Raw genomic sequence first — 57,671 nt, 5'->3', positions numbered from 1 at the left:
AGAAGTTTTTTAGCTAAACCTCATCCTGAGTTAGGTAGGAATGGGAATGTTTGTCCATATATGCCTAAAGCACTAAACTCAAACTGTATTAGGTTGAAAGTTATTCGTTCTCAAAATCTAGGTCGGCAGGAAATATCAGATATAGTTTTAAGTTATCGGAATGCTTTTCTAGATTTAGAACCAAAAAACAAAGAAGAATCAATTTATAAAGCGATAATACTCATCTTTCCTGAGATAAAAAATGAAGAAGCGACGATATTAATTGACAGTATTCAAAAGCAACTCAAGCCATTCTTTGTAGAATCAGGATTAATGTTAGGAGAATTTCATAAGCGTAATGAAACGGGTGGATTACACAACCCCAATTTTCGTCCTCTTCGCAGTCCTATTCCAATGTTAGCAATTCGTTTTATGGTTGAGTCTGATCTGCCTTTTCTTCTAAGTGCCGATGATCTATATTCTCAAGTTAGATATTTAGAAGCTTATTTAAAACAATTCCGGAAAAAATTCAAAGATGAAAACAAATTTAAAACTGCTTGTCAAGCACTAGATTTAGCAAAAAAACAGATAGCAAAAGAAAATAATCTAATATTCTATGAAATAAATCAATAAATATCGAACTTTTTATTAAACTTAGATGAACAATAAGGTCAATACTTTGAGTAATACTGAGACTTTCACCTCTTTACAGGAGTGTTACACGACGGAAGTAATTAATACTTCGTCTATGTGTATTCACGAGCTATTTGAGCAACAGGTAGAAAGTTCTCCTGATGAAATAGCCGTGGTATTTTTAGACGTGCATAGCGAAGGCACTCAAGTAGGAGCATTCTCCGACTTGAGTGGACTGGTATTAGCTTCTCATTCGCGTAGCATCTCCGATAAGAGAAAAGTAAATCAGCAACTTACTTATAGGGAGTTAAATCAGCAGGCGAACCAGTTAGCCCATTACCTGCGCTCTTTGGGAGTTGGCCCAGAAGTATTAGTGGGCATTTGTTTAGAACGATCGCTGCAAATGGCGATCGCCATATTAGCAGTTCTCAAAGCTGGAGGTGCTTATGTGCCTTTAGATCCATCCTATCCTTTAGAGCGTTTAGCCTTCATCTTGGAAGATACCCAAGCGCCTATACTACTAACCCAAGAAAAATTCCTCCAGAGCCTACCAAATCTCAGCGGCAAAGTAATTTGTCTTGATTCAGATTGGCAGGTAATTGCTCAAAACAGTCAAGAAAACCCAATCAATAAAACTAGTCCTGATAACCTCATATATGTCATCTACACATCTGGTTCCACAGGGCAACCAAAGGGTGTAATGATTCCCCACAAAGGCATTTATAATCAGCTTTACTGGCGACAAACGAGCTTTAAATTAACAGCCGCAGACAAAGTTTTGCAGACAATTTCTTTTAGCTTTGATCCCTCCGTCTGGCAAATATTTTGGCCGTTATGCTTTGGCGCACAGTTAGTCATGGCTCATCCAGAAGGACATCGAGACAGTGCTTATTTAGTTAAAGTAATTTGCGAACAGCAGATTACTGTCATGGCACTGGTACCTTCTATGCTCCAAGTTTTGTTAGAAGAGAAGGGAATTGAAAATTGCCAATGTCTCAGACATATTACCTGTGGCGGCGAAGCTTTACCCGTTGAACTCATAGAGCGTTTCTTTGAGCGCCTGTGCCTGGATAATGTGCTATTTAATTGCTATGGGCCAACAGAAGCTTCCATTGATGCTAGTTTCTGGAAGTGCCAAAGAGGAACTAATTATCTTGTGGCTCCGATTGGTTGCCCTATTACCAATACAGAAATTTATATTTTAAATGAGGATTTGCAGCCTGTTGCGATCGGTGAACCGGGTGAACTGTACATTGGTGGAGTTGGTCTAGCGCGGGGCTATCTCAAGCGTCCGCAACTAACAGCAGAGAAGTTCATTCCCCACCTTTTTAGCCAAGAACCAGGTGCGCGTTTGTACAAGACTGGAGATTTAGTTAGTTATTTACCAGACAGTAACATTGAATTCCTTGGTCGCATCGACCAACAACTGAAGATTCGCGGCTTTCGCATTGAACTAGGAGAAATCGAAGCCACACTCAACCAGCATCCAGCGCTAAAACAAACCTTGGTGATGGCGAGAGAGGATGTTCCTGGTAACAAGAGACTTGTGGCCTATGTTGTTGCCCATCCAGAACAAGTCCCTAGTCAAAGTCAATTGCATCGCTTTTTGCAAGATAAATTGCCTGAGTATATGATACCTGCGACCTTTGTATTTTTGGATGCACTGCCATTAAATCCAAATGGCAAGGTAGACCGTCGCAGCCTACCTGCACCTGAGTCATTCATCCAAAAGCTCACAGAATTTATCGCTCCTAGTAACTCATTAGAACTGCAATTAGCCCAGATTTGGCAACAAGTTTTAGGAATTCAATCTCTTGGGGTGAAAGATAATTTTTTTGAGTTGGGAGGAAACTCACTGTTAGCAATGCGGTTATTAATTGAGATTAACCGCAAGTTGGGTAAAAGCTTGCCCTTATCTACTTTTTTGATGGCGCAAACAATAGAACAATTAGCTAATGTGTTAACTGACCAAGAAAAATCCGTACCGTTTTCATCTTTAGTGCCAATTCAAACCTCTGGTACTAAACCGCCTCTGTTCTTGGTTCATGCAATGGGAGGTAATGTCCTCTTTTATCGAGACTTGGTCAAGTATTTAGAACCAGATCAACCAGTTTATGGGTTACAAGCACAGGGACTGGATGGGCAACAAACACCTTGTACTTCTATTGTCGAAATGGCATCTCGCTATCTTCAAGAAATCCGCCAGATTCAGAGTCATGGCCCTTATTTTTTAGGAGGCTTTTCATTTGGAGGTATGGTAGCTTTTGAGATGGCTCAACAACTTTATGCTCAAGGAGAAGAAGTTGCTTTTTTGGCTTTGTTAGACACTCCATCTTCACTTTCTGGAAATACTCCAGCCCACCAATTGGAAAAATCTCAGTTTTTTCATTTATTTAAACTTTTAAGTTTGAAACCAAAAGACCAATTAGCTTATCTATGGAACAGGATAAATTGGCATTTTACAGTAGGAAAGGTTAGCATTTTTTATCAGCTTTATCTGCGTTATATCAAACGCTCACCGCTTGACTTGCAAATGTTGGCTGTCACTTGGGCTAACCATCAAGCGGGAACGCTGTATTTACCCTTAATTTATCCTGGTAAATTGACTGTGTTTCGCGCCAGTAAATCAGAAATAGGTTTAGAGATAAAGCCTGATTTGGGATGGAGTTATTTAGCGGCTGGCGGTTTAGAAAGCTATGAAATGCCTGGTTCTCATGCAACCATGATTCATGAACCAAACGTCAAATTTCTAGCTGAAAAATTAACTATTTGTTTACAAGGCGTTGCTGAATGAAGGGATGAATAGATTCATGTAGGTACAATTTGATACTTTAAGTAATGAAGTAATAATTTAATTGAGTACCTCAGCATTTGTTCTGACTTAGAATAGCATAAAGTTTTTCGATGAAGACGTGCGAGATAATGACGTAACCGAGTATTTTCATTTTCCACGCGCGTCATATATGTTTTACTCACAATTTGGTCTCCATCGGGTATAAAACTTGGGTAAACTTTCCAGCCATCCGTCACATAAAAATAGCTTTTCCACTGTTCAACAATTTCCCATAATGGCTCAAAGATTTCAGCACTATGGTCTCCTAAAACCCAGGCTAAAATGCCTTGAGTAAAGTGATTTACTGCTGTCCATAACCAGATTTTGTTTTTTTTGAACCTATAAATGTCTCTAATTCATCTAGTTCTCCAACTTCTGGGACAGCATCGTCTTTTGGTACGTCTGGTAGCTTTTCTCCTAGTTGTTTGACCCAATAAATGATAGTAGTATGATGAACACCTTTAACCCGCTCAATACCGCGGAAACCCATACCATTAAGGTACATTTTTAGACATTCTTGTTTTAGCTCCTCTGAGTATCCTTTTGGTGGCTCGTACACGTCAATAAATTGGCGCTCGCAGTTAGTGCAAATGTGATTTTGTTTACCTCTTCGCTTTCCGTTTTTACGAATTTTCTGAGATCCGCAGTATGGACATTGCACAGTACATAACCTCAATTCATCCCTCTATTATGCAACGCCGTTTACAACAAGCACGAGCCAGATTACTTAACTTTTCTTAATTGTATGAACTTGATGTCCTCTGATTTCTACTCCATGAGAAATAAGGCATTTTTGCCAACCTTCACGGGTACCAATATCACTTTTTTGCTGGAGTAAACCTAATTCCTGTTCTTGTTGGGTAAGTTTAGCAAATTCTTCATATTGGGGATAGTTAGACATGACAAAGGTTTCTTTACGATGCAGAACAGGTGGGTTTGCCCGATTTGCATAGTCTCGGTGAGTGACGTATAAAGTTTTTAAGTCAATTGTGATGCTGGCGTTTAAGGCTGGATGGGGATCTGTATCGAAGTCTGGATAAAATAAGTAGGATATTTGCGGTTGGTCAAGGTTATATTTGATCAGCGTCGCCCCATCAACCCGCCCAATGGTACGACTGGCGCAACCTTCGTAAATGCGGAGTAAGGGGTCGAGGGCGGCGAGGGCGGAAACATGAACGTAAAGTGCGCCGCGTGTGTGCTTGCCAATTTTACTTTTTTCGCAAGCTGTTTGGACTACTTTTGGTCTACCTAAACTAAATAGTTTTTGGTCAGCAACTTCGCAAGCTTCTTCGTAACTACCGAAGAAAGCTTTAATGTCGTGGCGCATTTCTGACGCTAGTTGTGAGAATTTGGGGCGTTTATCAAAGTGGGTGAGGGCAAGGTAAACTTGAATATCTAAAGAACGATGATAGGCGATCGCATCCCATTCTGCTTCATCGGTGGCTTGGAGGACAACCGCAAAGGCGCGGCGGAAGTTACCAAATTCGCTTAGTAGTTCTTGTTCGTTGGCTAATTCACCCTTGACAGGTAATCTCCCGCGTTTGGTAAAAAATGCCATCAGCGGTGCAAGTTGTTCTTGATAGTCTTCAAAACGCTTGCTAGGAATGCGGACTCGCGGTGTATAAGTGCGCGAAAAGAAGCGAATGGCTTTGAAACTTTCTTTTTCGGCTTCGTCGCGGAAAACAAAGTAAACACCCAATGCTACCGGGACTGCATCAACATTGAGAATTTCATCAATATATTTTTTAAGTTCTGCTTGCTCGTAATATTTTTGAAAGGTATTACGGCTAGTGACAATGCCATCATTGTAAGCGAGTTGGGCTTTGCTGGGAGCATTAATTAATACTTGAGCTGCCACAATTAAAACTTTGCGAGTGAGTTCCCAGGCTTTGATGAGGCTTTGGTTACGTTCTTCTAAATCTTCGATGACATTGACAACGTAACCCAAATTAACTACATCAGCAGGCGTAATTTGCTGATTGGGATAGTAGTAAGGATCCCAACCAGTACTGCTATAGCCGAGGTTCCCGACTCGCTGTACATCGCCACCGTAACCGCAGCCGTAGTCAAAAAAAGTTGTGTCCTGATTGATGATTGACCATTCTATGGCTAATCTTACAGGACGAGAGATTTCTGTGCGGGCGATCGCAGCGCGATGACGATCAATTTCTAAGTAGCTCTCCGGCATAAAGTTATCAAGAAGAACTACATTAATCCTTATATCTTCTCTAGGGCGATCGCAATCAAATCTTCAATTTTCTTGATATTTTGATCGCCTGCTAAATAACCAATCCCACGATGCAAATGTAGCCGGAATTGAGTTGCTAAGGTTTCTTTATCTGTGGCATAGCCATCATTATGACAGCGTTGTTTGAGGGCAAGGAGAAGAATATCAGACATTTCGCCACCAAAAACACGCCATGTCATTTCTACATTACTATCTAAAACAATGGGAACGGGTGAGGGTGGAGTTGGTTCAGCAAGGGAACGACACAACGCCCAACGACAAAGGATATTCCATTGGTCGATTTTGGTGTTGCGTTTAAGTTTTTGCAGTTGGTCTTTAGCTGTTTGAGAAAGTTTAATTCTTTCAATTGGAGATTCCATATCTTTTACCAAAAATATTTATTTTCCATCACTGTAGTTTGACGAGTGGATGAGTCGTATTTGAGGAGGTATTCGCGGGCGATCGCTTCATTTTTCCTCAGCGTTTCGACTTCTTTTTTACCAATTTCTGTATCAGTAGAAAGGAGAATTACTTGATGGCTGGCGGCGGGGAAGTATTTTTCTATTAGGTTTTGGCGGTGGGAAGAGTCAAGTCTGCCAAGTGGTGTGTCAATGGCTACTGGTAAGCGCAAGCCAGAGACTTTGGCGAGTCCCCAAAGGAAGGCGATCGCAAGTAATTGCTTTTCCCCAGCCGACAATCGATGTTTAGGAACCTGTTTACCCTCAAAATCAAACAGAGATAAGGCAAAGGTTTTAGTATCAATAGCAATGCGAAATACTAAATCTGATTTGTGCAGTAAATAGAGGAAACAGTTCTTCACTTCCTCCTCTAATTTATTTAGCTTCCTCAGCGTTAATTTTTCTCGAAAAAGTTTCAGCGTTTCTTGAACGTTAGTAGCTGAGGTAATAATATGTTCTCTATTTTTATGTTTTATATTTTTGTCAGTATAATCGTTTAATTCTTTTTTGGTTATTTCAATCGCCTCTGTTAACGCTGCTAATTTTATCCGAGTAGTTTCGTAATTTGCTTTAGCTTGTACAACTTCTTTTTGCGCGGCTTCCACAGCTTCACGTAGCTTTTGATAAGCTTCTGGTTCGGCGGCGGTTTGCACTTGTCTTTCTAAAGTAATAATTTCTTCTTGCAGATTTTTCAGTTTAACCAAATGTTGTTTGGCTAGATTACAAGCATTCTGTAAATGATATCTCACATTATCTAACTGACTCAAACTTTCTTCGTCAGCTAATAACCAAGGTGCTTTAGTTTGGAGTGAACTTGCATATAAATTATCAACATCCTCCGCTAAAAAAGATTGAATTTTATCGATTTGTGCTGAGGCGATCGCTAACTGATTTAGCCAATCAAGTAACCGTTTATCTCGCTCAAGCAAAACATCTCTAGCAAGTTGCACTTGTTGAGTCCGAAATTCATTTGTTCCCTGTGCTTGTACCTGACTCAATAAATTAGGAATTAAAGCTAAAGGTAAAATTTCAGCAGCTAACTCACATAAAGATTGGCGAATTGTTTCTACAGCAGTAGTTTTTTCTCTTTGTTTCTCTTCTAATTGGCTGCGTTCGGCAGCGATTTTACCACCATCAGATACAAATTTATCTAAGGCTTCCCGTTGGATAATTTCTAATGCTTCAACTTGATTTTTAATACTAGCTAATTTTTCTTCCTCCTTGTGATAATCTTCTTGTTGCTGTCCTAACCTTTGTTCAATTTCTTCTAGATTAGCTAAATCTTTTGTATCAGCCATTTCTCTGCGCTTGCGGTTGACTAAAACATCTAAATCAACTGCTAACTTATCTGCCAATTCTAGCCCTAATAGTCCACGAATAGCTTCAATAACAACTTGTGGCGGTGTTTCTTGTTCTGCTAGTTCTTTAACTTGTTCACCATCAAATAAAAATAAATTAGAAATTCCTAAAGGTAACAAATTTTCTATATAGTCGTCCCAGATATTCACCAAATAATCAACTGGCCAAGTGTCATCATCGCCTAAAATTCCTAAAGTATCTTTACCATCTTTAGGATTTTTTTCCCAAGTTCTCACAATCCGATATTTGACTGGCTGATCATCTTCGATATGTTCAAAAAGTAACTCAATACGTGTCTTTTCAGCAGGAGTAGCTTTACTATTAACACATTGATTTAAAAAATCACTATAGCTCAAATTACCGCGCGTCGAACATTGAGCGCGTTGTCCATATAATGCCAGACGAATTGCATCCATCAGCGTAGTTTTTCCGCCGCCATTCATACCGCCTAATAAAAGAATCGGGCGGGGATTTTCTTCAATTCTTGGGTCAAGATTAATTACTTGTCTGCCAGAATAAGGGCCAAAATTTTGTAATACCAGTTCCAAAAATATCATTTGTCTTTATAGATAAAAGGCTAGATGGGTTTTGAGATCCCCGACTTCTTTAAGAAGTCGGGGATCTGACCACTCCCACGTCTTAAAATGAATGTGATGAACCACTAATTAGTTTGTCTGAATATGCCTTGTTAAAATACTCATAACTTCGCCAGGGCTAGAACTAGGTAATAAAGGACTCCACTCGTTAACTTCCGCAAAACCAAGTTTATATAAAGTCAAAATTGTGTTGTTAACACCTCTTTTAGAACCATAAATTACTACTTTGACAGACTCTCTATCGGGTGTTGTTTCTGTAAATTTGTGAGTAGAAACAAGCGACGGGGTGGTTTGAATAGTCTCGGCTACAAAGCTTTTAGTCATGGAAATTTACCTGCTTGCTGGTAAAAGTTACTGTTACATAAACGTAACAAGATAATCTTACACCGTTTGTTACATATACAGAACATTTACTAGGTTATGAGCCTTTGACACAATCAAAGGCATGGGAAAAGCAGGAAAAGCGTTGAAACAGGTGTTAGAAACATACAGCATCAGCCAAAACAAGTTAGCAGTAACAATGGGAACAGGACGGCCAAACGTTCACCGATGGGTTAATGAGATGACTGACCCTGTTGCTGATACGCTGTTAGAAATTCGTGATGCACTCAAGAAAATTAACCCAGCCGCCGCCGAAGAGTTTATTAGGTTGTACTTGGGAGATGCTAATGATGACCAGCAAGTTTAAGCCTTTGTCTGTTTCTTTTTAAATTTCATATTTGACCAAGTTTTTGCATTGTCAGCAGGATCAATTTGTGTGTCAGCTTTACTTGCTTGTTCCTCTGGTGCGACAAAATCGGCTAAAGTTAGTTGCTTGACTTTTTCAATATCACCTTGTTCAACTGCTGTTTTCAAATCTCGTTTTAAATGAGCATTTTTCACTGCTTCATCTTTAGAACGAGAACTGGTAGCAAAACATTTTTCTAAGCTTTCGTAAATTCCTACACGACGGGACATTTTGCGAAATTGACGTTCTGTGTCTAAAAGTTTCGCCATCAATTCTAAGTGCATCTCGTTACCAGCACAGATTTCTTCTAACACAGTCCATTCATCGCTACCTAATAAGCTAAGGTCTGCGCCTGGCCGTGGGTCTTTAAATTCTTCACCAGTTATTTCTTGATAAATGCGGGGTAAACTGTCGTCAAACTCGTGTTTTTCCTCTAACCAAATACGCCGAATTTCACTCAATTCTTCAATAGAGATAAGGCTGATATCGCGCATATTTTCTGGTGCTGTTTGACGGATTTTTGTTTGCGCTTCTAAGAGTCGTGTTAATAGATGTTCACGCCAAGATTTAACGTAAGGGCCGGGTATTGGTTCAATAGAAATCTCTCCATCTAAGTTACGTTCAAATAGTTGAACTTCTCCCCATATACGGCGGAAGTCTCGTTTATCACGGTCATGATCAATGTTTAATTCTTCTAAGCGAATATCAATTAAAGGTTGTAGCCATTCTTTTTCCTCATCATTTTGAATCATCGCTTGCATAGACCTATCACTATTAACCAGTGTGCAAACCCAGCATCCAAAACGAGAGCTACCACAACTAGGGGTAGAAGTATCAACAACTAAGGGGCATTCATTATCGGCTGTTGCACCTCGATACATAGCAAATAAGTCTTTGTTACTGTATCCCCAAGAATTATCCCATTGCATTAAATACAGCCAAACTTCATCAGTGCGCCAATCTTCTATAGGAGTGTAAAGCAATGAGTTAACGAGGCTGGGATGAGGGCTAAGGCGTTCTCGTACTCGGCCAATTTCACGTTTGGCCATGATAGAAGCACGATTGGTACTTTCAGTTTTGCGTGTTCCTAGTACAACAATTGTTTCACCACTAGCTCTGATAACATTACGGATAAAAAGGTTAGACGGATCAATTTTCAATCGTCCAGTACACCAACGAAATTTATGACGTGGTGCTGGGTAGCCTTTGCCAATTAAACCTACCCAGTATGTTTGTTTAACTTCTGGCTGTAATAAATGCGGTTGTACTGGCATTTGTTGTTCTTGAGCTGCTATTTTCATTTGCTCTAGTGAGTTGCGTACCCAAGCAGCTACATAAGGATTTTCTACACCTGTATCAGTTGTAATAACATGGATTGGCTTAGTTCGCTTCTCCTGTGGGAGTTCCAGTATCGCATTCCAGACTAGCTGTAAAGTCGCTGTGCTGTCCTTACCCCCCGAATAACCAACAACCCAAGGTATGGCATCCAAACAATACAATTCTTGAATTTCAGTTGTCAGAACTTGGATATACTCTACCAACTCTGCTACAGTACGTGTCTGCTGACCTTTATTTTCTGGTTGTTGTGCTTCAGTCATTGCTTCCTACCTCTGGACATTTGGGCGTTACCGCTTTTTACTCCAGCGTATGGAATGCGCGGCTTCCCAAAAAGTTTTTAAAAACTGATTTATTAGTATCTAACTTTTTGGACAATATAGCTAGGTTACAAGACTAAGTTTTTAAAAATTAATATGAGAGACATTGCATCTGACCCAACTGCTGATATCGCTAAAGAGTACCTGGAGAGAGAAAACAAGGAAAAAGAGGTACTAGCTTTACTTTTAGATAAGTTTTTAGAGAAAAAAGACCAAATTCTCGTTCAAAAAACTGAGATGGGCGGAAGTGAAGCTTATGTTGGTTCCGTCAGCTTAGAATGGTTTGCCAGCAGAGTTCATTTCGCTTCTGGTTTACCTCTGCTACAAAAAAAGTACAATCAAGAGACAGATAACATTGAAATTGACGCAGATAGTATCGATGAAATTCAACAGCGTCCCGTTGACTGGTCGCGTCAAGCACCGTTAGTTCAGTATTTAGCTGCAAGAAAAAATCATAAGTTTCCACCAGTGTTAGTGGTAATTAATCAGCCTTGGGTGGATGATGCTAAAGCATCTGAGTGGGATAGTGAAGAACGGGCTACAAAATCTACTACCGATTTTACACCTCTAGATAAAGATGGGAAGGTAGGCTTACTGAATGTTTCTGAAGAGAATGTCACCATTTATGCACTAGATGGTCAACATAGGCTAATGGGAGTTCAGGGTTTAATTGAGTTAATTAAAACTGGTAAACTCCAGCGATATAAGAAAGATAAAACTGCTGATGATAGTTTTATTACAGTGTCAGATTTAATCGAGCAATATCAAGTAGACCCTGCTTATTTACAAAGCTTACCTAAAGAAAAAATTGGTATTGAGTTCATTTGTACAGTAAATTCTGGGGAAACTCGTAACGAAGCCAGAAGAAGGGTAAGGTCTATTTTTGTTCATGTTAATTTGATGGCTGCACCTTTAACTAAAGGTCAGTTAGCACAGTTAAATGAAGATGACGGTTTTTCGATTGTGGCGCGAAAAATTGCAGTAACTCATCCACTTTTAGAACAACGTCCAAATCGGAACCCGCGTGTTAATTGGAATAGTGCAACTGTAGCCACAAATTCTACAGTTTTGACAACATTACAAGCTCTACAAGATATGTCTGAGCGATATTTAGGTCAAAAATTTCCTCACTGGAAACCATTGGAAAAAGGTTTAATTCCGATGCGTCCAGAAGATGAAGAAATTGAGCAGGGAATTGCGGAATTTAAAAAGCTGTTTGATAACTTGGCTAATTTACCTAGTTACAAAGTTTTGGAACATGAAGATACACCAGTTTTACGAAGATTTAGTTTTGAAAAAGATGGCGGTGAAGCTAATATACTTTTCCGTCCTGTAGCGCAAGTTGCTATAGCCCAAGCATTGGGATTTTTGGTGTTTAAAAAAGGGTTTTCTCTAGCCAGCATTTTCAAGAAATTGAAAAAGTTTGACCAACAAGGCGGCTTTACTGGAATGGAATATCCTCAATCTCTTTGGTATGGGATTTTATATGACCCGAATAAAAAGCGAGTGCAAGTTTCTGGAAAAGATTTAGCTGCTAAGTTACTAATTTACATTTTGGGTGGAATTGAAGATTCAATGGAACGTGCTGAACTTCGTAAGGCTTTAGCTAATGCTAGAAGTGTGGAAAATAAAACAATTGGTTTTGATGGTGAATTTGTGGAACTCAAAGAAGTAGGACTTCCACCTGTGTTGTAATTAGCCTTGAAATATATTTTGGCGATGCCATTGTAAGGCTTCTAGTTATGGAAAGTATTGCTCTTTATTTGGTAACAGCAGCCTTTCACCATGAAAATCTTTCATAGGTTTAGTATGAGGAGAGATTTCTTCTAATCCCCCACTCACAATAATTTTATATTGTTGATCAGCAGTAAACCAACCACGGTCAAAAGCCCAATGGTGATTTTTACAAAGAGCAATACCATTATGGATTCTGCTGTCATAAAATTGGGCAAATGGTTTGATATGTGCGCCATCTACAATGTTTTGATTTGCCGCTTTAGTAACTCGAATTCCACAAAAAGCACATTTAGAATCATATATATGAACAATAGTTTTTCGGAAAAAAGCATTTCTAATGAAAGCTTTTCTAACACCCCATTTTGGATTATGATCAAAGTTCGTTAATGTGGGTAAGTCTTCTTCTTGAAAAGATTGGTTAATTTGCAAAATATCTTCAAATTCTTCTTGCTGCTCTTGAAAGAAAGTTGTTACCACTGCATCAATTAACTCTTGCCTTGAATATTCATCTTGTAAAAAATCAAATAGTTCATCATCTAACGAAGCATATTCTACAGACTCTCTTAGCTTGTTAGTTGTTTTTGGCTGAAGTCCATTATAATCAGGCTTAAATTCTAAATGCCAAAACCCTTCACTTTGTAGATGAATAAATGGATAGTGTAAACCACCTTGATAAGACTTAGAACCTAAAATACTCCAATATCGCTTAAATGTTTGAACTAATTCTTCTGATACTGAAATTTTATTTTCATTAAGAATTCCTCGTGTAACTAAATCAATTATAGTTAAAATTAATATTGGTTTATATTTAGCAACACCACGTTTTTTACTAGTACTTACATTTAATTGAGAAAAAGATTCATAATAGTAATTTAAGGTCTTCATAATTTTATTAAGTTCATTCAAAAATTAACTTAAAAATCTAGTAAGGTCAAATTCTTCATGTATAGGTTCCTTATTATCTTTTTCGGCAATTAAGAATAAAAGAATACGCTCTGAATAATCTACTGCTCCACGTAATTCAGTTTGTAAAATTTCTAGTCCTCCATTGGCATATTCTTCAAAAATTTGGGTGCGTTTATCTTCATATTCTTCTTCTCGTGAAGAAATAATTTCTATATCTTGTGTTTCATTAATTCCTAATAATTTAATTATTAATTCATGCCCCAAAGAGACAAAGTTCTCTTGGGGAATGGGGGAAGGTTCTCTTTTGGTAGTCTCGCCTAAAGGTATACACTTTTTATATCTAACACCTAAAGCAGCAGCAAATACCATCACTTCTACATAAGTTTGAAAAGGCCCTGTTGTGTCTTTTGAGGCGACTAATGATTTAACTAACTCGGCTTTATCTTTGGCAACCTTGATTCTATTTGCAGCCATTGATTTAAATATTTACGTTGTAGTTATGATACCCGAAAGCTAAGAGCGATCGCCCCCAATACCCAATCAACGCAAACAAAAACGCCCCCCTTTTCAGGAGAGCGTTCTTATTAGTTAGAGTCTTTGTAAAACAACGACTCTAGAAAATTAACCGTTGATAGCAGGAGCGCTGATTGCAACAGGAGCAACTTCACCAGCAGCCAAGTCTAAGGGGAAGTTGTGAGCGTTACGCTCGTGCATTACTTCCATACCTAAGTTAGCGCGGTTGATGATGTCAGCCCAGGTGTTGATGACGCGACCTTGGGAGTCAATCACTGATTGGTTGAAGTTGAAACCGTTCAAGTTGAACGCCATTGTGCTGATACCTAGTGCTGTGAACCAGATACCGACTACAGGCCATGCAGCTAAGAAGAAGTGCAAGGAACGGCTGTTGTTGAATGAAGCGTATTGGAAGATTAAGCGACCGAAGTAGCCGTGTGCAGCTACGATGTTGTAGGTTTCTTCTTCTTGACCGAATTTGTAACCGTAGTTTTGGGATTCAGTTTCGGTTGTTTCACGAACCAAGGAAGAAGTTACCAAAGAACCGTGCATTGCGGAGAACAAGGAACCGCCGAATACACCAGCCACACCTAACATGTGGAAGGGGTGCATCAAGATGTTGTGTTCTGCTTGGAACACGATCATGAAGTTGAAGGTTCCAGAGATACCCAAAGGCATACCATCAGAGAAGGAACCTTGACCGATTGGGTAGATCAAGAATACTGCGGTAGCAGATGCCAAAGGCGCGGAGTAAGCTACGCAGATCCAAGGACGCATACCTAAGCGGTAGGATAGTTCCCACTGACGACCCATGTAGCAAGCACATCCGATGAGGAAGTGGAATATTACTAGTTGGTATGGGCCACCGTTGTACAACCACTCATCTAAGGAAGCTGCTTCCCAGATTGGGTAGAAGTGCAAACCGATCGCGTTAGAAGAAGGAACAACTGCACCAGAGATGATGTTGTTTCCGTAGATCAAAGAACCAGCAACAGGTTCACGGATACCATCGATGTCTACTGGAGGAGCAGCGATGAAAGCGATTACAAAGCAGGCGGTTGCGGCCAGCAATGTAGGGATCATCAATACACCGAACCAACCGACATAAATGCGGTTTTCGGTGCTGGTGATCCAGTTGCAGAACCGTTCCCATACGTTGGCGCTAGAGCGCTGTTGTAAGGTTGTAGTCATTTTCTTATGATTGCTATGTTTCGTTAAATATTGGACAGACAATTTTTTCTTGCCCGCTGAAATAAGTCTACATGAATTTACTTTAATCGGATGTTTCGCTTAATATTCTGTAATATATTCTTGAATTTTACTCACTTGAATGTAAAGCTTTGACTCGGATTTATAGTAACGATTAACAGCAGCAAAAGCCTTGATTTAAATGAGGTAAGAGATTTCAATAACTCATCAATTTTATTGCGGCGATCGCTAGTTACATAGCTTTACATTTATTTACAAATTAACTTTAAATTCTCTCATAAAAATATTATGTGAGTAGCGGTATGTATTCCATTGAGAAGTTAATTATTATTTTGTGAATACAAATTACGACAAGTTCTTCATTTGAGATGTGTTTGAGCTTAAAAATCAAAATATATATAAGGTAAGCTGCCTTCTGGTGCTAACAACCACACAATATAAAAGCACAAGGGTACGAAAACCAGCTTAATTGGCCAGTTTAACTCTAGTTTTAATCGACCATTCAAAGCGTAGACCAGCCCCATAAAAGCCGCTAAAATCATCAGCATCCAGGTTAGTTGGTAAGGGCTAATAGTTAAAGCTTCTACGTACACTTTTTGGGCGAACTGTGCATCAGCAGTGTAACCCCAAAGATGTTGAAATACTAAAGAAGAATCTTGGAGATTAGGTAAACGAAACCAAATCCAAGAAGTAAAAACCATCAACTGAGTTAACAGCCAAGCAATAAATATACCAAAAGGATTTTGCCAGAAATGCGCTATTTTTTCATGGCGATCGCTCAAATCATCTGTTAGGCGATGAACGGCTAAAGCAATTCCGTGGAGAATACCCCAAACAAAGAAACCCCAGGCGGAACCATGCCAAATACCTGCAATTACCATCACAATAAATAAATTCCAGCAAGTACGCATCAAACCACGGCGAGAACCACCTAAAGGAAAGTACACATAGTTACGTAACCAATCACCTAAAGTTATATGCCAGCGCCGCCAAAAATCGGCAATACTGGTGCTGAAGTAAGGAAAATCAAAATTTTCTGGCAGAACTAAACCAAACAACAAAGCCGTGCCACGAGCAATGTCTACATAACCATTAAAATCTAAATATAATTGCAAACCATAGGCAAAAGTCGCTAACCAAAGATCACCACTACCTGCGCGTTGCAAATTTCCAAAGCATAAATCTACAAAAATACCTAAATTATCTGCCAAAAGTCCTTTTTTGACTGCACCTCTAGCAATTAACCATAATGCTTCGGCTACTCTTTCCGCGGTGGGAAATTGAAGTGTATTTAACTGAGTTGCTAAGTTGTGATAGCGCGTAATTGGCCCGGAAATTAATTTGGCAAAAAACAGTTTGTAGGTAGCAAATTTCAGAAAATTGTCAGTAGCAGGAGCGCCGCGATAAACATCTATTAAATAAGCAATACACTCAAAAGTGAAAAATGAAATTCCCAAAGGTGCAATTATTTTAAAAGATGCTTCTGGCGCATTGGTTTGTATGGGAAAAACTAGGTTTAATATGGGAGAAATATATTTAAACCCTAGCAATAATAAAACATTTAATATGACACCTAGCCATAATAATTTTAGTCTACGACTACTCCAATCTGCATTAGCATACTGCCATTCTTCATTAGAAATTTGCCAATCAAGATTATGTTCGCCCGGAGAAGTATTTTTGCCAATTTCTCTACCCAAGCGAAAGTTAATAAAGGTCAATGTGATTAAAAGCGGGATGTATTGAATACTCCACGAAGCATAAAAAGCCAGACTGGCAATTAATAAAGTCCATAATCGCCATTTTTGTTCGGCTACAGTCCAGTAAATGCCTAATATACTGAGTAAAAATATGCCGTAGGAAATTGATATAAAGTTCATATTTTAGTCATTAGTCAATGGTCATTTGTTATTTGTGATTTTTCATCCTTGTCTCCCCTCCCTATTTCGTTGACCAAGGAATTACGGGGTCGATTGCTAGTTTTTTCGATACTTCGTAAGCACCAAAGCGGTTAAGATGGCTGGGGTCAGAAAAATAATCATTTGTTCTTGGCCAAAGTTGGCTAAAATCTCGATAAATAAAATTAGGATTAGCCGCTAACCGAATCATGTATTGTTGAAATTCTTGCTCATATTTTTTGCGGACTGGATCTAAATACTCAGCCGTGAGAGGCATATTAATAAACACCAGAGGAATTTGCCGAGATTGAGTAAATTTCAAAACTTCTTGGAAGGCTGTATCTTGATTGCCTTCTATATGAAATAATTTATAGTCATTGTCATAGTTGCCAGTAACTCTGGGATGTTTTTGATAGTATCGAGCCGGATTAAACCGCACCGATAAAGGTAAGAAACCATCAAAATCAACTGCTTGCAGAGAAGCTTCATCTTCGGAACTTTCAGAAATAGATTCAGTTGATGATGTCTGGGGGGAATTGCGATCGCTAATTAATGGCAAACTATCAAATTGCTTATGCAGTAAGGATTTAAGCTGGTTACGATTTTGATAGGTACTAGAAAAAGCAGCTAAAATCTGATTGAACCCATTATTTATAGCTTGATAATTAGTAATTTCATCTGGCTTTTTATCAGGTTTGGGTTTCTCTGGAGATATTGCCGGATTTTTAGCAGTTTCTTCTTCAACAGCAGTATTTTGGGCTTTTTCTAAGATTTTTTGATAGCCTGGAGAAGCAGCGATCGCATTAAATGTGATATCGTCTCGACCACTATTAAAAGCACGAGAACCATCAGCCCAAAGAATGAGTTTTGGCAGTTCTGTTGGCTCTAGTACTTGACGAATAATAAAATCTACAACTTGGGCTGTCGCACCATTTACACCAAAGTTAAAAACGTCAAGATTGGGATATCCCTGTTTTCCTAGCCCTTTGGCTAATGCAGCCGGATCAACTCCCCGCAAAGCCCGCGAAGAACCAATAATTAAGATATCTGGCGGCTTGCCTTTAATATTTAATTGTTGTCGATACAATGCTAGTTGCTCATCTAATTGCCGGGCATTAAAACTTGGCATTTGCGATCGCGCTGCTAATAAAATAGCCGATGCTGTGGCTTTTTCTTTTAATGGTGCGGCTGTTAAAGCTGTAGGCTCAGGATCATCCTCATTAACCGTAAACCCAGAGGCGTTAAAGGCTGAATTTTTGGAATCTGATAATTTCTGCCCAGATGAATTAGCCAAGAATTCTAATTTTTCTTTATGTTTGGCTTTGGCGGGTGCTGGCGGCTTTTGTTCAGCAGATGCAGCAACATTAGTTACCTGTGGTTTATGTGGTAATGTCCGAGCAATCAGTTGACCACTAATCCAATCAGTTTGGAGTGTGAGCAATAGTCCCAATGTTCCCCAAACTAAAGCAACTTTGAGTCCACCTTGTAAATCAGGATCTGCTACATCTGACTGTCCGAATTCTGTAAATATTTGTGTGCCTAACAATAAATTTTTAAATGTTGTGCTGGTAGTGACAATCCAATCTCGCGCTACTTCTGTGACAAAATTTTGAACTTCTTCTGAGGTTAAATCGGGGCGGAAAATGGGTTCTTGGCTATCTTTAACTATCAATTCACCCACATATTCAGAAGCCGCAGCAAACTCTGGGGTAGCTTCGGGAACTAAACGTTGGCGCTGCACAAAATCTACGCCATGATGCCAAACTGGTTCTTTATTTCCCGCACGACGACCGTAAACCCTGACCCCGGTGATTCCCGGTAATTTTAACTGGCGGACAAACTGGGTAACTTTATTAGCTACTTGTTTACGGTTGGGACATATAGGCGCATCGCACATAATGTGCAGTAAGTCACCTTTGTGGAGTAAAATGACGCGAATACCGCCTGTTTTTAAGCGCCATTCTAAATCAGTATTGAGTAAGCGTTCTAGTAAAAAATGAGTTGCTGGTTCATCTCCATTGATTGCTAACTCTAAAGCAGAAGTAGCCAAAGCTGGATGTTGCGCCGCAGGTAAAGAAATCCAATCAATCCAAGCTGGTTGCTTTTGGGCGGTTCTTTGCCCATAAATCGTAGCACCGAGAATGCCTTGGGGAGCGATCGCATCTAGATGGGATACGATAATATCGAGACATTTTGTTTTATCGGGTGCAGGTGCATCTTCTAAAGGATCAAAAGCAGGGGAGCAAAAAAGATGCAGAGTGGATTCTTTAAGTGATGCTTGGACAGTGACTTTAAATTCTAATAATACTTCTGTTAATAACCGCGCGATCGCTTGTATATCTCCCCAACGCGCCCATTCTTTGAGCATCACTTCTGGAGGAGTCAAATCTACCCGCAGTACCCAATCATTACTGGTTTCCCCACTAACTTGGGAAGTAATAACTGCATCTTGGTAGCCAGTCAGTTTTAACAGTCTGAGTTTTTGGGCAATTGTTTCTGCCAATAATGAAGAATCAGGGCTATAGGCAGATTGACAAAAAACCCATAAACGATTTGTTGGTGCTTGATTTTTGTCTTTGGGTTGGTGCGGCTTAATTTTGACTTGAACACCCACACCCAGAGAACTCAGAGTCTCACTGAGATAATGAGCGATCGCATTCGGGTCGCCACGACGGGCTAAACTCTCATTTGAGATAATCATCGCCCCGCCAGACTTTGATGATTCCGCGTCTTTTAATGCTTGCTCTACCTGTTCTAAATGCTTATCTAACTGATTTAGATGCACCCGATGGCACCATTGGGGACGATTTTCGCCCTTTTTTCGCCCGTAAACCAATACTTGGTATATTGAGGGTTGTTCGTTATTGGTTAAGACATCTAAATCAGTTTGCTGGAGTGCGTGAAGTAAATCAGAAAGAGTGCGCCAGCGTTGAGGACACTCGATTGCTTCACAAAGAATGTGTAGGTCATTTCCCCGCAACCGGACTTTCACCCCTAAAGTGTTAATCCCTATTGCTTGGCTTACCCATTGCACTAAAGTTTGCTGGCTATCTGGTAATACTTTTTTCATGGGCAGTTAACTTTACAGGAAGCGAGTATTCGGGGGTATTGCCTGCGCTTGTAAACTAGAACCATAACGTCTATCACATTTTGCTGTTTTTTTTTAACACTTTTGTTACCTTCTGTGCTTGCAAAATAGGCCAAGATAGTCTTATATCGTTGCAAGTCATACAGATTTTGAGTTTCGCGTTTCATTTTCCTCGTTTGCCAACAACCAAAAATTAGCAATGCCTCCTATCACCTCCCAATCTTCACCCAACCCCGAACTAAATCTGGTTTTGTTTAGCATTCCCCAATCTTTTATCCTGGAAATAGGTACAGCGTCCATACTACTGCTGCTGACCACCGAAAAATTCACACTTAAAGCCCTAGAATCTATAGGCCAAGCTAGTGAAGAATTGTTTCGCGGCGATCGCCTGCCGATTCTTCCCTTTCCCAATCACGATGAATTAACCAATAAAAGCTAAAACTTATACTTAAAAAAATAAATCGCTCATAGAAAACAATGAGCGTAAATCACAAAGTTCAAAAATGTAAACAGTAATTGGCTGTACAAGAGAAGCAAATATGAGTTCGCTTTTATACTCTGTGTCACACGCTGCGAATTATTACCCTGCGTCAGAATTATTTTTACGTCGTCGTCTCCAAATAGTTGAAGAATTATGGGAGAACGTCCTGCGGCAAGAATGTGGTCAGAAAATGGTAGACTTATTGCGGCAGTTGCGAGATTTGTGTTCGCCAGAAGGACAAGCCACAAACGACCAAGCCGCTTCAGCCGTTAAATTGATTGAACAACTAAATATTAATGAAGCGATTCGGGCGGCGCGGGCTTTTGCGCTATACTTCCAGCTAATTAACATCATAGAGCAGGAATACGAGCAGAAGCAGCAATTAACCCGTTATTCAGAAATAGAAACAGAATCTAAGGGCGCAGAAACGGTCTCTGATAGTAGCTACTCTTCCAACGATAAAGAAGATGATGCCTTTGTTAACACAGGTATAGGTTCAGACTTGTTAGCCAAAAATTGGGTTAACAAAATGCACAACAAACAGAAAGGTACATTTGCCACTCTGTTTCCCCATCTATATGATTTGAATGTACCACCCCAACAAATTCAACGGCTAATTTCGCAGTTGGATGTGCGTTTGGTGTTCACAGCCCACCCCACAGAAATTGTGCGTCACACCATCCGCGATAAACAAAGACAAGTAGTCAATCTTCTTCAACAGATAGATGCGGTAGAAAATCGCGCTGGCGCATATCCTTGGGAATCAGGGGAGTTACGGGAAAAGCTACTAGAAGAAATCCGGCTGTGGTGGCGTACCGATGAACTCCATCAGTTCAAACCCACAGTTTTAGACGAAGTAGATTATGCCCTGCACTACTTCCAAGAAGTATTATTTGATGGCATTCCTCAACTGCATAAACGCTTTAAGTATGCTTTGAGTAAAACCTTTGATTGGTTAGAACCACCGCGCAAAAACTTTTGTTCCTTTGGTTCCTGGGTAGGTTCCGATAGAGATGGGAACCCATCAGTCACACCAGAAATTACGTGGAAAACAGCTTGCTATCAGCGCAAAATGGTACTGGAGAGATATATCCAATCAGTGAAAACATTGATTGAGTTATTAAGCATCTCCATGCACTGGAGTGATGTTTTACCTGATTTATTAGAATCGCTGGAATTAGATCAGTCACAGTTAAGTGATATATATGATGCCCTGGCTTTGCGTTATCGCCAAGAACCTTATCGCTTGAAACTGGCTTATGTACTCAGACGGCTGGAAAATACCCGCGATCGCAATTTAGCATTATATAAACGCGAAACTCCCACCAACGAAGATGCGCCAATGTACCGTTCGGGAGCCGAATTTTTAGCAGAACTGCGGTTAATTCAGCATAATTTAAGCGAAACTGGTCTGAGTTGTCGAGAACTGGAGAATCTAATTTGTCAAGTGGAAATCTTTGACTTTAACCTGACACAATTAGATATCCGTCAAGAATCAACCCGTCATTCCGATGCGCTGAATGAGATTTTAGAATATCTGCAAGTTTTACCTCAAGCTTACGACGACCTCACAGAAGAACAGCGCGTGGCTTGGTTAACTTCAGAATTGCAAACCCGCCGTCCGTTGATTCCGGCGGAATTGCCATTTTCTGAAAAAACCAACGATGTAATTGAAACCTTTAGAATTTTGCGATCGCTGCAACAAGAGTTTGGTGTCAATATCTGCCAAACTTATATTATTAGTATGTGTCGTCAAGTCAGCGACGTACTCGAAGTTTTACTCTTAGCCAAAGAAGCCAGATTATTTGACCCAGCCATTGCTGTCGGCACAATTCAAGTTGTACCGTTATTTGAAACCGTAGAAGACTTACAGCGTTCTCGCAGCATCATGCGTCAGCTGTTTGAACTTCCCTTATATCGGGCTTTATTAGCTGGTGGCTACGAAAATATTCAGCAAAGACTAGCTACCCCTGAATCAAATCAACATTCAGTCCTCACCCCCGACTTGCAAGAAGTCATGTTGGGTTATTCCGACAGCAACAAAGATTCCGGCTTTTTAAGCAGCAACTGGGAAATTCATAAAGCCCAAAAATCGTTACAGAAAATTGCCGAAGAATATGGTGTGGACTTGCGGATTTTCCACGGTCGCGGCGGTTCTGTGGGGCGGGGTGGCGGCCCTGCTTACGAGGCGATTTTAGCCCAACCAGGCCACAGTATTAACGGGCGAATTAAAATTACCGAACAAGGCGAAGTTTTAGCCTCGAAATATTCCTTGGTGGATTTAGCTTTATACAACTTAGAAACCGTCACCACCGCTGTTATTCAAGCTAGTTTGCTGCGAACAGGGTTTGATGATATCGAACCCTGGAATGAAATTATGGAAGAACTAGCAGCGCGATCGCGGCAACACTATCGTGCTTTAATCTACGAACAACCAGATTTCATCGACTTTTTCAACCAAGTCACTCCCATTGAAGAAATTAGCCAACTGCAAATTAGTTCTCGTCCCGCGCGACGACCTTCTGGTAAGAAAGATTTAAGCAGTCTACGGGCTATTCCTTGGGTATTTAGCTGGACACAAACGAGAGTTTTGCTACCTTCCTGGTATGGAGTCGGGACAGCATTGCAAGAATTCTTAAATGAAGAACCAGAGGAACACCTCAAATTACTGCGCTACTTTTATATGAAGTGGCCGTTCTTCAAAATGGTGATTTCCAAAGCCGAAATGACCTTGGCGAAAGTCGATATGCAAATGGCGCGACACTACGTCCAGGAACTATCCAACCCAGAAGACAAAGAACGATTTGATAAAGTGTTCGAGCAAATCGCCAGCGAGTATTATCTCACAAGAGATTTTGTCCTGAAAATTACTGGACACAATCGACTTTTGGATGGTGATCCTGTATTGCAGCGTTCAGTACAATTACGTAACGGGACAATTGTCCCCCTGGGGTTCATTCAAGTTTCACTACTCAAGCGCCTGCGCCAAGCCAAAAATACTACAGCTACCTCTGGTGTCATTCACTCCCGTTACAGCAAAGGTGAATTACTCCGAGGCGCACTGTTAACCATCAATGGTATCGCTGCGGGAATGCGAAATACAGGTTGATCTGCTTCGCAGAGTCCTTTGTCAATGGTCATTCGTCCTTATGGTTCTAGTGACCAATGACAAGGGGGACAAGGTAGAAGGTTTCAGCTGCGCGATCGCAAATTACTCAAATTTTTCCACGAATTGGTACTTGTATCAAAACAACGCCAAGAACCATCCTTACTTTCTTGATAACAAAACAAAGTGCGATCGCCACTATACAAATTATCGGTTAAATAATATACTAGCCCCCGAAAAGGATAAGTTTTGCGACTTAAACGTTTAGCTACAGCTTGATTTGGACATTCCACAATAAATACTGGTTTTCTGTTCAAGTGAGCTAACGAGAATATACACATACGTAAAATCGCTCTTAGCCAACTTTCAGAATTATCGAAATAATCATCAATAATCCTATTGGTTAGTGCTTTTTCCAGGGTGCGATCGTTGTTTTGAGAAATGTGCGCCTCAGACATAGCCTCACCTATTGCCATACCGATGGTTCGAGGTTAATCCAAAATTTCCCAAAATGCCAAGTCTTGATTCACACTCCACCAGTACCGCGCCCCTTTGCGTTCAAATCACGATCCCAACACTGGTAAAATCTACCCAGAACGAAGAAAGAGCAAATAGCCATGACTGCTGAAACTAATCAAGTAAATTCCTCAACCACAGGTGCAGATGCCATTGATGAAGCGATCGCCAAAGGGATAGATTTTGATGGGACTCCCATTCCTACCGCCAAGCTAGACCTTTATCACCAAGTCATGGGGCTAGAAGCAAATAGACAGCGTAGTGGTGTTTCTAATACCATGCGATCGCGCATTGTCAGAATTGGTGCTAAACATATTCCCCAACCAGAACTCGATCAAAAGCTAACAGAAGCAGGTTTTGCACCTCTCAAAGAAAAAGAAATTGCCTTTTTCTACGGCGGTAAATAGTTAGTTACCTTGAGTGGGTTAACAACAGCGTAACCCACCATAACCAGACACTCACTGTTCCACAGTTCTCACAGTCAAAACCTGCGGTGGTGTAGAATCTGGCGGATAAATCACATCTACCTGCACTTGACGTTGGCTTGCAGGAGTTAGAACAAACTGCACCAATGGTGCCAAAACCTGACCAGTTCTGTGCCATAAATGCACATAGCGTGTATTTTGTTTTCCCTGGTCATCAACATAACGCAGCCGCACAGTACCCCGGAAAAACGGAAAATCGAGAGAGGGTTGGCGGAAACGAACACCGCCTTGAGACAGCTTGTCTTCTTTCAAAGGTGTTTCCAGTGTGACTGTAACTTTTTGCGGTTGGTTTGTATTATTCTTTAAAGGCAAACTCAGATTATATTCCACCCCATAATTACCGTGCGCTTCGTAGGCGGTATCAGGGTAACGCACCAACATTTGCGCCGTTTGGATTTGTTCAGTACCCAATCGACCACCACGCAGAGTAACTAAAGGATAGGAAATCCCTTTACCACGCTCAGGAATAGTTAAATACTGGGCTTTGGGATTATCTACCAAATTAGCTTGCCATTGGGAACCTTGAGAAACACCAGCCACACGTCCATAAATTAATGAACCACCTTTAGCATCGGGTGGAGTTGGAGTTTTATCTCTTGGGCCAGCAAAACCACCATTATTTAATAAAGCTTGCCATTCTTTTAGAGTAGGCGCACGGTCGGAACCATCAGCATTTTTTTTCGCAAACATTGCTAAACTCGCTGCGTACACTTTGTTACTACTCCGCAGACGCATAAAACTAGAGCGACCATTCACAGGCTTGGCTAAATTCTTGACAGGAATGGGATGATTCAGCAACATCCGGCTTCCGCCGGGAGGAATGACTATCTTAGCCGGGAAATCTGCTTGACGGACACCGCGTAAAACATCACTAACAGCCCTCGCCCCAGGCCCAGAATAAACTTTACCATCATTATTTTCTTGGTAAGGCGGCAAGGTGACAAACGGTGCATCTTGCATTAAATAACTCGCCGCTTGCAAAACATCAACCGTCACAGATTTTTTACTAGGGTTATGTAGCAATACCCCGATGTATAACGTTTGTAAATCTTTAGGAGTGTGGGTGTAATGATGGGCAAATAAATCAAAGCGTCCTTGAAATGGAAAATTGAGGTGGGCGGCGGGAACTTTTTTACCATTACCCGGAAAGGTAGAAAGTAAAATTCCCTCATTTTTAATCCATTCTGGGCTGTTGCTGTTAAAAACAGGAATTTTATCTAACTGGCCAGGTAAGGCGCGGACTTCTCCTGGTTGTACAATGTCTTGAGGTGCTGGTTTGGGCGAAGTTTGGGCAACAACTGCTGAACCATTCTGAAAACTTTTGCAGCCAAGTGTTTGAGTAATAGCAATTCCCAATAAGAAAATAAATAAAGGCGATGCTAGTTTATTAGTCATAAAGAATTAGCTCCAGAAAAGTGTGGTGTTAAAAACCAACTCGAATAACTACAGCATAAGTTCAACAAATTAACAAAATTAGAACAAGAATTATCTATATCACAGCAAATTGAGGTTACATAGAAGCAAGATACAATAAGGGAGATTACTGAGATAAGCGGCTTTTAGCCGCTTGATCGCCAAAAAAGAAGTTGGGCAAGTAGGGTATGGCTGATAAGACGATTGATTTGACAAATTGCGATCGCGAGCCGATTCATATTCCGGGATTAATTCAGCCTCACGGGGTCTTGCTAGTGTTGCAAGATTCTCATCTCGAAATCATGCAAGTAAGTAATAATACTCGAAAAATAATTGGTTATCAACCAGAGGAACTGTTAGGCAAACAGCTATCATACTTACTGGATGCCAAGCAAATTCAGAAAATTCAGCAATGCCTCACAGAAGATTTCGAGAGTATTAATCCCCTCGACTTGTCACTCAAGCATTCAAATAAATCTATGTATTTTGATGGCATTGTCCATCGTTTAGATTCAGTCATTATTTTGGAACTAGAACCAAAAAAGGCGAAACAAAAAACCGATTTTGTTGACTTTTATCACCAGGTGAAGGGAACTATTACCCGGATTCAAAAAGCACCCACATTGCTAGAGATGTGCCAGATTGTGGTGAAAGAAGTTCGGCACATTACTGGCTTTGAGCGCGTCATGGTCTATCGGTTTGATCAAGAAGGTGCAGGCTGCGTCATTGCTGAAGATACTGACCAGGAAATACCTTATCTAGATTTACACTACCCACCTTCCGATATTCCCAAGCAAGCCCGACATCTTTACATCCTCAATTGGTTGCGGCTGATTCCAGATGTCAACTATCAGCCTGTTGCCTTAATTCCGCCAAATCACCCCCTCACTAATCAACCCCTCGATTTGAGTTTGTCGGTGTTGCGGAGTGTCTCGCCAATTCACTTGGAGTATATGCGAAATATGGGCGTGACGGCTTCCATGTCCATTTCTCTGATGCAAAATCAACAGTTGTGGGGATTAATTGCCTGTCATCATTCGTCACCTAAATATATTCCCTACAACATTCGTACCACTTGTGAATTTATTGGACAGGTGATGTCTGTAGAACTGGCGAATAAAGAAGCCAGTGAAGACATCGACTACAAAATGCAGTTGAAGTCATTACAAACTCAATTTGTCGAGGCTTTATCTCAAACCAAGTATTTCCTCGATGGAATGGTGCAGTTGAAATCTCAATTACTCAATCTGGTAAAAGCTACTGGAGTGGTGATTTACAGCAGTAACCAGTGTATTCAAATAGGGGAAACACCCTCAGAAGCAGAAGTACATGCTTTACTCAACTGGATTAAACCACAACTGGATCAAGGTGTATTTGAAACACCATCGCTCTCTAAAAACTATCCAGATGGTGCGTCGTTTTCAGCGATCGCCAGTGGAGTGTTAGCCCTAGAAATTTCTAGGGTACATCACAATTACATTATCTGGTTTCGACCAGAAGTCATTCAAACTGTGAATTGGGGCGGCAACCCTCACAAGCCTGTGGAAGTTTTGTCCGATGGCAGTTTCCGGATGTCGCCGCGTAAATCCTTTGAGTTGTGGCAAGAAACAGTGCGGGGTTATGCCTTACCTTGGAAACTCTGCGAAATTACAGCAGTTACAGAATTACGGAGTTTAATTGTCGGTATTGTGTTACGCCAAGCCGACGAATTGGCCTCAATGAATTTTGAATTACAACGCAGCAATGAGGAACTCGATTCCTTTGCTTATATTGCTTCCCACGATTTGAAGGAACCACTGCGCGGCATTCACAACTACGCTAACTTTTTGATGGAAGATTATGCAGAAATACTCAATCAAGATGGAATAGCCAAACTGCAAACTTTGGTGCGGTTGACGCAACGGATGGAAGACCTGATCAATTCACTGTTGCATTTCTCTCGCTTGGGACGCGCTGAAATCATGCGGCAAACAGTGAACTTGCAGGATTTATTACAACAGGTAATCAATACCTTCAGCATTACACGACCGCAAAGTGAAATTGAATTTCGGATTCCGCAAACTCTGCCCAAGATTGAGTGCGATCGCGCTCAGGTGAATGAACTTTTCACCAACCTCATCAGCAACGCTATTAAGTACAACGATAAAGCCCAAAAGTGGGTGGAAATTGGCTACATTCAACAGGAGCCTCCCAACACTCTGCTAACAGCACTACCAATTTTCTACGTCCGTGATAACGGCATTGGTATCCTGGAAAAGCATCTCGATAAAATCTTTCAAATCTTCCGCCGCTTACATGGACGGGACGAGTTTGGCGGTGGAACTGGTGCCGGATTAACTATTGCTCGCAAAATTGTAGAACGGCACGGGGGGAGAATTTGGGTAGAATCTACACCTACTCAAGGTAGTACATTTTACTTCACCTTAGCACCGGAGGCAATCGCTTGAATCTTACTTCCACTTCACCTATCCCCAAAATACCCCTGCTGTTAATTGTGGAAGACAGTAATGAAGACTTTGAGGCACTACACAGATTGTTACAGCGATCGCCCATGAAAATTTCCATTCAGCGGTGTGTAAATGGCGAACAAGCTTTAGCGTTTCTTTACCGCACTGGGAACTATCGCGATCGCGAAATTTCCTTAATGCCAGGGTTGATTGTTCTGGATTTAAACCTACCTGGAACTGATGGTAGAGAGGTATTGCGCCAGATCAAACAAGATGATCATCTCAAAACCGTTCCAGTTGTCGTGTTCACCACCTCCAATAACCCCAAAGATATCGAAGATTGTTACCGATACGGAGTTAACAGCTACATCGTCAAGCCGATAAATTTTGAGCAATTAAAACGAGATATACAAACGCTGATCCGCTACTGGTTTGAGGTGACTAAGCTTCCTGAACATCTGGAGTATTAATCCTGGTTCTGTAAAAGTGCTGATACTGATTTTCTGTTAACCTGCATATTATTTTTATTCCATCTCACCCTCTGAGCAAGTTAACCAAAAATATTGAGCCTGCACTAGTTTATAACCGCTATTAAGAACACTTCAACTATTGATAATTCTCAGCTATATTAAATTCAGTTTCGTATTCTGATTCAAGAATTGCTTAAATGGAAATACTTATTGAATCAACTAAAGAATTTGAACAAGATTTAGAAAAATTTAACAATAGGGAAAAATTTAAAATTATTAAGAAATTGAATCGTTATGTAGATTTAATTTCCAAAAATAGAAAATTACTAGAAAATCAGGCCTTTAAATTAAAAAATATTAAATTTAACACTGAGTATGATTCTTCTCTTTATGCGTTGATAATTGATAAAGATTTAAGAATTATCCTCACAATTGATGATGATCCGATTTTTGATGCTACGGTGATCACTTTATTTAGAGTTGTTAGTACTGAAAATGCTTCACAAGCATATAGTTCAGTAGCTGACTATCTCTACCAAGATTTTAGTATGAAAAGTCAAGAGATTGAGGTTCACTCTAGCTGATGCCACAGATTAAACCACTTCTAGATGAACATGGTGTGATTTATGAAGCTATGAAGATTTTACCTCATGAATTAAAAATTGATTTTTTAGAATCTTTAGCAGAATTAGAAGATAATGAATGCCACAGAACTAGAAATTTCCCCAAAACCAGACTGCGAAAAGTTAAAGGCATTAAACAAGCAATATATCGCGCCGATATTGATAAATTATCTGGCTGGCGCATTCATCTGCAATATATTGATGGGAAGATTCATTTAAATGATATTATCGAAGGGCAACGTCATGATGATGTGATTGAAGTTATTAAATCTAAAAAGCATAGATATGAGTAGATACAGCAAACTTCAAGTGATCATTTTTTCCGCTTGAACAGCAGTTTGCCTGTATGATTCCTGAATTATTACAGATTTTTGACTGTGAAACAGCTACTTTTTTCTGCGATTTTAAAAGTTTGTATTTGATTGACTTTTTTGGTTAACTCAGATCTTGCACCTAGCTGGGTAAACACGTAAAAAATGAATAAACAGCGCAAAAGATTACAGTAACGGAAGAAGTATGAGGAAAATAAGTTTGTAGCTAAATAGACTGCTTAACTTGGCATTCCTAAGTATTCAACCGCAGGAATGACAAAATGCGGAGATGATGCTTTGAGCGTCATGAGCAAGGAAATGACTAATATGAAATCGTCAGGCTTGCTTTTAAAGCTGAAAACATGAGAAAAAAGGCGTGAAATGTAGATCGATAAAAAGCACTAAGAAGATGCTTTCCCACGCCCAAAATCTAGTTTACACCCTTAAAGAACTGATGCCGACGCAGTATCAGAAAGATAATTTAGAAGCCATGCTGACTTTATTTTTAGAGGCACAAGGACACCCGTTACCAGAACACAGTCAGACAAAATCTTCAAGCGCAATCAGCAGATTCTTAAACATAAACCCTTGGTCAACAAGGAAGATGATTAGGGTAATTCGTAACCACGCATTAGAAGCAATTTTAAAGATATTATCGTCATCTAATCCAGGACGAAAACCATTTTTACAAGTCATTATTGATTTAACAACTTTAGAGAAGCGGGGCAAGTTCTCAGAATTTGGTGACTTAATTAGAGTTTACAACGGCAAGCGCGGTCTACATATAGTTGTCGTTTATTTAGTTATAGGAAGATGGCGTATTCCTTGGAATTTTCGTGTTTGGAGGGGTAAGGGAACTCCATCCCCTTCCCAGCTTGGACTAAAATTAGTCAAACGTTTACCTCAATCTTTAACTCAACATTTCCAAACTATTATTTTAGCTGATACAGCTTTTGGTAGTGTCGAATTTCTTGAAGGTGTACGCCAAGTTAAATATCATGCTGTTACAGGTGTATCTATCAGTCGTAAGTTAGCCGATGGTAGACTTTTAAGACGTTTACATCAGCAAGGTCAACAGGTTTATCTGTTTGGTTTAAGCTTTCCTGTTACTGTTTCTTGGTATTACTTAAAGCGTGATAATGGCAAGTTAGAAAAGCGTTTTGTTTTGTCTACTCGACCTATCAAAGCTTCTACTCTCAAGTGGTGGGGTAAACGTCGGTGGCAGATTGAAGGTTGGTTTAAAACTGCCAAACACCGCTTTGGTTTGCATCGTTTTGGACAAGGGACTCTGCTGGGTATGTATCGCTGGCTTATCCTTTCGCTGACTGCTTACCTCATCGCCCATTGGACTTATCTCCATATAAAGTCTGCATCACCGCCTGATTGGGGTCAAGCGGCACAAACAGCAAGAGAATCTATTTTTCCTCACATAGTTGTGTATCTTCTTTTACTTAATATTGAACGCCTTGCTCACCTTACACTTAGTCAAGGATTTAACATTCACATTTCAAGGTGCAAGAAGTGAGTTAATTACTTTGTCCTATTGTCACATAATCAATAGCGAGATTGATGATATTTTATTTTTGAACAAACTTCTTTATCCTCATTGCAATACAAGCTATGACACTCAATTTATATTTACTGCGACATGGAGAAACTACTTTTAGTCAAAGTGGTAATTTCTGCGGTGAAACTGATGCAGAGTTGACAAAAGAAGGAATGGAGATGGCATCGAGTTTTGCCGAGATTTATCAAAAATTGCAGTGGGAAGCTGTTTATGTTAGCCCAATGAAGCGGACAATTGCAACTGCCAAACCATTTTGTGATGCGATCGGTATGGAGATGCAGTTGCGTGATGGACTTAGAGAAGGTAGTTATGGTGAATGGGAAACTAAGAGTAAATCCTTGATTGAACAGAATTACGCCCAAAACTATATAAAATGGTTGACAGAACCTGCTTGGAATGCGCCCAAAGGTGGAGAAACTGCGGTAGAAATTGCTAACCGTTCTATGCCTGTAATTGCTGAAATTCAAGAAAAACATCCCCAAGGTAATGTTTTAGTAGTTTCCCATAAAGCCACAATTCGGATTATGCTTTGCAGTTTACTGGGAATTGATTTGGGACGCTATCGCTATCGAGTGAATATTTTGGTCGCGTCGGTAAGTATGGTGAAATTTGATGTTAATGGCCCTTTGTTAGAAATCTTAGGCGATCGCCATCATATACCCGATCATATTCGCTCTCGTCCGGGAACATAAGCAGCTGCGGGAATAGCTCAAAAGATAAGTAGGTAGCCATGATTAAATATAATATGTCATTGTACGAGTTCGCATTAGCGTCTCGCAGAGAAGCGAAGCAATTTCAATGACAGAACATATTATATTTATTTACGTCTATCTACTTACTATCTCGAAAAAATATAGACTTTATAAATAATTAAAAAATTCCTCTGGCACTAACTTAAGTTCACCAGATTTAAACCGAGAAATCTCAACCCACAACGCCCGATGATGATGAGTTCCTGATTCCGAAAACATTAAACTTTCTAGTTGATAAAACTTAGAATCAACAAAATCGCATTGATAAAGTTGAATGATTTCATGCCCTTGCCGATTATTATAGATAAATAAGTTTTCAATACAACCCAAATAGCGAATATTAGTTAACTCAGCTTGAATTTCTTCTCGAAATTCTCGCTGTAAAGCTGCATAACTAGTTTCCCCAAAATCAACGCCACCACCCAAGGCGCGATAAAAATGAGACTGCTTTGCAGGGTCATAACCTTCAGAAACAAAAATTCGCTCACCATCCCGAATTAGTCCTAAAGCTATGACCCGAATTTCCCCTGATTTACTCATTCTTGTCACTAATTATCGTATATGGAGTAAGAACGGCTTTCGCTATCTTCTACAGGCCACTCTTCATTTTCGCCGCCAATATACAATTGTTCAATAGTGACATATTCTTCACTCAGCTGGGTGAGAGCGTTGATTAAAATATCTAAAGCGATCGCATCACTAGTTCCCAAGTCAAACCAACAACGCGCCCATTGTCCTTCGTACTCAATCTCACCCATGTTGTGCATCAATGCCAACAAGCTTTTATCATAACCTTGGGCATCATAATCCATATAGCTGATTTCCAGCCCTGTTTCTTGAACTTGCAAATTTTCAGCGTTAAATGCACCTAATTTACCTAAGTAAAACCAGGAATTAAAAACTTCTTCTATGTACTCTTTTTCTCGTTGAGAAGGTACGGTGCTAAAACCTAACCAAATCCAAACATCAAACGGATTAAATTCACGAAACTGAATGTGCATTCAACTATCTCAATTACTGTCGCTCCAAATAAGCATATCAAAGAGATGGCTAATCAAGAATGAAGCCTCAAGGCTGAGAACTGAAGCCTAAAATTTCCGACTTCAGACTTCAGACTTTTTTTGATTATCTACCAGAATTATTGAGTTGGTTGACTGCACTATTGCGTTCTCGCTCAATTTGTTTGACTAAACTAGCGGGTAATTGGGATTTTTTAGTCAAAGCTTTGTCAAAATTAGCGATCGCATCTCGCAGCAACTCTTGACTTTTTTCCCGTCTTCCCTTTTCTTTGAGGATTTGGGCTTTGAGATAATACAACTCCGGGTTATCTGGTGCGCCGGCGATCGCCTGATTAGCATAATCTAAAGCTTGAGTGTACTGTTTCAAATCTCGGTAGCCAATGGCAATTCCCCGATCTGCCAAATATCTGGGTGCAGCACTTGTCTCTAGCCGCCCAATCGCCTCATCAGGATTGGCAAAAGGCAAATTCACAGATAGCATTAAATCCATGTAGCCTTTGAGCAAATTCAATTCTGGGTCTTTGGGCGAAATTGCTTCAGCCTTATCTAAATACTGGTAAACTTGCCGCAACCGACCTAAAGCTTGGGTAGCACCTTTCGCCCCACCCTCCCGCGTCACAATTACCGCACCTTCAAAAAAATGCCCAACGGCAGTATACAAATTACCACGCAAAGGATCACTGGCAACTAATTTCTGCCCAGCATCGAGAATCTGCTGGCTGTATGTATTTAAACCTGTGACATCTCCCTTGGTATATGCTAACGATGCTTGCATTGCATAAGCTAAAGGTTCATTTGGTTCTTTTGCTAAGGCTTCCTTGAGGTGACGTTCAGCTGCGGGATAATTACCTTGTTGGAAAATAGCTTTAAAAGCTGCTTCTGTATGATCGCCAATTTGATGTGGTTCGTTGCGGCCAAAGGGGTCGCCAGCTAAAGATGGAGTTACCCAGAGGCTAAAAGCGATCGCAGTTGTTAAACTTGTCTGAGCAAATCTACTTAATTTAGTAAATACTATTTTTGTAGTGGGAAATAATTGAGTCATTAGAACCCTCAGTCAGAGTAATTGCGGTGGAAATAGCTTTATATATTACCTAGAATGCCAAAAAATTTTCATCTTAATTGAGTTCTATTTTCAGTCAACACATTCTCAACAGGTTGACTTGGCTAATTTTTGCAAGTTCCCATAATTCTTCCCGTCCTGAATTCAAGGTTCTTCTGCCAAAATGGAGAGATAGTTTGGCTGTGAGATCATGCTTGAAGCAAGTAACATGGCATAAATCAGTTCGGAATTTTCCGATTGTGCTTGGTGTAGTTAACCTTAGTTAGTGAGTCATTCGCCAATTTTTGGTAATTTTAACAAATGCTCTATCTCAGAAATTTAATTTATCATCCCACAGCTTGTCCAACCGCAATTCTTAAGTCAATTAACCTAGAATTACCGCCTCAGCAGTTAGGTTTAATTATCGGCCCTAGTGGTTCTGGCAAAAGTACCTTACTCGAAATTTTGTCTGGACTAGCCGAACCCACTTCCGGCGGAGTATTTTGGCGAGAACAAGAACTCATTGCCGAACAGCTACAACAACTAGCTGGAATCGTGTTTCAGTTTCCTGAACGGCACTTTTGCGGTGGGACAATTTTAGAAGAATTGCGCCTAGGACATCCTGAGTTAGGGTCAGAACGAGTCAAACAAGCCCTCAGCGAAGTGGGATTAGAGCATTTATCCTTGTCTGCTGCGCCTTATGCTTTAAGTGGAGGACAGCAACGGCGTTTAGCTTTAGCAGTGCAATTGATTCGTCAGCCGAATGTATTGTTATTAGATGAACCTACTGCCGGGTTAGATTGGTCAATGCGCCAGCAACTAGTCAACTTATTGGCGAAACTCAAACAAGACTGGACATTGTTAGTAGTAACACATGATGCTGGAGATATGTTAGCGATCGCCGACCGTTGTTGGACACTCAATCATGGTGAACTGCAATCAGTTGATCCAGCAACACTTAGTAGTAAAGTGAAAGAACCCCAACCAGCGGTGTGACTTCAAAAGCATGAAGTATAAAGTATGAAATTTCATCTTTGAGTCTTCTGCCTTTTGACCATCGACCATTGACCATTGACCAATGACTAATTCCACAACACCCTTGCTGCCAGAAATGGCAGAAATTTGGCAGCAAACCCTTAATTGGCAACCAACTACACAGCAACAGACAAAATTCCAGCAACTTTATGAGTTAATTCTGTCAGGTAACAGCCAATTAAACTTAACGCGCATTACCGAACCTCAAGAATTTTGGGAAAAACATCTCTGGGATTCCTTGCGGGGAATTGTACTAAACAACCAATTTATTGCATCTCTTCAAACAGGTGCATCAGTCATTGATATTGGTACAGGTGCAGGTTTTCCTGGTATTCCGGTAGGAATGATTGCACCCAACAGCACAATTACTCTGCTAGATTCCACCCGCAAAAAAATTGCTTTTATCGACAAAGTATTAACTACATTAGAACTCAGCAATTGTAAAACTCTCGTTGGCAGAGTAGAAGAAATTGGTCAACAAACCCAACACCGCCAAACCTATGATCTTGCCTTAATTCGCGCCGTCGGTACAGCTTCAGAATGTGCAGAGTACAGCCTACCACTAATTAAAAAAGGTGGTTTAGCAGTAATTTATCGAGGTACTTGGACTGAAGAAGAAACTACAGCTTTGCAAAATGCTGTTAAACAATTAGGTGGTGAAATTGTCTCAATAGAACAATTCACTACTCCCCTAACTAATAGCATCCGTCACTGCTTATATCTGCGAAAAGTAGCAAGCACACCGCTTCAATTTCCCCGTGCAGTTGGCATACCTCATCAAAAGCCATTATGACAGGGAAAAACGCCTCGTTCCGGTCGCAACGAAATTATCGGCGTTGTGTAAGTCCTACTAAACACTCAATACTTCTAAAATATGTATTTTTTCTTTATTCAATAACTTAGGCTTCTAATTGCTAAATAGGGAACAAAAAAACATGGTTTAACCTGTTAAAAACCTACTATATTTACTTTTCATGAAAGTAGGGCAAAGTATGATTGCTTTGAAATATTTTGCATTCTTTGTACTACTATTAGCAGCACTATTATCAGCAATTAGGCAAATGAGTCTTGCTTTGGATGAAGGAAATCTTGAGCGCTTTACTCTTTGGACAAGTGTTGCTTCTTTGATTGCAGGTTTACCAATTATATTGTGGTAAATCTGGTAAATCTTTTATTCCGTAAGTAGGCCGTTGAAAATATTTGTAGTTTGGGCAAAGTAGAAAAGTATAAAGTATTAGGACTTACGCAACACCGATAATGTCATTGCGACCGGAACGAAGTGTAGGGAAGCAATCCCAGCATTAGGGGAGATTACTTCGCTATCGCTCGTAATGACGAAGTTACGTTATTTTTACGTAAGTCCTGAGTATAAAAAATAAAACTTTATACTTCATACTTTCTCTCCATTCACAACATCAATGGTTCCATTTCATGCTGATACCATTGTTGGTCAACGCGTTCAGCGACTAAAGGTCGAACAATAAATTTAAGTGGATAACCATCTTGAACATCAACTCGCACGCAGGAATAAGGTAAGCGTGTTTGAGAACCGTAACCATAGCGACCGACATAAAGTAAGGAGTCTGCAACTTTGCGAATCGGACTACTAGGAAGTTCAGTAAACTTCTCTAACAATTCCGTTCCCTCACTGCGCTGACGGCGAGGACGGCGACCACTACCACCGGAGACAATGCAAGGAATATGGGAATCTGCATATCCTGTATCGGCTATGCGGAGATATTCTAAACAGTGAGCATGACCGTTAAATATTAAATCAACTAAGGGTCGGCCTTGTGTAAGAGAACCAAGATTTTCTTTGACTTGTTCCAAAACCCAACGTAACCGATGACGCACTGCTAAAGTTTGTGCTTGACTCCATTTTGTGGCTTCGGTGACGTATGGAGGGTGGTGAAAAAAGAGTATCCGGCCGCGAACTTCTGAAGTATGCCAAGATTCAATGAGTCTGTCGCGCAACCATTCTAGTTGTTCAAAATCAATTGTAGGCGACTGATGAGATGATAATTGTTTCTCGATGTCAATTTTGACTTCGTTAATTTGGTCTAATTTGGCACTAAGGTCGTCGAGTTGTTCCGCATCGGCTGGGTTATCGGGATTGAGGCGATCGCTTATTGCCAAAATCTGTTCTTCTTCTTTGTCTATTTCCTGGCGGCGTTTTTGCAATTCCTGGCGGTAAATTTCTCCAGCTTGGGTTGTCGGTAAAGGCGATGGCATATTAAATGTATTGGAATCCAATGCGAAAAAATCTATACCACCATACCGAAAACTGTAATAACGATTGGGTACACGGGTAAATTCTCCTGGTATGTAACGCAAACAACGGCCAGTGTCTGTTTTACCTGTGTAATTTTGGTCTAAATGGTGGTGTAATTCTTCAGGAGAAGTCAAGGCGGCTAGATAATCTAGAAAGGCGCGTGAATAAGCATCTCCTTGATTAGAACCATGCCAACCAATTTCAAAATCTTTGTAACGCAACATCCGCCGCAACCTGAGTGTGCTACCTGTTAACCAACGGTAGGCAAATGGGACATCATAATAATCGTGGTTGCCGAGAACTGGTAAAAACGGTAAGTTAAAGGTCATGCGATCGTAAGCAATATTCTTGGGGTTCTCGCCACCCACTAAAAATTCTCGGTAAGGTTCAATAAAGTTGGCTGGGTAATATTCATGGGAACCTACCACATAAATCACATCACCGGTATGCAGCACAAAACGGCAATCATCTTTATGCGCCAGCATTAATTCAGCTACTTCGCGTTGCGGGTGGTGTCCGTAATGAGATTTTGTACCACTATCTCCAATCACCAAAAACGAAAATTCGGGATTCTCATCTTTGCCATCATCAATTACCATACTGGTTTGATCGATGCCGCGCTGGAGCATAGTGCTATGTCTCCACCGTACCCTCTCCTTCATTTTTTGAATTTTTACAGGAATTGGTGGTTCAGAAATCAATCTCATACTTTAACAATGCTTTCCTAACGCATCCCAATTGTAGCGAGTTGTTTTCGTAATTACTCACTGTTGCTCACCACAGTTAATTGGGTGTATGGCTGATTAACTGAATGAAATTTGTTTCACGCATAGACGTGGTAGCTGCTGCTCACAGGGTAGGCGCGAAGAATCAATCTTTAATTATGGTTAAACATCTGAATCCATCCCGCATTGATGCAACGCCTAATGGGTCTGTTAGTCAGCTTTTAATTTTATTTAAATGAGTATTTACAGAAGAATTCAGGTGCCATAAGCAGCTAAGTCAACGTTAATAAACTGGGTTGTAAACTTAACAAAAAGTTAGGATAAGTATCTTACGTATTTGTTACTAATCTTGAAAATGAAAATATGTACAAGCAAGTTGTCACTAGATTATAGTAGTTTTACGGAAGAACACACTACTAGAAATGGCTAAGTAACATTAACGTCTAACATCTGTAGTTGATTATTGACAAGATAGTTTATTTGTAGGCTTTCACAGCAGGAGACACATAATTAACTAATCCAAGCAATTAGAGATTTTCACAGGTAACACTGAAAATTGTCAACAAGACTAGATAAAATTTTGCATAGATCTGCGAAATGCAACCTATCTATGTTGTATGAACATACAGTAAAGCCCAAGTGAAGGGATTGACTATGAAACCGTTTTTCCTGATAAGATGCGTCTGTGTAACCTTAATGCTTGGCTCTCTCTTACCTGTTAGCGCAGATAAAGTTGTAGCCCTGCCTGCTTACTTAGCTCAAGCTCAGTCAAACTACAACCAATATATGCAGATGGGTTACAGTGCTACCCGTCAGCGGAATTACTCAGCCGCTTTGAACTATTTTAAACAAGCACTTCAGGAAAGGCCAGGCGATCGCTACGCTACCACAGCGGTGAACAATATCCAAATTTATGTATCGCGCGATCGCCGCAATGGTAACAAGCGTCAAACCTACGTTACTTATATTCCCACCAACTTGGGCAAACCCGTGCGGCAAGTACAGGGAGGAACCCGTGCTGGACAACGTTTAAGTGAAAACGGTGCTGTTTGCATTCCCGGTAAAAAACGCTTAATGGCGTTAACACCAACCTTTGATCCAATGCAACGAACTACCGCCGCGAATCCCTCTTTCTTATTTTATGTACCGCAAACATCTGCACCAGTCATGGAATTGGTTTTGTCAGATGATCAAGATAATGTTGTGTATCAACAAACCTTGCCAACACCAACTAAAGCTGGTATTGTCAGCCTGAATTTGCCAGAAAAATCAGATGTGCCAAGTTTAAAAGTTGGTAAAACTTATCACTGGGACTTTTCGATAATTTGCGATCGCAGCGATCGGCAGCTTGATTATGTAGTTTCTGGCTCCATTCAACGCATTGCACCAGATGCTGCACTGATGACGGAATTAAAGAAAGTCAAACCAGAAGAACAAGCGGCAATTTACGCCTTGTCTGGATTTTGGGAAGATTCTTTAGCAATTCTCAGTGAATTGCGTAAATCTAGCCCTAATGATCTGACAATTAAAAATGATTGGGAAGATTTATTACGCTCTGGAGGTTTAGAAGAAATTACTCAAGAACCTCTAGTATCTTGCTGCACAATACAGTAGCCCTCTAGGGGTAAAAATTAACTCATCAAATATGAGCAGAAACTTTACCGTCGTGAAACAATGATTAAGAAAAACTTTTAATTTCCTGCACGCAAAACCTTATAACATCATACGTACGTATAACAGGAGCATTAATAGTAAACAAACTTCACCAAGCGCAACTGTCATCAATTTGTATAATCACTAGACTTCACACAAAATTACAAGCAATCAAATATCAAGCTGCTTGTGCAGTTACATCTCCTTGTGTTTCAAACAAATTGTTTATTTGTTAGCTATCAAGGCAGTAGTAGCTGATAGTTTTTCTATGAACTTTTACCTAGTCTAGGGAATTTTATCCAGTAAAACATACTCGAACTCTAGCGTTATAGCAACTGCAAACAATGATTAGTCAAGTCCCAGAAAAACAGATGCACATAGTCAGGTGGCTGCTTGCTATCGGCTGGCTGACATTAATTTTTTCTTTATTTTATGATCCACTTTCGGTTTGGTTAACCGACCCAAGTAATACAGCAAGTCCTTTCCATCTCCATCCTGAGAGGTACCTCGATCCAGATGATTGCGTAGCAGTTCAGGGTGTATGTTTACCAGAGCAGCCCTATGCGATGGGAGCGCGGATCTTCTGGGCGATGGTACTGCCCATCGGGATCATGGTTTTAATCCTGTTTGGGCATGAATTTTGGCGGCGGATTTGTCCGTTATATTTCTTCTCCCAAATTCCTCGTGCCTTGGGGATTCAGCGCAAGCGTAAAGTCGTCAACCCAGACACAGGTAACATTCGTTACGAATTGGCAGGTGTAGAAAAAGAATCTTGGTTAGGGCGGAATTACTTATACCTGCAAATGTTCCTTTTTTACCTAGGCTTGAACATCCGCATTTTATTTGTGAATAGCGATCGCACAGCAATGGCTGCGTTCTTGCTATTCACCATCGCCTCTTCGATCGCAGTCGGCTATTTATTCAAAGGCAGAAGTTGGTGTCAATACATCTGTCCAATGGCTCCAGTGCAAATGTTTTACACAGGCCCCAGAGGATTGTTAGGTAGTGATGCCCACCTCAAACCGCCCCAAAGCATCACTCAATCCATGTGTCGCAGTGTAGATACTAGTGGCAACGAAAAAAGTGCTTGCGTTAGCTGTCAATCTCCTTGCATTGACATTGACTCAGAACGCTCTTACTGGGAAGGAATTACCAGACCAGACCAAAAATTAGTGTTTTATACCTATTTTGGGTTAATGTTTGGTTTCTACCTTTACTATTACCTGTACGCAGGTAACTGGGACTACTACTACTCAGGAGCTTGGACACATGAAGAAGGGCAGTTAAGCACCTTATTCAACCCAGGTTTTTATTTCTTTGGACAAGCTATTCCCGTTCCTAAAATCATTGCCGCTCCCATTACCCTCGCTGTCTGTGCGGGCTTGAGCTACTTAATTTGTCTGAGTCTAGAAAAAGCTTATCGAGCCTTCATCAAGCGCAAAGGCAGAAACATTAGCGAAGAAGATATTTTACATACTTGCTTTGTTTTGTGTACATTTGTCTCCTTCAACGTCTTCTTCTCCTTTGGTGGTCGCCCCAACATCAGTTTGTTTCCTACTTGGGGGATTTTGCTACTGAACGCCTTTGTTGTTTTAGTCAGTAGCTTGTGGCTACACAGAAGTTTAGCTCGCAGCAGAGACAATTATTCCCGTGAGAGCTTGGCGAGTAGTTTGCGTCGTCAGTTGAACAAACTAGCAGTAGATTGGAGCAAATTCCTCGAAGGGCGATCGCTCCAAGACCTACTTCCTAACGAAGTGTACGTTCTTGCTAAAGTACTACCTGGTTTTAGCCGTGCCGACAGACTACGAGTATATAAAGGCGTATTGCAAGAATCCCTCCAAGAAGGTAACGTCCAATCTGCCGACAGCTTAGAAGTTCTCAAAGATGTCCGCAAAGAACTGAACATCAGCGATGAAGAACACTACTCCGTACTCGCAGAACTAGGTGTCGAAGACCCCGCCCTACTAGATCCTCAAAGACAACTCAGCCGGGAAAACCAACTGCGGATTGATAGTTATCGTCGCGCACTCGAATTAGTTATTCAAGAACTAGTAGAAACAGGCACTCCCTTATCAGATGCTTTCGAGCGCAAGCAAAAGCAAATCATGAGCTTGCGTCAAGAGTATGCCATCACATCTGCCGAACAAGAACAAGTCTTGGCAGAAATGTTTAACCAAGATGGCGCACTACTAAGGACAGCCGAGACCTTATTATCTCAATTGCAAGACTTAGCAGTTCGCTATCAAGCACTGCAAAACTTAGTTTCTAATCCCCACGCCCCGGTTTACGTCCTATTGCGACAAGCAGTTCAAGAAAAACAAAAACTGATTGTCACCCAATTACTCAGCATTCTGGAAATTTTAGGTGATACCCCAGAAGCCCTCGACATTGCCCGTTCTATAGGTGTACTCGCAGCAAATATCTTGGGAGATATTCTACGGTCTAATGAAGAGCAGTCGAAGTGGATATCTCGTCTCAGTATGAGAGTCATCGCCTCCTTACGCCAAGCCAAAGACCTAGTAACTCAATCAGTTGGTATAGCCACAGACATCAATCCGGGAATCGCTGATACACAAATCGACGCTCCCAATTCCATTCGGAATTCCGCTTCCACCAATACCTCTACTTGGAGTTCCATCGTAGCGCCCACCCAAATCCCAGAACCAGCATTACGTTCGGACGTAATTATTGATGTCTTAATGCAACTGCTACAAGACATTGATCCCTTAGTCCAAGCAGCCAGTCTGTATGCGCTACATCAAATCGATCCTAGTCTTGGTTTCCAACAAGCTCGTCAGTTGTTAGATACAAAGTCCACTAAAGATCAACTGGTGATCGAAACAGCCGGACGCATTCTTGGTCAAGGACAGACCCACGCCAAAAATACCGTACCGACCATGATTGCTCAAATCAAAATCATGGGGCGTGTAGAAAGACGAGTGTTTCAACAGTCAACAGTTCGTGTCGGACGTGAAGTTGGCAACGACATCATCATTTCCGATAACCGTGTTTCTCGTCAGCACGCCATCTTCTACCTTGATGAAAAAGGCGTGAGCGTCAAAGATTTAGGTAGCAGCAACGGTTTGCGGATTGGTAAAACACAAATTCTTGATCAGCAAGCACAACTCCAACAGGGTGATGTTGTCCGCTTCAGCAGTGGCGACGATATCGTGATTCTGGTGCAATGGGAAATGCAAGCCCAACAAGGAGACACCCTAGCTGAAGCTTTAGGAACCTTAGAAAAGTTGTTATGGCTGTATAAGAGCAGCTTCTTCTCAGGTCTGAAAGCAAATGTCTTAATTGATTTGGCGAAAAATAGCCATGTCCGAGTTTATCGACCAGAAGAAGAAATTTGTCGGATGGGTACAGTGGCTCATGATCTGATCGTCTTAATCGACGGTGAAGCTAGAGTCAGTCAAAGCATGGGTAATCAAGATTTGTCAGGAATGATTTTACCTGGGCAAACCATTGGTGAATTAGAAGTATTAAACCACACTAACTATGCGGCAACCGTAGTAGCATCCGGTACCAGAACGAAGACATTGAGAATCAATGCTGAGAATTTTGAGGCAGTGCTGGCCCAAGACACCTTACTAGCCAGAAATATCTTGGAGCTTTTGAGTAATCGTCTGCAAGCAAGTCTAGGACAAGCTTGTTCCATAACGCAACTCTAATAATTTAACTGGGATGGTACTGCCATCCCAGTTAAACCAATCAACGCCAGTTTTTTGGCACTCCTCATTACCTCTGTTGAGTTTAGGTAATGATTACAACATAAAATGTAAACAATTTCCCTGATTTTGGCAGTAAAAACACATAGGAATTGACATATTAGGTAATTAATATGCTTAAACTCAGAATCATTGATCCACAGCAACCCAATGAACTCAAAGAACTAGACCTCAACTTAGACACAATGCTCAATCATGAGTGTCTAATTGGGCGCTATCCTAACTGTAATGTGGTGTTAGATAGCGCCGAAGTCAGTCGGATGCACGGCAAAATTTCTCTCAAAAATGGCAATTATTATTACACTGATTTGGCAAGTCGTGCTGGTTCGCGGTTAAATGCAGAACAAATCCAAATCAATCAGGATTATGCTCTGAAAACAGGAGACATGATGCAGATTGGGCGGTTCTTTTTGATGGTGATCGGAGCAGTATCCAGCAATGAACCAACCATGATCGATTTGAATGTTAACGTTACTACTAACGTAATCACGACAAGTAATGGTCAAGCTCTACAGCCAGAAATAGCGATCGCAGCTGTTGCTTCACCGTCAATTCCTGAACCACAGCCAATTTCTGCCGCAGTCGCCAAAGCTCCCGAAGAGTATATGCCACTAGCGACAGTAGATCACAGCCAAATTGAGCGTTGGATGAAGGGAGATTTAACCGTTAAATGTACCCAAATCATTGATGAAACCAACGATGTCAAAACTTTTCGCTTCGTTGCCGACCCACCAAAGCTCTTTACTTATAAACCAGGCCAGTTTGTCACCCTCGACCTAGAAATTAACGGCGAACAGGTGTTGCGTTCCTACTCCATCTCATCCACACCTTCCCGTCCCCATACCCTAGAAATCACCGTCAAACGCGTCCCCGCACCTAATGATGCGGGGACAGATGTCCCACGAGGTTTAGTTTCCAATTGGCTACACGACAACCTCAAGGTTGGTAGCTCAGTGAAACTGAATGGCCCAACAGGTAAATTTACCTGCTTTGCGAATCCTTCACCAAAACTGTTGCTGATTTCCGCAGGTAGTGGCATCACACCCATGATGTCTATGTCCCGCTGGTTGTATGACACAGCCTCTAACGTTGATGTCGTCTTTTTCCACTGCGCCCGTAGTCCCAGAGATATCATTTATCGGCAGGAACTAGATTGGATGGCAGCAAATCATCCAAGTTTTAATCTGGCAATTAGCATTACCCGTCGTGAACCCGGTCAAAGTTGGATGAGTTTCACCGGCAGACTTGATCCAGCAATGTTAAAACTAATTGCGCCAGACTATAAAGAACGCACAGTTTATGTATGTGGGCCAAACCCATTTATGGAATCGGTCAATGACTTGCTAGAAAGCATCGACTTTCCAATGCAGAACTACTATGAAGAAAGCTTTGGCCCACCTCGGAAAAAAACCAAAAAAGCCCCAGAGCTTACTGCTAAGGTAGAAGTTTCTCCTACTCCTGTAGGTAATTTAGGGCTACGCCAAATGCTGGGCAAAATCTCTACAGAAGCAGCACCCGTTCAAGATGTAGTAGCGCGTGTGGCGACAACCCCAGTCGCTACATCAACTCCAGTCTCTCCTCCCCCAGCATCTTCTAGCCAAACACTAATAGTTTTCTCGAAATCAGGTAAAGACGTACCTTGTGACGGAGAAGAAAGTATCCTGGATATGGCTGATCAAGAAGGGGTAAAAATCCGCAGTAGTTGCCGTTCTGGGGTTTGTGGTACTTGCAAAAAACGTAAATTAGAAGGAAATGTCAAAATGGAAGGCTATGATCCCGAAGCCTTAGAAGAAAGTGAAATTAAAGAAGGTTATATCTTAACTTGTGTGGCTTATCCTGTCGGTAGGGTAGTGATAGATGCTTAGTTACTCAATCCAGCAAGCTTAAAAATCATCGAGGAGTTGGGATTGCTGAATATCGGATAAATTGTCGTCCTGACCAGGGTTTTCTGGTGGCAAGACTTCAATATTTTTGCTAAATGGACTTAACCCCAACTGCATTCGCAAAGCCTCATCATATTTAGCATGTTCCCAATTCCTAGCTAATTTAACTTGCTCTGGATTCAAGTTTTGGGCATCTCTGAGATCAGCATTTTGCAAGTCGGCACCTTGAAAGTTGGCTTTCTCAAGATTGGTCGGGCTGAGGTCAGCACTTTGAAAATTGGCATATTTGAGATTAGCCCCTTGCAGATTGGCATAACTGAGATCCGCTTCTTGGAGATTGGCATAACTTAAATCAGCACCTTGAAGGTTTGCACTCCAAAGGTAGGCTAATTGAAAATTGGCATGACTTAAGTAAGCATTCTGAAAATTTGTGTAGCTGAGGTTAGTGCTTTGTCCTTGAAGATTGGCATTTCTTAAATTTGCTCTCTCAAGGTTGGCATATCTCAAATCAGCTTGTTGAAGATTCGCATTGCGTAAATCAATCTCCTGCAAACAAGCATTTTTCAGGTTAGTACCTTCGAGATTCGCATCTCGCAAATCGGCTCCTTTTAAGTTAATCCCAGCTAGATAAGCTTTATCGGCTGTGAGTCCAGCCAAGCTAACACCATCATCATTCAAGTCTTGTAATGCTTGAATTCTACCTCCACTAGCTCGTTGTCCATAAGCTGAGTTAATTACACGCCATGCTTCATAATGTGCCTGTTTTTTGCGGGAAGGAGTTTCTCGGAAGTAAAGAATGACCGCCGCTAAAATACTCAAGTCTTGCAGAGTACCAATAAACTTAGAGCTAATCAATGATTCCACAATACTTTTAAATGGAGGTTTATCTTCAAAAACCCGAATCACTACTATTGACAATACAAATATCACAGCGAAAATAATCCACTCTTGAAAATCCTGTATCCATTTACGTAAGCGTTCACGCATTTTTATTTCCTTTTGTAGTCAAGATATTGAACGACAAAACTAGTGTTGATAGAGTTTTGAGAATCTGAGTTATGAAATTTATCTCTTACATCGTTATTGCCTGTCTAGTACTACTAACAGCTTGTGCTTCTCCTTCTAATGGTGCTGGGCCACAGCTAAAAGCTCAAGCTCAAATTAGTGGCCCTGGGATTACAGGGACGCTGAAAGCCGTACAAAATAGCGAACTTCAGTCTGTTTGGGTGGCTGTAGAACTTAAAGGTGATCCCAAAATCTTGACTCCAGGATTACATGGCGTTCACATTCATGAAACAGGTGCTTGTGAAACAGGTACAGAAAAGCCTTTTAGTTCTGCTGGTGGACACTTTGACCCTGGCCCCTTTGGTTCATCAAAGCCGGTAGAAAAGAACCATCCTTATCATTTAGGTGATTTACCCAATATTAAAATTAATCCTTTAGGTCAAGGTCGTTTGGAAGCATTTATTAGCAGTGTGACTATTTCTGATAGTCCCATCAGCTTATTTGATGGTGATGGTAGTGCAGTTATTATCCATAAACTCCAGGATCAAAAGAAAGCTGGTGGTACAGCCGATGAAGCTGGCGGTGGTCGTCTAGCTTGTGGTGCGATCGCCAAAGCTAACTAATATAAATTAGAGTAGGGAGAATCAAAGATAATTTTCCCTACTTCTAGAGATTTAATTACTTTTGTTCCAGTTCCGATACACAGCATTAAAAGTCTCAATGATCAATCTACAATTACTTTTAATGTGTATGGCTAAACTAACGCCAAAGTTGTGTACTTTAACGTAGTTGACCTACCATAAAGATCCAACTTTCGTAAGACTATGTTTGCAGGGGCGAAAAAATTATTCACACAGCCAGTCATAGTTACTAGCGTGCTAGTTACACTAATTTTGGTTGGGGTTCAAAGGCTCAGACTATTAGAATACTTTGAACTGAAGGTTTTTGACCAGATGATGCAAAGGCGTGCAGATCTACCTCCCGATCCTCGTCTTTTAATTGTGGGATTTACAGAGCAAGATATCCAAGAACTCAAGCACATCACGCCCACAGATGAAGAACTAGACAGACTCTTAGGTAAATTAGAAAGTAACCAAGCCCGTGTCATTGCTTTAGACTTCTTTCGAGATGTACCTATAGAAATAGAACCTGGTCGTGGTAACGCCAAACTGCTGAACCGCTTGCAAACAAACAATAAAATTATTCCAATTTGCAGCACAACAACACCCCCACCACCAGGATTAGATGCAAATAATGTCGGGTTTGCCGATCTTCCAGAAGACCCTGATGCAGTTATTCGCCGCGCCCTGCTATTTGTTAATCCTGAGCCAAAAACACCTTGTCAAAGTCAGCAGTCTTTGGCCGTTGCAGCAGCATTGAAATATCTGGCAGACACAGCCAAAATCCAACCACAAATTACCCAAACAGGTGACGTATTACAATTAAAATTGGGTAAAGCTGTGTTTCAACGCTTACCACAAGATGCTGGCGGTTATGTGGAAGCAGATAATGGTGGTTTTCAAATATTGCTCAACTACCGTTCTTTTCATAATGTTGCCCGAACAGTCAGTTTTACAGACGTACTCAACAATAAAGTCAATCCTGATTGGGTTAATGGCAAAATCGTTTTAATTGGCGCTACAGCACCCAGTAAGCAAGATATTCGCAACACTCCTTATGCTACTGGTAGACAAGACAACGCGGGAAAGATGCCAGGAATTGTCATTCATACTCACATTGTCAGTGAGATTCTCAGTGGAGTCCTTGACCAAAGACCAATATTTTGGTTTCTCCCCGAATGGGGAGAAATAACTTGGCTTTGGGGCTGGACTGTAATGGGTGCGTTGATAGGATGGAGAATTAAGCATCCACTGCTTTTAGGATTAGCCAGTGGAGGCGCTTTGGTTTTCTTGATAGGTGGTGGCTTTATTATTTTTACCCAAGCCGGATGGGTACCACTAGCACAGCCTGTAATTGGATTAATTGCAGCAGCTGGTAGCGTAGTTGTCTACACAGCCTACTCGGAAAAACTACAGCGAGACAAAATTGCTAATCAGATTCAAGAACAAGAAAAAACCATAGACTTATTGAAATCGCTGTTGCGAGAAGGCGGTGCTACGAGTAACGAAACCAAGTCACCTGTTGATAGTCAGCCCCAAAGCGGTCAATTGCTGAACAATCGCTACAAGGTTGCACAAGTACTAGGTTCTGGGGGTTTTGGTTATACTTACTTAGCCGACGATACCAAACGCCCTGGTTCGCCAAAGTGTGTTGTCAAGCATTTACAACCAGCGCAGAAAGACCTTAGATTTCTGGAAGTTGCTAGGCGTTTATTTCGTGTAGAGGCAGAAATTCTGGAGATTTTGGGACACCACAAGCAAATTCCTCAACTACTAGCTTACTTTGAAGAAAATCAGCAATTTTATTTAGTGCAGGAGTATATCAAAGGGCATTGCTTACAAGATGAATTGATTGTGGGTAAGCGTCTTGAGGAAGCTGAGGTAATCAAAATTTTAAGGGATGTTTTGAAGGTATTAGTATTTGTCCACGATCATAATGTGATCCATCGAGATATCAAACCCAGTAATTTGATGCGTCGGGAAACGGACAATAGGATAGTATTGATCGACTTTGGTGCAGTCAAACAAATTCAACCCCAGCAAGAAGAGGAAAGCTTAACAGTTGCGGTGGGTACTCTTGGGTATGCTTCGCCGGAACAACTTATGGGTCAGCCAAGGTTGAACAGTGATATTCATGCTCTGGGAATGATTGGAATTCAAGCTTTAACTGGAAAAAATGCCAAAGAAATTGAGCGTGATCCGCAGACAACTGTGCTAATTTGGCGCGATAAGGCACAAGTTTCTGATGGGTTAGCGGCAATTTTAGAACGGATGACTTCTTTTGATTATCTAAGAAGATATCAAACTGCTAAAGAAATTCTGGAGGAGCTAGATAAGCTCTAGCGTTAGATAGAAGCTTTGAGCAAATGAGTAAATTTCTACTTATGAGTAGTGATGTTGCTGCATTTTTGCATTAGCGGCATACTAGCTCAAATTTTCACATAATTTTAAATTTTGCTGGCTTTTGCCGAAAAATATATAAACTTGTACTTCATATATACGAAAACAGCTTTATCTAATATTTACTTTTGATGGCTCTATTCATATAAATTAAGACATAGCCTCCGACTCAAAGCTTTGATACAACTGGTTTTATCCTCGATACTTTCAATTCAGTACTAGCTACACGCTCTGCTACTGCTAACAGCACTTTTTTTGTCCCATAGCCAATTTCTTCGCGGCGCTTTGTCGATGAGATAATAAAAATTGACAATAAAATGCGATCGCTTCATCCGCAATTTTTTCTTACTTCTGAAATAGGCGATCGCCATAGCTATCTACTGTATTATGTATATCTTGAATATTGTAAAATTTGGTAATAGATATTACTGTACTACCTAAAGGATGATTGTATACAAAAAGCTGATATCTGCTGCAAAATAGATATTTTTAGCGATAATGATTGCTACTATACTCGATAAGTACTAACACAGAAGTCAAGAATGAATAACTTTGGGACAATTAGAAGCAATAAAAGTTCCTAATTTAAATCCCTGGATAAGATAAAACAATTAATCTGGCTGGCAATGACAACAGCAAGGTCAATCCATTCTTATTTAGTTAATGACTGGCATCAATGCTTGGCTGTAAACCCTCCTTAAGTCAAATCGAGCTAATTTATGAAGCACAGACTACTTACTGTTACAGCACTAATGACAATAACATGGTTTACATCTTTAGGTAAAATCAAACCTGCAACAGCTGATCAAACCTACAGAAGTAATCTCAATCAGTTGACCGCCATTAGTTCTAGTTCTAATCAAAACGGTATTGGACAACAATTGTCTCTAATGCTTGTAGTCGCAGGTAGTGGAATATTTGGCTGGCTGGCGGTGAAAAATAACAAGTCTGTCTTGAGCAAACTTTCTGGGCAAAAAACAAATTTAGCTGCAACTGTCCCCGGAGAACAATTTATCTCAACGGACATAGATATTAAAGAAAATCTGCATAAAAATACAGAAGTTACAGAAGCTACAGATATTACAACATATATTAAACGAGCTTATAGTCATTTCAAACAAGGAGATAGTCAAAGAGCTATTGATGAATTCAATCAGGCGATAGGGATAAATCCCCAAAATGCTTATCTGTACGGTGAAAGAGCTAATTTTCGCCGGAAGAACCTTGGTGACAAACAAGGAGCAATTGATGACTATAGCAAAGCAATTGGCATCCATCCGCAAAACGCTCTATTCTATCTTTGGCGTAGTCAGACTTACAATGACCTAGGCGAACAAAAAAAAGCGATGGAAGACTACAATACAGCGTTGCGTCTCGCTCCAGAAAATACGATGTATCACTCCTTTCATAGTGCTTCCAACTTGAGAGAATAATTATCTTGATAATTGCTAAATAAATACCATCAAGCCGCTGCACCGATAAGCGATCGCACTGCAAGTAGAATTTAATTAATTATTAATATCCATATTAATCGTTATCAAAAATACTTAAAATATTTTGGGTTAAATTATTCTGGAATGTAATATCAGCAGAACTATCCTGATTTTTCAAGATTACTCATCTCTTAGCTAATCTGGAAAACTTATCAAATAGAAATATTACCTACGCAAATATACTGGTAGAATCAGTAGATAAATTCATCTGTAAGAATTTTTGGGTGTGTATATCTATCTCTATCTATCATGTCTGCTGAATATTTTTTGAGTCCGAAATATCAGATGCGATCGCTCAATCTGTTAATTTTTGCAACCTTGTTTCTCGATAATTTATCTCTTAGTTCTGTGAAAGCGCAGACGGTGAATATTCATCTAGTAGCTCAAACCAGGACAAATCTGCCAGCACCAGAAACTTTGCCCAGGCCACAGCTACCGCAACCTACGCCACCAGAGACTCCCACCCTACCACCTCCAGAAGACTTATTCCAAACGCCTAGGGAAACTACTCCCACGCCAGAAACAGCCCCCAGTGGTGTACGAGACACAATTCTAGTCACCCGCTTTGAAGTAATTGGTAGTACTGTATTTAGCCCGGAAGAATTAGCAACAGTTACCCAAGAATTTACTGGTAAACCCATCACCTTTGCAGAATTGCTGAGAGTCAGTGATGCAGTGACAAAACTTTATACAGACAAAGGTTACATTTCATCTGGGGCATTTATCCCAGCTGATCAAACCTTCAAATCTAGAGGTGATGTAGTCAAAATTCAAGTAATTGAAGGTAGCGTTGAAAGTATAGAAGTTAGAGGACTCAAACGGCTCAACTCAGATTATGTGCGTAGTCGCATCGCCGTAGCTACTGGCAAACCCCTCAACGTAAATAAGTTACTGCAAGCACTGCAACTATTGCAACTTAATCCCTTAATTAAAAATATCTCGGCGGAATTAGCAGCGGGTTCTCGTCCTGGAAGTAGCATCATTGATGTCAAGGTATCAGAAGCCAAAACATTCAGCGCTCAAGTCAGCTTAAATAATAATCGAGTCCCTAGTATTGGCAGTTTTCAAAGACAAATTCAACTTACCCAAGCCAACTTATTAGGTTTAGGTGATGGACTTTCCATTGCTTATGCCAACACGGATGGTAGTAACGATGTTGATGTTAGCTACACATTACCAGTCAATCCCTACAATGGAACTGTGCAGTTTCAATATAACTACACTTCCAGCAATGTAGTAGAAGAACCCTTCGATGTTTTAGATATTGAAGGTAGATCCCAAGACTTTGCTGTAACATTTCGCCAACCACTGATTCAAACCCCCACCACAGAATTTGCTTTGGGAATTACAGCCAATCGGCGCAACAGTGATATTGGCTATTTAGAGTCTTTGGCTGGTGAACGTATTCCGTTTCCTTCACCGGGATCTGTGGATGGACAAACGCGCCTTTCAGTACTGCGATTTTTTCAAGATTGGACACAACGCAATAGTAGAGAAGTATTTGCAGCGCGATCGCAATTTAGTTTTGGTCTAGATGCCTTTGATGCTACCAACAGCGGCGCACCACCAGATAGTAGATTTTTCTCGTGGCGGGGACAAGCGCAATGGGTACGCCTCTTAGCACCCGATACCTTACTCTTACTCCGTGCTGATGCTCAATTAGCTGATAGAGCATTAGTACCCCTAGAACAGTTTGGTTTAGGTGGTCAACAAACCGTGCGGGGCTATCGTCAAGATTTACTCTTGACAGATAATGCTTTTTTTGTGTCTGCCGAGTTACGCTATCCCATCCTCCGCGCCCCCCAATTAGGAGGTGTATTACAACTAACACCATTTATTGATTATGGAACTACTTACAACAGTTCTAATCGCGCCGATCCCGATCCCAATAGCCTCGCCTCTGTGGGATTAGGATTATTGTGGCAAAGCGATCGCATCAATGCCCGCTTTGATTGGGGAATTCCCTTAATTGATGCGAATTCCCGCAATAACACCTTGCAGGAAAATGGGCTGTATTTTTCCCTAGTTTATACGCAACCATTTTAAAAGTCTGAAGTTTGAATAATAAAACAGAGTTCTGCCATTACAAAATAAACCACTTTTAGCAAAACTTTTTTCCGCCAGTCTGAATTACGAATTCAATTACCAGCCTTTGCTCGTGGGAACTACTAATCCTATGTCTGCACTTCTTTTTTTAGCCACACTATCACAAATTACTCAACCAGTTACCCTAATTCCCAACTCTTACCAACTTGCTATTCAAAATATTACTGCACCTATTGCCAATACTCTGCTATCGACAAGTCCACAACAAATTTTAGAACAAGGGATTCAAATTTACCAATCAGAAAAATTTACGGAAGCTGTGAAGTTATTCCAAAATGCCGCGGGAAGCTTTCAGGTTCAAGGAGATCATCTAAATCAAGCCCTAGCATTAAACTATTTGGCCTTAGCTCATCAGCAAGTAGGACAATTACCCCAGGCTCAGAAAGCGATCGCCGAAAGTTTAGCATTATTAAAAGTTGCTCGACAAAGCGATTCTCATGAGTATTTATCGATACTTGCCCAAGCGCTGAACACTCAAGGACAAGTGCAACTAGCATCAGGACATTCTCAAGAAGCATTAACCAGTTGGGAGCAAGCCACAGCCACATATAGCAAAATGGGTGATGATGCCGGGAAGATAGGTAGCCAACTCAATCAAACTCAGGCATTGCAAGCATTAGGACTGTATCGCCGCGCCAAAATCACCTTAATTCAAGTAAATCAAGTTTTACAAAAACAACCAGCTTCTCCCCTAAAAGCCACAGGATTGCTGAATTTAGGTAATACCTTGCGGTTGGTAGGGGATTTAACTCAAGAAGATATTAAGGTAAAAAACCTAGACCAACTTGGCTCTTTACAAGTATTAGAGCAAAGTTTATCCATAGCCGAACAAGTATATCCCCAATTAATTCCCGAAATTCATTTGAGTTTAGGAAACACTGCCCAAGCATTGAGTTTAGGTAAAAGTCCCGACGAGAAAAGTCAGAGAATTACACAAGCTTTAGATTATTACCAAAAAGCTGCCGTTACAAAATCCCCCTTAACTAGGGTACAGGCACAACTCAATCAGATGCACCTGTTTATAGATCAGCAAAAATGGCATCAAGTACAAAGTTTGTGGCCGGAAATTCAGCAACAACTGAATACTGCACCCACAAGTCGCAAAACCATTTATGCGCGGATTAACTTTGCTCAGAGTTTGACTTGTTTTAAACAGCTAACTGAACCTTCCAAAATGGGAATAAATGCTGGTTGTCCTAAAAATGAGCTAGTAGCAGATGCTAGTTTGAGTAATGTAAAAAGCTTAGACGGGGCGAATGTGGAATGGAAAGCGATCGCCCAAATTATTGCTGTCGCCGTTGACCAAGCCAAAATCCTCAAGGATATGCGGGCGGAAGCTTATGCTTTAGGGACATTAGGTAATTTGTATGAGCAAACTCACCAGTGGTCAGAAGCGCAACAACTTACCCAACAAGCATTAAAATTAGCTGAAGGTATTGGTGCAACTGATATTGCCTATCGTTGGCATTGGCAATTAGGCCGAATTCTCAAAGCGCAAGATAATCCCCAACGCAACGAACAAGCAGCGATCGCATCTTACACCAAAGCTGTGAATATTCTTAAATCATTGCGGAGTGATTTAGTCGCCATTAACCGCGAAGTGCAGTTTTCCTTTCAAGAAGGAGTTGAGCCTGTTTATCGAGAACTAGTGAGTTTACTGCTGCAAAATTCGCCATATCAAGACAATTCTGAAGCCAGCCAAAAAAATCTCAAAACTGCCAGGGATGTAATTGAGTCATTGCAATTAGCAGAGTTAGACAACTTCTTTCGCAAAGCTTGTTTAGATGCTAAACCTGTGCAGATTGACGAAATTGATCGTACAGCCGCAGTGATTTATCCGATTATTTTGAGCGATCGCTTGGAAGTAATTGTTTCTTTACCCAACAAGTTAAAGAGCCAAAAACAGAACTTGTTATTACGTCCCAAACCAATTCCAGTTTCTCAAACAGAAGTAGAAAAGACTATCCAGAAACTCCGAGCAACATTGGTCACACGCTCAACTCATGACTTTTTACCTGTTTCCCAAAAAGTTTATAACTGGTTAATTAGAGATATTGAACCTCAATTACAAGCATATAAAGTGCAGAACTTGGTGTTTGTCTTAGATGGAACACTGCGGAGTGTACCGATGGCCGCACTGCATGATGGCAAACAATATCTCATTCAGAAGGGATATAACATTGCGCTGACACCTGGGTTACACCTGTTACCGAACCGTTCCTTAGCCAGACAAAAACCGCGTACCATTGCGGCGGGAATTACAGAAGCTCTAGGAACCTTTGAGGGACTACCCAGTGTCAAAAACGAAATTGCGACAATTCAACAAGAAGTACCAGCGCGAGTGTTGCTTGACAGCCAATTTACCAAAATAGCTTTAGAAAAAGCCATCAAGTCATTTTCTGCACCTGTAGTTCACCTCGCAACCCACGGTCAGTTTGCTTCCAACGCTGAAGATACCTATATTTTGACTTGGAAAAATTCTGATGAGAAAGACCCAGCCTTATCAAGCGATCGCGTTAACGTCAACGAATTGAGTTCTTTATTGCAAAGCCGAGAGACAAGTCAAAGAAATGCGATCGAGTTATTAGTTCTGAGCGCTTGTCAAACCGCTAGTGGCGATAAACGTGCTGGCTTAGGAATTGCAGGATTTGCTCTGCGTTCTGGAGCGCGTAGTACATTAGCAACATTATGGAGTGTAGACGATCAAGCTACTGCAACCATTATGGGTGAGTTTTATAAGCAGTTTGCTAATACTAAAGAGAGTAAAGCCGAAGCTTTAAAACGCGCTCAAATGTTACTTTTGACAGATCCTGAGTATAAGCATCCTTACTATTGGGCCCCTTACGTTTTAGTAGGCAACTGGTTATAAATCAAATTGATTATTCTCGGAATTCATCCTCAATATTCTCTTTGATTCAGCTACATCTGTCTTCAGTAGGGTTAAACTCTAAATCTGTGTTTGATAAGGTGACTAATGGCAACATAAATCACCAATAAATTCGTTATGACCTATACTCAAACCAGCGATCCCACCATTCGTAAATGTCTCCAATCTTGGCGACAATTAGATGTAGATCAACAACTAGGTTTATTCTGGTTCATCTATAAAGAAATGGGTGGTGCTGTAACTCCTGCGGCTCCTGCGGCTAGTACTGTTTCTCCAGAAATTGCCGAAGGTTTATTTAATCAAGTTAAAGAATTAAGTCACGAAGAACAACTACAAATTCAGCGGGACTTGATTAATAAAGCAGACACTCAAATTGGCCGAGAATATGGTTCTTTGGGTGATACCACCAAGTTACTATTTTGGTACCGTCTATCTCAAGGAATGGATAGCAATGTAATTATTCCTGTACCTGCTGGTTATCGCCTTTCCTCAGAAGCTGAAGCCCTGTTAAACCAAGTTAAAGAATTACCTTTTGAACAGCAGATTAACCTTTTCCGTGATTATGTTTCTCCAATGGGTGCTGAACCTAAAGGTGGTGCGGAAATTTAATCACCAGCATTGAGAACTACCGCTTTGTTGGCTTTTTATAGAGACTAACATTTAGACTCACAGATAAACACAGAGTAAATATAATTTTTACTCTGTGTAATTTTTTGGTTGCTCATTAGGATAGTTACACCCTAAATTCGTAACGCCCTTTGTTTTGTATCTCATACTTTAAATTGTCTCTTCACAAGTTGCATCTATCTGACGAGTGGTTGAAAAATTTTGTTTTTTTATTAATAAGTGGCTAATATTTTAATCTGTTAATCAAAGGTGTGAAATATCTCCATAAAAAAGTAAAACCCTAGGACTGGGAAACCCTAGGGCTTGTAACCTGACCACCTTTACTTTATTTATAATTTATAAAAAATTTTAGTGTTAGTTTACGATGGACTTAAATATATGTTTTATGTCTGAGAAAATAACTCAAAAATATAGTAATCTGCCTTGATTGTTGAAATGATTTGCATAGGAAGGTAATAGTAAATAGATAAGAAGGAATAAAAGTTGATTGAGTTCAGAAAATTAAAGATAAAATCCCTGAGCTTATGTCCAAAGATGTAATTATAAAAGCTTGATTGCTGGCAATAAATAAGGAAAAATAAAAGCATCATGATACATGATTGTAGCCAATTACAGTGACAGAAAGCCTAACCAAAGTCCGCAATTGCGGACTTTTTATTTATTGTTGTAGATATCTTTTAGCTTCTTGACTGCAAGAATGAGACAAATCAAATAAAAACATAGCCAATTGCAGACAGCTAATGGTAGAAAGCTATTAGCGATTTGCAAGTAACTTTTATGACAAATTTTCTCCAGCCACCAAGATTACGCATTGGCGAAGAAGATAGTGCAGAAGAAAGACGCGCCACTTGGCTAGAACTTTTTTATGATTTGGTGTTTGTGGTTGCAGTCTCGCAAGTAGCGCATAATCTGAAAGAAGATATTTCGCTATCGGGATTACTGGGATTTGTTGTTTTGTTTATCCCGATTTGGTGGTCATGGATTGGGACTACATTCTACGCTAATCGCTTTGATGGCGATGATGTTATTCATCGGTTGCTGGTTGGGGTACAAATGTTAACAGCGGCGGGGATGGCTGTAAATATTCACCACGGCTTAGGAGAAAGTTCTTCTGGTTTCGCTTTGGCTTATGCACTTGGTCGGGCTGTATTGGTGGTGGCTCACATCTTGCACCTGGAAATAGTAAT

At 40.6% G+C, this 57,671-nt stretch carries 43 protein-coding genes and 1 pseudogene (1 of these 44 running past the window's edge); 26 read left to right on the top strand and 18 right to left on the bottom strand.

Annotated elements, in window-relative coordinates; genetic code table 11:
- On the top strand, positions 1 to 612 hold the 3' portion of the coding sequence (locus NCWK1_RS24175) for a DUF6875 domain-containing protein (protein WP_245894981.1). It extends 81 nt beyond the left edge of the window; 612 of the gene's 693 nt are visible here — the last part of the coding sequence; the start codon falls outside the window, past its left edge; it ends in the stop codon at positions 610 to 612.
- A 25-nt stretch (positions 613 to 637) separates the two neighbouring features.
- Positions 638 to 3,406 carry a non-ribosomal peptide synthetase gene (locus NCWK1_RS24170; RefSeq protein ID WP_103126467.1) on the top strand — a complete coding sequence of 923 codons (2,769 nt, stop codon included), beginning with the start codon at positions 638 to 640 and terminating at the stop codon, positions 3,404 to 3,406.
- Positions 3,407 to 3,420: 14 nt separating this feature from the next.
- Here the strand turns inward: NCWK1_RS24170 and NCWK1_RS24165 are convergent.
- From NCWK1_RS24165 to NCWK1_RS24145, 5 genes are all read right to left on the bottom strand, one after another.
- Positions 3,421 to 4,106, bottom strand: a protein-coding gene (locus tag NCWK1_RS24165) for an IS1 family transposase (protein WP_103126466.1) whose coding sequence is annotated in 2 segments (ribosomal slippage) — positions 3,421 to 3,767 and positions 3,767 to 4,106 — 687 coding nt in all. Because the reading frame shifts where the segments join, the coding sequence is not laid out codon by codon here.
- Between the two features lie 66 nt (positions 4,107 to 4,172).
- On the bottom strand, positions 4,173 to 5,633 hold the full coding sequence (locus NCWK1_RS24160) for a DNA phosphorothioation-associated putative methyltransferase (protein WP_103126465.1): 1,461 nt from the start codon (positions 5,631 to 5,633) through the stop codon (positions 4,173 to 4,175).
- A gap of 29 nt (positions 5,634 to 5,662) precedes the next feature.
- Positions 5,663 to 6,052 carry a DNA sulfur modification protein DndE gene (gene dndE / locus NCWK1_RS24155; protein WP_096577143.1) on the bottom strand — a complete coding sequence of 130 codons (390 nt, stop codon included), beginning with the start codon at positions 6,050 to 6,052 and terminating at the stop codon, positions 5,663 to 5,665.
- 5 nt (positions 6,053 to 6,057) lie between these two features.
- A complete protein-coding gene (gene dndD / locus NCWK1_RS24150) occupies positions 6,058 to 8,046 on the bottom strand; it encodes a DNA sulfur modification protein DndD (protein ID WP_103126464.1) in 1,989 nt (662 codons plus the stop codon).
- 108 nt (positions 8,047 to 8,154) lie between these two features.
- Positions 8,155 to 8,409, bottom strand: coding sequence for a hypothetical protein (locus NCWK1_RS24145; protein ID WP_103126463.1), 255 nt, complete (start codon positions 8,407 to 8,409; stop codon positions 8,155 to 8,157).
- A gap of 121 nt (positions 8,410 to 8,530) precedes the next feature.
- On the opposite strand from NCWK1_RS24145, the gene NCWK1_RS24140 reads away from it, so the two are divergent.
- Positions 8,531 to 8,773 (top strand): helix-turn-helix domain-containing protein, encoded by a 243-nt coding sequence (locus NCWK1_RS24140; RefSeq protein ID WP_103126462.1) that lies wholly within the window; start codon positions 8,531 to 8,533, stop codon positions 8,771 to 8,773.
- Here NCWK1_RS24140 and dndC read toward each other — a convergent pair.
- Positions 8,770 to 10,410, bottom strand: a complete 1,641-nt coding sequence (gene dndC / locus NCWK1_RS24135) for a DNA phosphorothioation system sulfurtransferase DndC (protein WP_103126461.1) — start codon at positions 10,408 to 10,410, stop codon at positions 8,770 to 8,772. The two genes, NCWK1_RS24140 and dndC, sit on opposite strands and share 4 nt — an antisense overlap.
- Positions 10,411 to 10,563: 153 nt before the next feature.
- On the opposite strand from dndC, the gene NCWK1_RS24130 reads away from it, so the two are divergent.
- Complete coding sequence (locus NCWK1_RS24130) at positions 10,564 to 12,162, top strand: DGQHR domain-containing protein (RefSeq protein ID WP_103126460.1); 1,599 nt, start codon at positions 10,564 to 10,566, stop codon at positions 12,160 to 12,162.
- A gap of 45 nt (positions 12,163 to 12,207) precedes the next feature.
- Here the strand turns inward: NCWK1_RS24130 and NCWK1_RS24125 are convergent, their stop codons facing one another.
- From NCWK1_RS24125 to NCWK1_RS24105, 5 genes are all read right to left on the bottom strand, one after another.
- Complete coding sequence (locus tag NCWK1_RS24125; RefSeq protein ID WP_103126459.1) at positions 12,208 to 13,089, bottom strand: HNH endonuclease; 882 nt, start codon at positions 13,087 to 13,089, stop codon at positions 12,208 to 12,210.
- Between the two features lie 24 nt (positions 13,090 to 13,113).
- Positions 13,114 to 13,584 (bottom strand): DNA phosphorothioation-associated protein 4, encoded by a 471-nt coding sequence (locus NCWK1_RS24120; protein WP_103126458.1) that lies wholly within the window; start codon positions 13,582 to 13,584, stop codon positions 13,114 to 13,116.
- Positions 13,585 to 13,731: 147 nt separating this feature from the next.
- Positions 13,732 to 14,814: a photosystem II q(b) protein gene (gene psbA, locus NCWK1_RS24115; protein WP_103126457.1), complete on the bottom strand. Its 1,083-nt coding sequence runs from the start codon at positions 14,812 to 14,814 to the stop codon at positions 13,732 to 13,734.
- Between the two features lie 398 nt (positions 14,815 to 15,212).
- The gene (locus NCWK1_RS24110) at positions 15,213 to 16,712 is read right to left on the bottom strand and encodes an MBOAT family O-acyltransferase (RefSeq protein ID WP_103126456.1); all 1,500 of its coding nucleotides are present in this window, start codon (positions 16,710 to 16,712) and stop codon (positions 15,213 to 15,215) included.
- A 61-nt stretch (positions 16,713 to 16,773) separates the two neighbouring features.
- A complete protein-coding gene (locus tag NCWK1_RS24105) occupies positions 16,774 to 19,800 on the bottom strand; it encodes a DUF1574 family protein (protein ID WP_103126455.1) in 3,027 nt (1,008 codons plus the stop codon).
- Positions 19,801 to 20,017: 217 nt separating this feature from the next.
- Here NCWK1_RS24105 and NCWK1_RS24095 point away from each other — a divergent pair, with 217 nt between their 5' ends.
- Both NCWK1_RS24095 and ppc read left to right on the top strand, forming a co-directional pair.
- Positions 20,018 to 20,257 (top strand): hypothetical protein, encoded by a 240-nt coding sequence (locus NCWK1_RS24095; RefSeq protein ID WP_096577117.1) that lies wholly within the window; start codon positions 20,018 to 20,020, stop codon positions 20,255 to 20,257.
- Between the two features lie 100 nt (positions 20,258 to 20,357).
- Positions 20,358 to 23,408 (top strand): phosphoenolpyruvate carboxylase, encoded by a 3,051-nt coding sequence (gene ppc / locus NCWK1_RS24090; RefSeq protein WP_096577115.1) that lies wholly within the window; start codon positions 20,358 to 20,360, stop codon positions 23,406 to 23,408.
- An 83-nt stretch (positions 23,409 to 23,491) separates the two neighbouring features.
- On the opposite strand, the gene NCWK1_RS24085 is transcribed toward ppc, so the two are convergent.
- Positions 23,492 to 23,863 carry a hypothetical protein gene (locus NCWK1_RS24085; protein WP_096584906.1) on the bottom strand — a complete coding sequence of 124 codons (372 nt, stop codon included), beginning with the start codon at positions 23,861 to 23,863 and terminating at the stop codon, positions 23,492 to 23,494.
- Positions 23,864 to 24,022: 159 nt separating this feature from the next.
- On the opposite strand from NCWK1_RS24085, the gene NCWK1_RS24080 reads away from it, so the two are divergent.
- Positions 24,023 to 24,328 (top strand): small RNA NsiR4-regulated ssr1528 family protein, encoded by a 306-nt coding sequence (locus NCWK1_RS24080; RefSeq protein ID WP_103126454.1) that lies wholly within the window; start codon positions 24,023 to 24,025, stop codon positions 24,326 to 24,328.
- Between the two features lie 51 nt (positions 24,329 to 24,379).
- Here the strand turns inward: NCWK1_RS24080 and NCWK1_RS24075 are convergent, their stop codons facing one another.
- Entirely contained in the window at positions 24,380 to 25,801 is a 1,422-nt protein-coding gene (locus NCWK1_RS24075; RefSeq protein WP_103126453.1) for a DUF3370 domain-containing protein, read from the bottom strand.
- 206 nt (positions 25,802 to 26,007) lie between these two features.
- Here NCWK1_RS24075 and NCWK1_RS24070 point away from each other — a divergent pair, with 206 nt between their 5' ends.
- The 6 genes and pseudogenes from NCWK1_RS24070 to NCWK1_RS24045 all read left to right on the top strand — a co-directional run bounded on the left by NCWK1_RS24070 (position 26,008) and on the right by NCWK1_RS24045 (position 31,929).
- Complete coding sequence (locus NCWK1_RS24070) at positions 26,008 to 28,266, top strand: ATP-binding protein (RefSeq protein ID WP_103126452.1); 2,259 nt, start codon at positions 26,008 to 26,010, stop codon at positions 28,264 to 28,266.
- The gene (locus NCWK1_RS24065) at positions 28,263 to 28,736 is read left to right on the top strand and encodes a response regulator (RefSeq protein ID WP_103126451.1); all 474 of its coding nucleotides are present in this window, start codon (positions 28,263 to 28,265) and stop codon (positions 28,734 to 28,736) included. Before NCWK1_RS24070 ends, NCWK1_RS24065 begins: the two co-directional genes overlap by 4 nt.
- A 197-nt stretch (positions 28,737 to 28,933) precedes the next feature.
- On the top strand, positions 28,934 to 29,320 hold the full coding sequence (locus NCWK1_RS24060) for a hypothetical protein (protein ID WP_103126450.1): 387 nt from the start codon (positions 28,934 to 28,936) through the stop codon (positions 29,318 to 29,320).
- Positions 29,320 to 29,652, top strand: a complete 333-nt coding sequence (locus tag NCWK1_RS24055) for a hypothetical protein (protein WP_103126449.1) — start codon at positions 29,320 to 29,322, stop codon at positions 29,650 to 29,652. The genes NCWK1_RS24060 and NCWK1_RS24055 overlap by 1 nt, the downstream gene beginning before the upstream one ends.
- Before the next feature lie 427 nt (positions 29,653 to 30,079).
- Positions 30,080 to 31,150, top strand: a pseudogene (locus tag NCWK1_RS24050) (transposase); the annotation flags it as partial.
- A 140-nt stretch (positions 31,151 to 31,290) separates the two neighbouring features.
- Positions 31,291 to 31,929 carry a histidine phosphatase family protein gene (locus tag NCWK1_RS24045; RefSeq protein ID WP_103126448.1) on the top strand — a complete coding sequence of 213 codons (639 nt, stop codon included), beginning with the start codon at positions 31,291 to 31,293 and terminating at the stop codon, positions 31,927 to 31,929.
- Positions 31,930 to 32,097: 168 nt separating this feature from the next.
- Here the strand turns inward: NCWK1_RS24045 and NCWK1_RS24040 are convergent, their stop codons facing one another.
- The 3 genes from NCWK1_RS24040 to NCWK1_RS24030 form a co-directional block, all read right to left on the bottom strand.
- Positions 32,098 to 32,529, bottom strand: a complete 432-nt coding sequence (locus tag NCWK1_RS24040) for an NUDIX hydrolase (protein ID WP_103126447.1) — start codon at positions 32,527 to 32,529, stop codon at positions 32,098 to 32,100.
- A gap of 8 nt (positions 32,530 to 32,537) precedes the next feature.
- On the bottom strand, positions 32,538 to 32,990 hold the full coding sequence (locus NCWK1_RS24035; RefSeq protein ID WP_096577086.1) for a DUF3531 family protein: 453 nt from the start codon (positions 32,988 to 32,990) through the stop codon (positions 32,538 to 32,540).
- 124 nt (positions 32,991 to 33,114) lie between these two features.
- Positions 33,115 to 34,050, bottom strand: coding sequence for a Sll0314/Alr1548 family TPR repeat-containing protein (locus NCWK1_RS24030; RefSeq protein WP_103126446.1), 936 nt, complete (start codon positions 34,048 to 34,050; stop codon positions 33,115 to 33,117).
- 318 nt (positions 34,051 to 34,368) lie between these two features.
- Between NCWK1_RS24030 and NCWK1_RS24025 the strand changes: the two genes are divergently transcribed.
- The 3 genes from NCWK1_RS24025 (at position 34,369) to NCWK1_RS24015 (ending at position 36,239) form a co-directional block, all read left to right on the top strand.
- Positions 34,369 to 35,043: an ABC transporter ATP-binding protein gene (locus NCWK1_RS24025; RefSeq protein ID WP_096577082.1), complete on the top strand. Its 675-nt coding sequence runs from the start codon at positions 34,369 to 34,371 to the stop codon at positions 35,041 to 35,043.
- Between the two features lie 82 nt (positions 35,044 to 35,125).
- Positions 35,126 to 35,875, top strand: a complete 750-nt coding sequence (rsmG, locus tag NCWK1_RS24020) for a 16S rRNA (guanine(527)-N(7))-methyltransferase RsmG (protein WP_103126445.1) — start codon at positions 35,126 to 35,128, stop codon at positions 35,873 to 35,875.
- A gap of 199 nt (positions 35,876 to 36,074) precedes the next feature.
- On the top strand, positions 36,075 to 36,239 hold the full coding sequence (locus NCWK1_RS24015; protein ID WP_245894980.1) for a hypothetical protein: 165 nt from the start codon (positions 36,075 to 36,077) through the stop codon (positions 36,237 to 36,239).
- A gap of 250 nt (positions 36,240 to 36,489) precedes the next feature.
- Here NCWK1_RS24015 and NCWK1_RS24010 read toward each other — a convergent pair whose 3' ends face one another.
- The gene (locus tag NCWK1_RS24010; protein ID WP_103126443.1) at positions 36,490 to 38,061 is read right to left on the bottom strand and encodes a metallophosphoesterase; all 1,572 of its coding nucleotides are present in this window, start codon (positions 38,059 to 38,061) and stop codon (positions 36,490 to 36,492) included.
- 714 nt (positions 38,062 to 38,775) lie between these two features.
- Between NCWK1_RS24010 and NCWK1_RS24005 the strand changes: the two genes are divergently transcribed.
- The 3 genes from NCWK1_RS24005 to NCWK1_RS23995 all read left to right on the top strand — a co-directional run bounded on the left by NCWK1_RS24005 (position 38,776) and on the right by NCWK1_RS23995 (position 45,328).
- Complete coding sequence (locus NCWK1_RS24005; RefSeq protein ID WP_187308234.1) at positions 38,776 to 39,693, top strand: DUF928 domain-containing protein; 918 nt, start codon at positions 38,776 to 38,778, stop codon at positions 39,691 to 39,693.
- A gap of 383 nt (positions 39,694 to 40,076) precedes the next feature.
- Positions 40,077 to 43,406: an FHA domain-containing protein gene (locus NCWK1_RS24000; RefSeq protein ID WP_103126441.1), complete on the top strand. Its 3,330-nt coding sequence runs from the start codon at positions 40,077 to 40,079 to the stop codon at positions 43,404 to 43,406.
- Between the two features lie 170 nt (positions 43,407 to 43,576).
- Positions 43,577 to 45,328, top strand: coding sequence for an FAD-binding oxidoreductase (locus NCWK1_RS23995; protein ID WP_103126440.1), 1,752 nt, complete (start codon positions 43,577 to 43,579; stop codon positions 45,326 to 45,328).
- 18 nt (positions 45,329 to 45,346) lie between these two features.
- Here NCWK1_RS23995 and NCWK1_RS23990 read toward each other — a convergent pair whose 3' ends face one another.
- Positions 45,347 to 46,333, bottom strand: coding sequence for a pentapeptide repeat-containing protein (locus NCWK1_RS23990; protein ID WP_096577068.1), 987 nt, complete (start codon positions 46,331 to 46,333; stop codon positions 45,347 to 45,349).
- A gap of 71 nt (positions 46,334 to 46,404) precedes the next feature.
- Here NCWK1_RS23990 and NCWK1_RS23985 point away from each other — a divergent pair, with 71 nt between their 5' ends.
- The 7 genes from NCWK1_RS23985 to NCWK1_RS23955 form a co-directional block, all read left to right on the top strand.
- A complete protein-coding gene (locus tag NCWK1_RS23985; protein ID WP_096577065.1) occupies positions 46,405 to 46,974 on the top strand; it encodes a superoxide dismutase family protein in 570 nt (189 codons plus the stop codon).
- Between the two features lie 201 nt (positions 46,975 to 47,175).
- Entirely contained in the window at positions 47,176 to 49,314 is a 2,139-nt protein-coding gene (locus NCWK1_RS23980; RefSeq protein ID WP_103126439.1) for a CHASE2 domain-containing protein, read from the top strand.
- An 809-nt stretch (positions 49,315 to 50,123) separates the two neighbouring features.
- Positions 50,124 to 50,804 carry a tetratricopeptide repeat protein gene (locus NCWK1_RS23975; RefSeq protein ID WP_187308233.1) on the top strand — a complete coding sequence of 227 codons (681 nt, stop codon included), beginning with the start codon at positions 50,124 to 50,126 and terminating at the stop codon, positions 50,802 to 50,804.
- A 309-nt stretch (positions 50,805 to 51,113) separates the two neighbouring features.
- The gene (locus tag NCWK1_RS23970) at positions 51,114 to 52,910 is read left to right on the top strand and encodes a ShlB/FhaC/HecB family hemolysin secretion/activation protein (protein WP_103126437.1); all 1,797 of its coding nucleotides are present in this window, start codon (positions 51,114 to 51,116) and stop codon (positions 52,908 to 52,910) included.
- Between the two features lie 130 nt (positions 52,911 to 53,040).
- Positions 53,041 to 55,839 carry a CHAT domain-containing protein gene (locus NCWK1_RS23965; protein ID WP_103126436.1) on the top strand — a complete coding sequence of 933 codons (2,799 nt, stop codon included), beginning with the start codon at positions 53,041 to 53,043 and terminating at the stop codon, positions 55,837 to 55,839.
- Positions 55,840 to 55,974: 135 nt separating this feature from the next.
- Positions 55,975 to 56,466 carry an orange carotenoid protein N-terminal domain-containing protein gene (locus tag NCWK1_RS23960; RefSeq protein WP_096577055.1) on the top strand — a complete coding sequence of 164 codons (492 nt, stop codon included), beginning with the start codon at positions 55,975 to 55,977 and terminating at the stop codon, positions 56,464 to 56,466.
- Between the two features lie 795 nt (positions 56,467 to 57,261).
- Positions 57,262 to 57,671: low temperature requirement protein A (locus NCWK1_RS23955; RefSeq protein WP_146034036.1), on the top strand; the 410-nt coding region annotated here is incomplete at its 3' end.

This window comes from Nostoc cycadae WK-1 (assembly GCF_002897135.1).
Lineage (GTDB): Bacteria > Cyanobacteriota > Cyanobacteriia > Cyanobacteriales > Nostocaceae > Nostoc_B.
This window is presented reverse-complemented; position numbering and strand designations above follow the sequence as displayed.

Bases quoted from the DNA above. Each gene is read 5' to 3' on its own strand.
- NCWK1_RS24170 (WP_103126467.1), top strand. From the start codon at position 638: ATGAACAATAAGGTCAATACTTTGAGTAATACTGAGACTTTCACCTCT.
- NCWK1_RS24160 (WP_103126465.1), bottom strand. From the start codon at position 5,633: ATGCCGGAGAGCTACTTAGAAATTGATCGTCATCGCGCTGCGATCGCC.
- dndE (WP_096577143.1), bottom strand. From the start codon at position 6,052: ATGGAATCTCCAATTGAAAGAATTAAACTTTCTCAAACAGCTAAAGAC.
- dndD (WP_103126464.1), bottom strand. From the start codon at position 8,046: ATGATATTTTTGGAACTGGTATTACAAAATTTTGGCCCTTATTCTGGC.
- NCWK1_RS24145 (WP_103126463.1), bottom strand. From the start codon at position 8,409: ATGACTAAAAGCTTTGTAGCCGAGACTATTCAAACCACCCCGTCGCTT.
- NCWK1_RS24140 (WP_103126462.1), top strand. From the start codon at position 8,531: ATGGGAAAAGCAGGAAAAGCGTTGAAACAGGTGTTAGAAACATACAGC.
- dndC (WP_103126461.1), bottom strand. From the start codon at position 10,410: ATGACTGAAGCACAACAACCAGAAAATAAAGGTCAGCAGACACGTACT.
- NCWK1_RS24130 (WP_103126460.1), top strand. From the start codon at position 10,564: ATGAGAGACATTGCATCTGACCCAACTGCTGATATCGCTAAAGAGTAC.
- NCWK1_RS24125 (WP_103126459.1), bottom strand. From the start codon at position 13,089: ATGAAGACCTTAAATTACTATTATGAATCTTTTTCTCAATTAAATGTA.
- NCWK1_RS24120 (WP_103126458.1), bottom strand. From the start codon at position 13,584: ATGGCTGCAAATAGAATCAAGGTTGCCAAAGATAAAGCCGAGTTAGTT.
- psbA (WP_103126457.1), bottom strand. From the start codon at position 14,814: ATGACTACAACCTTACAACAGCGCTCTAGCGCCAACGTATGGGAACGG.
- NCWK1_RS24110 (WP_103126456.1), bottom strand. From the start codon at position 16,712: ATGAACTTTATATCAATTTCCTACGGCATATTTTTACTCAGTATATTA.
- NCWK1_RS24105 (WP_103126455.1), bottom strand. From the start codon at position 19,800: ATGAAAAAAGTATTACCAGATAGCCAGCAAACTTTAGTGCAATGGGTA.
- NCWK1_RS24095 (WP_096577117.1), top strand. From the start codon at position 20,018: ATGCCTCCTATCACCTCCCAATCTTCACCCAACCCCGAACTAAATCTG.
- ppc (WP_096577115.1), top strand. From the start codon at position 20,358: ATGAGTTCGCTTTTATACTCTGTGTCACACGCTGCGAATTATTACCCT.
- NCWK1_RS24085 (WP_096584906.1), bottom strand. From the start codon at position 23,863: ATGTCTGAGGCGCACATTTCTCAAAACAACGATCGCACCCTGGAAAAA.
- NCWK1_RS24080 (WP_103126454.1), top strand. From the start codon at position 24,023: ATGACTGCTGAAACTAATCAAGTAAATTCCTCAACCACAGGTGCAGAT.
- NCWK1_RS24075 (WP_103126453.1), bottom strand. From the start codon at position 25,801: ATGACTAATAAACTAGCATCGCCTTTATTTATTTTCTTATTGGGAATT.
- NCWK1_RS24070 (WP_103126452.1), top strand. From the start codon at position 26,008: ATGGCTGATAAGACGATTGATTTGACAAATTGCGATCGCGAGCCGATT.
- NCWK1_RS24060 (WP_103126450.1), top strand. From the start codon at position 28,934: ATGGAAATACTTATTGAATCAACTAAAGAATTTGAACAAGATTTAGAA.
- NCWK1_RS24055 (WP_103126449.1), top strand. From the start codon at position 29,320: ATGCCACAGATTAAACCACTTCTAGATGAACATGGTGTGATTTATGAA.
- NCWK1_RS24045 (WP_103126448.1), top strand. From the start codon at position 31,291: ATGACACTCAATTTATATTTACTGCGACATGGAGAAACTACTTTTAGT.
- NCWK1_RS24040 (WP_103126447.1), bottom strand. From the start codon at position 32,529: ATGAGTAAATCAGGGGAAATTCGGGTCATAGCTTTAGGACTAATTCGG.
- NCWK1_RS24035 (WP_096577086.1), bottom strand. From the start codon at position 32,990: ATGCACATTCAGTTTCGTGAATTTAATCCGTTTGATGTTTGGATTTGG.
- NCWK1_RS24030 (WP_103126446.1), bottom strand. From the start codon at position 34,050: ATGACTCAATTATTTCCCACTACAAAAATAGTATTTACTAAATTAAGT.
- NCWK1_RS24025 (WP_096577082.1), top strand. From the start codon at position 34,369: ATGCTCTATCTCAGAAATTTAATTTATCATCCCACAGCTTGTCCAACC.
- rsmG (WP_103126445.1), top strand. From the start codon at position 35,126: ATGACTAATTCCACAACACCCTTGCTGCCAGAAATGGCAGAAATTTGG.
- NCWK1_RS24015 (WP_245894980.1), top strand. From the start codon at position 36,075: ATGATTGCTTTGAAATATTTTGCATTCTTTGTACTACTATTAGCAGCA.
- NCWK1_RS24010 (WP_103126443.1), bottom strand. From the start codon at position 38,061: ATGAGATTGATTTCTGAACCACCAATTCCTGTAAAAATTCAAAAAATG.
- NCWK1_RS24005 (WP_187308234.1), top strand. From the start codon at position 38,776: ATGCTTGGCTCTCTCTTACCTGTTAGCGCAGATAAAGTTGTAGCCCTG.
- NCWK1_RS24000 (WP_103126441.1), top strand. From the start codon at position 40,077: ATGATTAGTCAAGTCCCAGAAAAACAGATGCACATAGTCAGGTGGCTG.
- NCWK1_RS23995 (WP_103126440.1), top strand. From the start codon at position 43,577: ATGCTTAAACTCAGAATCATTGATCCACAGCAACCCAATGAACTCAAA.
- NCWK1_RS23990 (WP_096577068.1), bottom strand. From the start codon at position 46,333: ATGCGTGAACGCTTACGTAAATGGATACAGGATTTTCAAGAGTGGATT.
- NCWK1_RS23985 (WP_096577065.1), top strand. From the start codon at position 46,405: ATGAAATTTATCTCTTACATCGTTATTGCCTGTCTAGTACTACTAACA.
- NCWK1_RS23980 (WP_103126439.1), top strand. From the start codon at position 47,176: ATGTTTGCAGGGGCGAAAAAATTATTCACACAGCCAGTCATAGTTACT.
- NCWK1_RS23975 (WP_187308233.1), top strand. From the start codon at position 50,124: ATGACAATAACATGGTTTACATCTTTAGGTAAAATCAAACCTGCAACA.
- NCWK1_RS23970 (WP_103126437.1), top strand. From the start codon at position 51,114: ATGTCTGCTGAATATTTTTTGAGTCCGAAATATCAGATGCGATCGCTC.
- NCWK1_RS23965 (WP_103126436.1), top strand. From the start codon at position 53,041: ATGTCTGCACTTCTTTTTTTAGCCACACTATCACAAATTACTCAACCA.
- NCWK1_RS23960 (WP_096577055.1), top strand. From the start codon at position 55,975: ATGACCTATACTCAAACCAGCGATCCCACCATTCGTAAATGTCTCCAA.